The organism is Bacillus mexicanus, from assembly GCF_050445615.1.
GTDB classification, from domain to species: domain Bacteria; phylum Bacillota; class Bacilli; order Bacillales; family Bacillaceae; genus Bacillus; species Bacillus mexicanus.
Genome location: NZ_JBCEYV010000001.1, coordinates 1,662,693 through 1,719,634, shown reverse-complemented (window position 1 = coordinate 1,719,634; position 56,942 = coordinate 1,662,693). Strand labels below are relative to the sequence as shown.

Annotated in this window: 61 protein-coding genes and 2 pseudogenes (2 of these 63 cut by a window edge); 31 read left to right on the top strand and 32 right to left on the bottom strand. The window is 43.0% G+C overall.

What is annotated here, in order from left to right; translation table 11 throughout:
- The 4 genes from citA to AAGG74_RS09260 form a co-directional block, all read left to right on the top strand.
- Positions 1–254: the 3' portion of a citrate synthase CitA gene (gene citA / locus AAGG74_RS09275; RefSeq protein ID WP_162102118.1), read on the top strand. The gene continues 847 nt to the left of window position 1, outside the view; only the last 254 of its 1,101 coding nucleotides appear in the window; its start codon lies off the left edge, out of view; the stop codon is at positions 252–254.
- A 73-nt stretch (positions 255–327) separates the two neighbouring features.
- Complete coding sequence (locus AAGG74_RS09270; protein WP_225494234.1) at positions 328–1,197, top strand: SDR family oxidoreductase; 870 nt, start codon at positions 328–330, stop codon at positions 1,195–1,197.
- Positions 1,198–1,437: 240 nt separating this feature from the next.
- Positions 1,438–2,835, top strand: a complete 1,398-nt coding sequence (bcaP, locus tag AAGG74_RS09265; protein WP_162102116.1) for a branched-chain amino acid transporter BcaP — start codon at positions 1,438–1,440, stop codon at positions 2,833–2,835.
- Between the two features lie 117 nt (positions 2,836–2,952).
- Positions 2,953–4,308: a sodium-dependent transporter gene (locus AAGG74_RS09260; RefSeq protein ID WP_429675183.1), complete on the top strand. Its 1,356-nt coding sequence runs from the start codon at positions 2,953–2,955 to the stop codon at positions 4,306–4,308.
- Positions 4,309–4,338: 30 nt separating this feature from the next.
- Here AAGG74_RS09260 and pdxR read toward each other — a convergent pair whose 3' ends face one another.
- Positions 4,339–5,748, bottom strand: coding sequence for a MocR-like pyridoxine biosynthesis transcription factor PdxR (gene pdxR / locus AAGG74_RS09255; RefSeq protein WP_429675182.1), 1,410 nt, complete (start codon positions 5,746–5,748; stop codon positions 4,339–4,341).
- Between the two features lie 109 nt (positions 5,749–5,857).
- Between pdxR and AAGG74_RS09250 the strand changes: the two genes are divergently transcribed.
- Complete coding sequence (locus tag AAGG74_RS09250; protein ID WP_429675181.1) at positions 5,858–6,286, top strand: GNAT family N-acetyltransferase; 429 nt, start codon at positions 5,858–5,860, stop codon at positions 6,284–6,286.
- Positions 6,287–6,316: 30 nt separating this feature from the next.
- Here the strand turns inward: AAGG74_RS09250 and AAGG74_RS09245 are convergent, their stop codons facing one another.
- The 3 genes from AAGG74_RS09245 to sigM are packed head-to-tail and all read right to left on the bottom strand — an operon-like array spanning position 6,317 to position 8,152.
- Positions 6,317–6,607: an anti-sigma factor gene (locus AAGG74_RS09245; RefSeq protein ID WP_162102112.1), complete on the bottom strand. Its 291-nt coding sequence runs from the start codon at positions 6,605–6,607 to the stop codon at positions 6,317–6,319.
- Positions 6,595–7,671: an anti-sigma factor gene (locus tag AAGG74_RS09240; protein WP_429675180.1), complete on the bottom strand. Its 1,077-nt coding sequence runs from the start codon at positions 7,669–7,671 to the stop codon at positions 6,595–6,597. Before AAGG74_RS09240 ends, AAGG74_RS09245 begins: the two co-directional genes overlap by 13 nt.
- Positions 7,661–8,152 carry an RNA polymerase sigma factor SigM gene (sigM, locus tag AAGG74_RS09235; RefSeq protein ID WP_003224177.1) on the bottom strand — a complete coding sequence of 164 codons (492 nt, stop codon included), beginning with the start codon at positions 8,150–8,152 and terminating at the stop codon, positions 7,661–7,663. Before sigM ends, AAGG74_RS09240 begins: the two co-directional genes overlap by 11 nt.
- 197 nt (positions 8,153–8,349) lie before the next feature.
- Between sigM and AAGG74_RS09230 the strand changes: the two genes are divergently transcribed.
- On the top strand, positions 8,350–9,345 hold the full coding sequence (locus AAGG74_RS09230) for an aldo/keto reductase (protein ID WP_429675179.1): 996 nt from the start codon (positions 8,350–8,352) through the stop codon (positions 9,343–9,345).
- Between the two features lie 132 nt (positions 9,346–9,477).
- Complete coding sequence (locus AAGG74_RS09225) at positions 9,478–10,077, top strand: 1-acylglycerol-3-phosphate O-acyltransferase (protein ID WP_429675178.1); 600 nt, start codon at positions 9,478–9,480, stop codon at positions 10,075–10,077.
- A 94-nt stretch (positions 10,078–10,171) separates the two neighbouring features.
- Here the strand turns inward: AAGG74_RS09225 and AAGG74_RS09220 are convergent, their stop codons facing one another.
- Together AAGG74_RS09220 and cueR are read right to left on the bottom strand one after the other, a co-directional pair.
- A complete protein-coding gene (locus AAGG74_RS09220; RefSeq protein ID WP_429675177.1) occupies positions 10,172–11,506 on the bottom strand; it encodes a hemolysin family protein in 1,335 nt (444 codons plus the stop codon).
- A gap of 60 nt (positions 11,507–11,566) precedes the next feature.
- The gene (gene cueR / locus AAGG74_RS09215; RefSeq protein ID WP_162102185.1) at positions 11,567–11,998 is read right to left on the bottom strand and encodes a Cu(I)-responsive transcriptional regulator; all 432 of its coding nucleotides are present in this window, start codon (positions 11,996–11,998) and stop codon (positions 11,567–11,569) included.
- 154 nt (positions 11,999–12,152) lie between these two features.
- On the opposite strand from cueR, the gene AAGG74_RS09210 reads away from it, so the two are divergent.
- Entirely contained in the window at positions 12,153–13,334 is a 1,182-nt protein-coding gene (locus AAGG74_RS09210) for a pyridoxal phosphate-dependent aminotransferase (RefSeq protein WP_429675176.1), read from the top strand.
- Between the two features lie 311 nt (positions 13,335–13,645).
- Positions 13,646–15,031, top strand: coding sequence for a hemolysin family protein (locus tag AAGG74_RS09205; RefSeq protein WP_429675175.1), 1,386 nt, complete (start codon positions 13,646–13,648; stop codon positions 15,029–15,031).
- A gap of 12 nt (positions 15,032–15,043) precedes the next feature.
- On the opposite strand, the gene crcB is transcribed toward AAGG74_RS09205, so the two are convergent.
- The 3 genes from crcB to AAGG74_RS09190 are packed head-to-tail and all read right to left on the bottom strand — an operon-like array spanning position 15,044 to position 16,510.
- Positions 15,044–15,400 (bottom strand): fluoride efflux transporter CrcB, encoded by a 357-nt coding sequence (gene crcB / locus AAGG74_RS09200; RefSeq protein ID WP_429675174.1) that lies wholly within the window; start codon positions 15,398–15,400, stop codon positions 15,044–15,046.
- Positions 15,397–15,792 carry a fluoride efflux transporter FluC gene (locus tag AAGG74_RS09195; RefSeq protein ID WP_429675173.1) on the bottom strand — a complete coding sequence of 132 codons (396 nt, stop codon included), beginning with the start codon at positions 15,790–15,792 and terminating at the stop codon, positions 15,397–15,399. Before AAGG74_RS09195 ends, crcB begins: the two co-directional genes overlap by 4 nt.
- On the bottom strand, positions 15,779–16,510 hold the full coding sequence (locus tag AAGG74_RS09190) for a glycerophosphodiester phosphodiesterase (RefSeq protein WP_429675171.1): 732 nt from the start codon (positions 16,508–16,510) through the stop codon (positions 15,779–15,781). The genes AAGG74_RS09195 and AAGG74_RS09190 overlap by 14 nt, the downstream gene beginning before the upstream one ends.
- Before the next feature lie 234 nt (positions 16,511–16,744).
- On the opposite strand from AAGG74_RS09190, the gene AAGG74_RS09185 reads away from it, so the two are divergent.
- The 3 genes and pseudogenes from AAGG74_RS09185 (at position 16,745) to AAGG74_RS09175 (ending at position 18,920) form a co-directional block, all read left to right on the top strand.
- Positions 16,745–16,852 carry a YhdX family protein gene (locus AAGG74_RS09185; protein WP_162102102.1) on the top strand — a complete coding sequence of 36 codons (108 nt, stop codon included), beginning with the start codon at positions 16,745–16,747 and terminating at the stop codon, positions 16,850–16,852.
- Positions 16,853–16,999: 147 nt separating this feature from the next.
- Positions 17,000–18,115 carry a mechanosensitive ion channel family protein gene (locus tag AAGG74_RS09180; protein WP_429675170.1) on the top strand — a complete coding sequence of 372 codons (1,116 nt, stop codon included), beginning with the start codon at positions 17,000–17,002 and terminating at the stop codon, positions 18,113–18,115.
- Positions 18,116–18,187: 72 nt separating this feature from the next.
- Positions 18,188–18,920, top strand: a pseudogene (locus AAGG74_RS09175) (NAD-dependent protein deacylase).
- A gap of 28 nt (positions 18,921–18,948) precedes the next feature.
- On the opposite strand, the gene AAGG74_RS09170 reads toward AAGG74_RS09175, so the two are convergent.
- Positions 18,949–19,797 (bottom strand): polysaccharide deacetylase family protein, encoded by an 849-nt coding sequence (locus AAGG74_RS09170; protein WP_429675169.1) that lies wholly within the window; start codon positions 19,795–19,797, stop codon positions 18,949–18,951.
- 252 nt (positions 19,798–20,049) lie between these two features.
- Here AAGG74_RS09170 and dat point away from each other — a divergent pair, with 252 nt between their 5' ends.
- On the top strand, positions 20,050–20,898 hold the full coding sequence (dat, locus tag AAGG74_RS09165) for a D-amino-acid transaminase (RefSeq protein ID WP_429675168.1): 849 nt from the start codon (positions 20,050–20,052) through the stop codon (positions 20,896–20,898).
- 42 nt (positions 20,899–20,940) lie between these two features.
- On the opposite strand, the gene nhaC is transcribed toward dat, so the two are convergent.
- Both nhaC and AAGG74_RS09155 read right to left on the bottom strand, forming a co-directional pair.
- Positions 20,941–22,302: a Na+/H+ antiporter NhaC gene (gene nhaC, locus AAGG74_RS09160; protein ID WP_429675167.1), complete on the bottom strand. Its 1,362-nt coding sequence runs from the start codon at positions 22,300–22,302 to the stop codon at positions 20,941–20,943.
- Positions 22,303–22,428: 126 nt separating this feature from the next.
- The gene (locus tag AAGG74_RS09155; protein ID WP_162102096.1) at positions 22,429–22,929 is read right to left on the bottom strand and encodes a universal stress protein; all 501 of its coding nucleotides are present in this window, start codon (positions 22,927–22,929) and stop codon (positions 22,429–22,431) included.
- Between the two features lie 141 nt (positions 22,930–23,070).
- Between AAGG74_RS09155 and AAGG74_RS09150 the strand changes: the two genes are divergently transcribed.
- From AAGG74_RS09150 to bmrD, 3 genes are all read left to right on the top strand, one after another.
- Positions 23,071–23,250, top strand: coding sequence for a hypothetical protein (locus AAGG74_RS09150; RefSeq protein WP_429675166.1), 180 nt, complete (start codon positions 23,071–23,073; stop codon positions 23,248–23,250).
- A 126-nt stretch (positions 23,251–23,376) separates the two neighbouring features.
- Entirely contained in the window at positions 23,377–25,134 is a 1,758-nt protein-coding gene (gene bmrC / locus AAGG74_RS09145) for a multidrug ABC transporter ATP-binding protein BmrC (RefSeq protein WP_429675165.1), read from the top strand.
- Entirely contained in the window at positions 25,131–27,152 is a 2,022-nt protein-coding gene (gene bmrD / locus AAGG74_RS09140) for a multidrug resistance ABC transporter ATP-binding protein/permease BmrD (protein WP_429675164.1), read from the top strand. Before bmrC ends, bmrD begins: the two co-directional genes overlap by 4 nt.
- 45 nt (positions 27,153–27,197) lie before the next feature.
- Here the strand turns inward: bmrD and AAGG74_RS09135 are convergent, their stop codons facing one another.
- The 5 genes from AAGG74_RS09135 to spaC form a co-directional block, all read right to left on the bottom strand.
- Positions 27,198–27,818: an NAD(P)-dependent oxidoreductase gene (locus AAGG74_RS09135; protein ID WP_225494223.1), complete on the bottom strand. Its 621-nt coding sequence runs from the start codon at positions 27,816–27,818 to the stop codon at positions 27,198–27,200.
- 38 nt (positions 27,819–27,856) lie between these two features.
- Positions 27,857–27,982, bottom strand: a complete 126-nt coding sequence (locus AAGG74_RS09130) for a hypothetical protein (RefSeq protein WP_162102091.1) — start codon at positions 27,980–27,982, stop codon at positions 27,857–27,859.
- 103 nt (positions 27,983–28,085) lie between these two features.
- Complete coding sequence (sspB, locus tag AAGG74_RS09125; protein ID WP_003224226.1) at positions 28,086–28,289, bottom strand: beta type acid-soluble spore protein SspB; 204 nt, start codon at positions 28,287–28,289, stop codon at positions 28,086–28,088.
- 446 nt (positions 28,290–28,735) lie between these two features.
- On the bottom strand, positions 28,736–30,097 hold the full coding sequence (locus tag AAGG74_RS09120; RefSeq protein ID WP_429675163.1) for a YheC/YheD family endospore coat-associated protein: 1,362 nt from the start codon (positions 30,095–30,097) through the stop codon (positions 28,736–28,738).
- Positions 30,087–31,178, bottom strand: a complete 1,092-nt coding sequence (gene spaC, locus AAGG74_RS09115; RefSeq protein ID WP_162102089.1) for a spore coat associated protein SpaC — start codon at positions 31,176–31,178, stop codon at positions 30,087–30,089. Before spaC ends, AAGG74_RS09120 begins: the two co-directional genes overlap by 11 nt.
- A gap of 266 nt (positions 31,179–31,444) precedes the next feature.
- Here spaC and AAGG74_RS09110 point away from each other — a divergent pair, with 266 nt between their 5' ends.
- Both AAGG74_RS09110 and AAGG74_RS09105 read left to right on the top strand, forming a co-directional pair.
- Entirely contained in the window at positions 31,445–32,578 is a 1,134-nt protein-coding gene (locus tag AAGG74_RS09110; protein ID WP_429675162.1) for a DUF445 domain-containing protein, read from the top strand.
- Between the two features lie 92 nt (positions 32,579–32,670).
- Positions 32,671–33,024, top strand: a complete 354-nt coding sequence (locus AAGG74_RS09105) for a YlbF/YmcA family competence regulator (protein ID WP_162102087.1) — start codon at positions 32,671–32,673, stop codon at positions 33,022–33,024.
- Between the two features lie 43 nt (positions 33,025–33,067).
- On the opposite strand, the gene AAGG74_RS09100 is transcribed toward AAGG74_RS09105, so the two are convergent.
- Positions 33,068–34,141: a DNA alkylation repair protein gene (locus tag AAGG74_RS09100; RefSeq protein ID WP_429675161.1), complete on the bottom strand. Its 1,074-nt coding sequence runs from the start codon at positions 34,139–34,141 to the stop codon at positions 33,068–33,070.
- Between the two features lie 481 nt (positions 34,142–34,622).
- Here AAGG74_RS09100 and AAGG74_RS09095 point away from each other — a divergent pair, with 481 nt between their 5' ends.
- The gene (locus tag AAGG74_RS09095) at positions 34,623–35,489 is read left to right on the top strand and encodes a Cof-type HAD-IIB family hydrolase (RefSeq protein WP_162102085.1); all 867 of its coding nucleotides are present in this window, start codon (positions 34,623–34,625) and stop codon (positions 35,487–35,489) included.
- Between the two features lie 109 nt (positions 35,490–35,598).
- On the top strand, positions 35,599–37,104 hold the full coding sequence (locus AAGG74_RS09090) for a coproporphyrinogen III oxidase (RefSeq protein ID WP_429675160.1): 1,506 nt from the start codon (positions 35,599–35,601) through the stop codon (positions 37,102–37,104).
- Positions 37,105–37,122: 18 nt separating this feature from the next.
- On the opposite strand, the gene khtU is transcribed toward AAGG74_RS09090, so the two are convergent.
- The 3 genes and pseudogenes from khtU to AAGG74_RS09075 form a co-directional block, all read right to left on the bottom strand.
- Complete coding sequence (gene khtU / locus AAGG74_RS09085; protein WP_429675253.1) at positions 37,123–38,340, bottom strand: K(+)/H(+) antiporter subunit KhtU; 1,218 nt, start codon at positions 38,338–38,340, stop codon at positions 37,123–37,125.
- A gap of 7 nt (positions 38,341–38,347) precedes the next feature.
- On the bottom strand, positions 38,348–38,845 hold the full coding sequence (khtT, locus tag AAGG74_RS09080) for a K(+)/H(+) antiporter subunit KhtT (RefSeq protein ID WP_429675159.1): 498 nt from the start codon (positions 38,843–38,845) through the stop codon (positions 38,348–38,350).
- A 61-nt stretch (positions 38,846–38,906) separates the two neighbouring features.
- Positions 38,907–39,246 (bottom strand): annotated as a pseudogene (locus AAGG74_RS09075) (hypothetical protein).
- A gap of 164 nt (positions 39,247–39,410) precedes the next feature.
- Here AAGG74_RS09075 and AAGG74_RS09070 point away from each other — a divergent pair.
- Positions 39,411–40,178 carry an enoyl-CoA hydratase gene (locus AAGG74_RS09070; protein WP_429675158.1) on the top strand — a complete coding sequence of 256 codons (768 nt, stop codon included), beginning with the start codon at positions 39,411–39,413 and terminating at the stop codon, positions 40,176–40,178.
- Positions 40,179–40,198: 20 nt separating this feature from the next.
- On the opposite strand, the gene AAGG74_RS09065 is transcribed toward AAGG74_RS09070, so the two are convergent.
- Positions 40,199–40,384 (bottom strand): YhzD family protein, encoded by a 186-nt coding sequence (locus AAGG74_RS09065; protein ID WP_429675157.1) that lies wholly within the window; start codon positions 40,382–40,384, stop codon positions 40,199–40,201.
- Positions 40,385–40,510: 126 nt separating this feature from the next.
- On the opposite strand from AAGG74_RS09065, the gene AAGG74_RS09060 reads away from it, so the two are divergent.
- The 6 genes from AAGG74_RS09060 (at position 40,511) to AAGG74_RS09035 (ending at position 48,249) form a co-directional block, all read left to right on the top strand.
- A complete protein-coding gene (locus tag AAGG74_RS09060) occupies positions 40,511–41,407 on the top strand; it encodes an ABC transporter ATP-binding protein (protein WP_162102079.1) in 897 nt (298 codons plus the stop codon).
- Positions 41,400–42,659, top strand: coding sequence for an ABC transporter permease (locus tag AAGG74_RS09055; RefSeq protein ID WP_162102078.1), 1,260 nt, complete (start codon positions 41,400–41,402; stop codon positions 42,657–42,659). The genes AAGG74_RS09060 and AAGG74_RS09055 overlap by 8 nt, the downstream gene beginning before the upstream one ends.
- A gap of 104 nt (positions 42,660–42,763) precedes the next feature.
- Complete coding sequence (locus AAGG74_RS09050; RefSeq protein ID WP_429675156.1) at positions 42,764–43,990, top strand: metallophosphoesterase family protein; 1,227 nt, start codon at positions 42,764–42,766, stop codon at positions 43,988–43,990.
- Positions 43,991–44,002: 12 nt separating this feature from the next.
- A complete protein-coding gene (locus AAGG74_RS09045) occupies positions 44,003–46,891 on the top strand; it encodes an ATP-binding protein (RefSeq protein ID WP_429675155.1) in 2,889 nt (962 codons plus the stop codon).
- A gap of 73 nt (positions 46,892–46,964) precedes the next feature.
- A complete protein-coding gene (gene yhaM, locus AAGG74_RS09040; protein WP_162102075.1) occupies positions 46,965–47,909 on the top strand; it encodes a 3'-5' exoribonuclease YhaM in 945 nt (314 codons plus the stop codon).
- 127 nt (positions 47,910–48,036) lie between these two features.
- Positions 48,037–48,249 (top strand): sporulation YhaL family protein, encoded by a 213-nt coding sequence (locus AAGG74_RS09035; protein WP_429675154.1) that lies wholly within the window; start codon positions 48,037–48,039, stop codon positions 48,247–48,249.
- Positions 48,250–48,304: 55 nt separating this feature from the next.
- Here AAGG74_RS09035 and AAGG74_RS09030 read toward each other — a convergent pair whose 3' ends face one another.
- The 4 genes from AAGG74_RS09030 to AAGG74_RS09015 form a co-directional block, all read right to left on the bottom strand.
- The gene (locus AAGG74_RS09030; protein WP_227057340.1) at positions 48,305–48,760 is read right to left on the bottom strand and encodes a hypothetical protein; all 456 of its coding nucleotides are present in this window, start codon (positions 48,758–48,760) and stop codon (positions 48,305–48,307) included.
- 42 nt (positions 48,761–48,802) lie between these two features.
- Positions 48,803–49,576, bottom strand: coding sequence for an SAR2788 family putative toxin (locus tag AAGG74_RS09025; RefSeq protein ID WP_429675153.1), 774 nt, complete (start codon positions 49,574–49,576; stop codon positions 48,803–48,805).
- 14 nt (positions 49,577–49,590) lie between these two features.
- A complete protein-coding gene (locus AAGG74_RS09020; RefSeq protein ID WP_429675152.1) occupies positions 49,591–50,370 on the bottom strand; it encodes a S8 family peptidase in 780 nt (259 codons plus the stop codon).
- Between the two features lie 1,287 nt (positions 50,371–51,657).
- Positions 51,658–52,521: a peptidylprolyl isomerase gene (locus AAGG74_RS09015; protein WP_429675151.1), complete on the bottom strand. Its 864-nt coding sequence runs from the start codon at positions 52,519–52,521 to the stop codon at positions 51,658–51,660.
- 159 nt (positions 52,522–52,680) lie between these two features.
- On the opposite strand from AAGG74_RS09015, the gene yhzE1 reads away from it, so the two are divergent.
- The gene (gene yhzE1, locus AAGG74_RS09010) at positions 52,681–52,767 is read left to right on the top strand and encodes a sporulation protein YhzE1 (RefSeq protein WP_003327753.1); all 87 of its coding nucleotides are present in this window, start codon (positions 52,681–52,683) and stop codon (positions 52,765–52,767) included.
- Positions 52,768–52,891: 124 nt separating this feature from the next.
- Positions 52,892–52,978 (top strand): sporulation protein YhzE2, encoded by an 87-nt coding sequence (gene yhzE2, locus AAGG74_RS09005; protein WP_003155248.1) that lies wholly within the window; start codon positions 52,892–52,894, stop codon positions 52,976–52,978.
- A 52-nt stretch (positions 52,979–53,030) separates the two neighbouring features.
- Here the strand turns inward: yhzE2 and AAGG74_RS09000 are convergent, their stop codons facing one another.
- Positions 53,031–53,213 carry a hypothetical protein gene (locus tag AAGG74_RS09000; RefSeq protein WP_162102183.1) on the bottom strand — a complete coding sequence of 61 codons (183 nt, stop codon included), beginning with the start codon at positions 53,211–53,213 and terminating at the stop codon, positions 53,031–53,033.
- Between the two features lie 108 nt (positions 53,214–53,321).
- Positions 53,322–53,834, bottom strand: a complete 513-nt coding sequence (locus tag AAGG74_RS08995; protein WP_429675150.1) for a DUF3267 domain-containing protein — start codon at positions 53,832–53,834, stop codon at positions 53,322–53,324.
- Positions 53,835–54,041: 207 nt separating this feature from the next.
- On the opposite strand from AAGG74_RS08995, the gene AAGG74_RS08990 reads away from it, so the two are divergent.
- Positions 54,042–54,383 carry a YhaI family protein gene (locus tag AAGG74_RS08990; protein WP_162102071.1) on the top strand — a complete coding sequence of 114 codons (342 nt, stop codon included), beginning with the start codon at positions 54,042–54,044 and terminating at the stop codon, positions 54,381–54,383.
- On the opposite strand, the gene AAGG74_RS08985 is transcribed toward AAGG74_RS08990, so the two are convergent.
- Together AAGG74_RS08985 and AAGG74_RS08980 are read right to left on the bottom strand one after the other, a co-directional pair.
- A complete protein-coding gene (locus AAGG74_RS08985) occupies positions 54,380–54,991 on the bottom strand; it encodes an HTH-type transcriptional regulator Hpr (protein ID WP_162102070.1) in 612 nt (203 codons plus the stop codon). The genes AAGG74_RS08990 and AAGG74_RS08985 overlap by 4 nt on opposite strands.
- A 176-nt stretch (positions 54,992–55,167) precedes the next feature.
- The gene (locus tag AAGG74_RS08980) at positions 55,168–55,524 is read right to left on the bottom strand and encodes a YtxH domain-containing protein (protein WP_162102069.1); all 357 of its coding nucleotides are present in this window, start codon (positions 55,522–55,524) and stop codon (positions 55,168–55,170) included.
- Positions 55,525–55,653: 129 nt separating this feature from the next.
- On the opposite strand from AAGG74_RS08980, the gene yhzF reads away from it, so the two are divergent.
- Positions 55,654–55,845: a membrane protein YhzF gene (yhzF, locus tag AAGG74_RS08975; protein WP_162102068.1), complete on the top strand. Its 192-nt coding sequence runs from the start codon at positions 55,654–55,656 to the stop codon at positions 55,843–55,845.
- A 73-nt stretch (positions 55,846–55,918) separates the two neighbouring features.
- Here yhzF and trpP read toward each other — a convergent pair whose 3' ends face one another.
- A complete protein-coding gene (gene trpP / locus AAGG74_RS08970) occupies positions 55,919–56,437 on the bottom strand; it encodes a tryptophan transporter TrpP (protein WP_429675148.1) in 519 nt (172 codons plus the stop codon).
- Positions 56,438–56,560: 123 nt separating this feature from the next.
- Positions 56,561–56,942, bottom strand: partial view of a 3-phosphoserine/phosphohydroxythreonine transaminase gene (gene serC, locus AAGG74_RS08965; protein WP_429675147.1) — the 3' portion only. Its footprint extends 698 nt past the window's final position; only the last 382 of its 1,080 coding nucleotides appear in the window; its start codon lies off the right edge, out of view; the stop codon is at positions 56,561–56,563.

The following is a 56,942-nucleotide window of genomic DNA, read 5'->3' as shown; positions in this document are numbered from 1 at the left end:
TCCATGTAGAGGCTGAAGCGATCCGTTTGCTGGAAATCTATAAACCTGGACGCAAGCTGTATACAAATGTTGAATTTTATGCGGCTGCTGTCATGAAGGCAATTGATTTTGATGATGAACTGTTTACACCGACTTTTTCAGCAAGCAGAATGGTAGGCTGGTGCGCCCATGTGCTCGAACAGGCAGAAAACAACATGATTTTCCGTCCATCAGCGAAATATAATGGCGTCGTTCCTGAAGAAGTTCTTTCATAACATACTCTTCCGTTTAGGCGCTTCTATGACGTGGTAATGTTCAGTAATAACCATACGTCTAGGAGTGATGAATATGAACCCAATGGACAGACAAACAGAAGGACAGGCACCGCAGCAGCAGGACAGACAGCCGGGCATTGAGTCAGAGATGAACCCGCTGCCTTTGTCAGAGGATGAGGATTATCAAGGAAGCGGCAAGCTGAAAGGAAAAGTCGCGATCATTACCGGGGGCGACAGCGGAATAGGGAAAGCAGCTGCTATTGCGTTTGCTAAAGAAGGCGCCGATATCGCCATTCTTTACTTAGATGAGCATTCGGACGCTGAGGAAACGCGTAAACGGATCGAACAGGAAAATGTCCGCTGCCTGCTGCTACCTGGAGATGTCGGTGACGAGAACCATTGTGAACAAGCTGTACAGCAAACAGTGGACCATTTTGGCAAACTTGATATCTTAGTAAATAATGCTGCTGAACAGCATCCGCAAAACAGCATTCTCGATATTTCAACAGAACAGTTGGAAAAAACATTTCGCACAAACTTTTTTTCCATGTTTCATATGACAAAGAAAGCTTTGCCTCACTTGAAGGAGGGAAGCGCCATTATTAATACAACATCGATTACCGCTTATGAGGGGAATACGACATTAATTGATTACTCCAGTACAAAAGGTGCGATTGTCGCTTTTACACGGTCTATGGCGATGTCGCTTGCAGATAAAGGCATTAGAGTAAATGCAGTGGCACCCGGTCCGATTTGGACACCGCTTATTCCGGCGACATTCCCTGAGGAAAAAGTGAAACAGCACGGTGTGGATACCCCGATGGGAAGACCGGGACAGCCGGTTGAGCATGCAGGTGCTTATGTTCTGCTGGCCTCAGACGAGTCTTCTTATATGACAGGGCAGACCCTTCATGTGAATGGCGGACGTTTTATTTCCACATAATCAACGAAAAACCAGCATAATAGCTGGTTTTTTTGTGCGGAAAAAAATTCGAAAATAAAAAAATGTCGTTTTTTCTAACAATTCTGTTTTCTTTTTTGTGTTTATATATATAATAGGAGTAGGAGAAAGGAATGATGAATGACCAGTGCAAATAGAGCAGAAAAATGATCATTGCCACTAATAAATTCAGAAAATTCAAATAAAATATATTGAAGATGATCTTCTAGGAGTTGAAACGTAATGAAGGGGAGCGTATTTAGGAAGAAAAGTATTCAGGATTTACTTGCTGCGGCGAGCGGTGATAAATCTTTAAAAAGAGAATTAGGGGCATTTGATTTAACATTGCTTGGAATCGGAGCCATCATTGGCACAGGGATTTTTGTATTGACGGGAACAGGGGCGGTTACGGCCGGTCCCGGGCTGACCATTTCATTTGTTGTGGCGGCGCTGGCTTGTTTATTCGCTGCCCTGTCTTATGCGGAATTTGCTTCAAGTGTGCCTGTATCAGGATCTGTGTATACATTCACTTATGCGACATTGGGAGAGCTTATGGCCTTTATTATCGGTTGGGATTTAATTTTAGAGTACATGCTGGCGGTAAGTGCGGTGTCGGTCGGCTGGTCTGGATATTTCCAATCATTTTTATCAGGAATAGGAATTCATCTCCCTGTTGCTTTAACAGCGGCGCCGGGGGCGGTCAAAGGCACTTTTACCATTTTTAATCTGCCTGCATTCGTCATTGTCATGGCGATCACATTTTTGCTTTACTTAGGCATTAAAGAATCTAAAAGAGTCAACAACATCATGGTTATCTTGAAAGTGCTGGTCGTTCTGCTGTTTATCGCGGTTGCAGCTGTTTACGTGAAGCCGCACAATTGGCAGCCGTTTATGCCGATGGGCTTTGGCGGCGTATTCAACGCAGCGGCGCTTGTATTTTTCGCTTTTATTGGATTTGACGCTGTATCCTCTGCTGCGGAAGAGACGAAAAATCCCGCGAAGGATCTGCCTAAAGGCATTATATTCTCTTTATTGGTTTGCACCATTTTATATGTCACCGTATCAGCGATCATGACAGGGGTTATTCCGTTTGCTCAGTTTGCGGGTGTGGATCATCCGGTTTCTCTCGTCCTTCAAAGCGCAGGGCAAAACTGGGTAGCTGGCATCATTGATATTGGCGCCGTGCTGGGAATGACAACCGTTATGCTCGTCATGCTTTACGGCCAGACACGTGTCATGTTTGCCATGTCACGTGACGGACTTGTGCCTGGCTCACTTTCTAAAGTGCATCCAAAGCACAAAACACCTTATGTGGCCACTTGGTTTTTCGGAACGATGTCGGCGCTTCTTGGCTCGCTTGTTCCGCTGGATGAACTTGCAAAACTCGTAAACATCGGGACGCTGTCAGCATTTGTCCTGATTTCTGTGGCAGTTATCGTTTTGAGAAAGAAACAGCCTGATCTTCCGAGAGCTTTTAAATGCCCGGGAGTTCCCGTAATCCCAGGCCTGGCGATTCTGTTCTGCCTGTTCTTGATTTTAAATCTGGGATGGGTGACGATTGTCCGCTTCCTGGTGTGGCTGTTAATCGGCATGGTAATCTATTTCCTGTATTCAAGAAAGCATTCAAAATTAAATCAATAACCTTTCGATAAAGAGAGCGGTGATTCAGGCCGCTCTCTTTTACATTCTTACAAATGAATATATAGAAATGAAGACAAAAATAAGAGATAATATAGGCTGGAAAGGAAGTGACGTTTATTGTCTGAGGAAAAACCAGTCCAATGGGCTTCGAAAATTGGTTTCGTCATGGCCGCCGCCGGCTCGGCTATCGGCTTGGGGGCGATTTGGAAGTTTCCTTATGTAGCGGGGACTAACGGAGGAGGAGCCTTTTTTCTTGTTTTTGTGCTATTTACCATCCTCTTAGGCTATCCGCTTTTAGTGGGGGAATTTATTTTTGGAAGACGGAACCAGACGAACGCCATTGATGCATATAAAAAAGAAGCGCCGCGAACCGCTTGGTTTTTTACAGGTTGGGTTGGCGTAGCAGCATGTTTTTTAGTGCTGTCGTTTTACAGTGTAATCGGAGGATGGATTTTGCTGTATATCGTGAAGACGGCGTCTGGTTCACTGTCCGGGCTTTCTCAAGCACAGTATGGCAGCTTGTTTGCTTCTATTATCCAAAATCCAGTGCAGACGATCGCAGCTCAGTTTATTTTTATGGTGCTGACTGTCTTGGTAGTCGCCAGAGGAGTTCAAAAAGGAATTGAACGGGTCAGCGCGGTGATCATGCCGATATTGTTTATATTGTTTATTCTACTCGTCCTTCGATCTCTTACACTTAATGGTGCGATGGAAGGCGTGACATTTTTGCTTGTGCCTCATTTCGGCGACTTGACATCGGAATCCATATTATTCGCACTGGGACAGGCCTTTTTTACGTTAACACTAGGGGTTTCGGTAATGGTGACCTACAGCTCATACTTGCCGAAAACACAAAATATCCCTCGTTCAGCCGCCTCTATCGTCTTGATGAATATCATTGTGACACTCCTGGCGGGTTTGGCCATTTTTCCAGCGGTTTTCTCATTCGGTTTTCAGCCAAATGAAGGTCCGACACTGTTGTTTACAGTGCTTCCGTCCGTTTTTGAACAGCTTCCGTTCGGCACGCTGTTTTTTATCGGTTTTCTCGTTGCATTTTTATTTGCAGCTTTAACCTCAGCGTTTTCGATGGTTGAAATTATTGTCGCGACGATCGGAAAAGGGGACGAAAAGAAGAGGAAAAAACTGTCATGGACAAGCGGACTTTTGATTTTCTTGGTGGGAATCCCTTGCTGCTTGTCTTATGGCATGTTGAGCGATGTGCAATTCTTTGGTAAAACGTTTTTTGATATTGCCGATTTTACCGTCAGCAATATTTTGATGCCGTTAGGCGCGCTGTTAATTTCTCTTTTTATCCCGCTCAAAATTTCGAAGCGGGAGCTCTGGGCGGAAATGAGGAGCGGATCAAAAGCAAGTAAAGCATTCTTTTACACATGGTTTTATTTGCTTCGTTTTATCGTGCCGTTAGCCATTATTATCGTATTTTTAAATTTAATCGGGATTTTATCATTTTAAAAAACAGGCTCCGGGAATGGAGCCTGTTTTTTATTTAATAAGATGATACGGCGCCCATGCCGTTTTCAATTTTTGGATGCCGAGCCTGATGTCCTCTTCTGACAAACCGCCATAACCGATTAAGACAGAAACAAAAGGCGTTCGTTCTTTATATGAAGAGGAGACGGGATAGATGGTTACACCGTTGTTTGCGGCTGCTTTTATTGCTTCTTCCTCACTTGCTGGAAACAAAAGACGCAGCAGAATGTGAAGCCCCGAGTTTTTACCGAGAACCTCAACGGTGTTTCCTAGTTCAGAGCGGATGGCTTCTAACAGGACAGCGTGTTTTTTTCGGTATAGACCTCTCATTCTATTTATGTGTTTTTGCCACTCTCCGGTTTCGATGAAGTCTGCCAGTGCGAATTGCGAGTGGGCAGAGACGGTTTGCTTCATTAACTCAACGTTGTTTTTGATCGATTTCATGAGTTCAGGGGGCACAATCATGAAGCTAAGCCGCAAGGAAGGCAGAAGCGACTTTGAAAAAGTACCGAGATATATGACTCTGCCATTCGGATCAAAACCCTGTAAAGACGGAATGGGATGGCCACTGTAACGGAATTCCCCGTCATAATCATCCTCTATAATGAATGAATTTGATCTTGCTGCCCATGCAAGCAGCTCCTGTCTGCGGGTTATCGTCATGATGGTCCCAAGCGGAAACTGATGTGAAGGAGTCGTATACATGAAATAAGGATTCCGACGGTAGAGCTCATCCGGCAGGGCGCCTTCTGCATCAGTACAAATCGGAATGACATTCATGCGATTTGCTTCAAACATCCTTCTTGAACGGTGAAAGCCCGGCTCTTCAAAACCGATTTTTGTTCCGGGCTGAAGCGTAAGACAAAGAATTTGCAGAAGCACGGTCGTTCCTGCGCCGATGATGATCTGGCCGGGCTCGCAATTTATTCCCCGAGACAGCCTGACGAATCGGGCAATCGTGTACCTGAGTTCGTATTCTCCTTGAGGATCGCCAGAGGTGTGAAACGAATCGGAATAGCGATCCAGACTTTTTACTATGCTTTTTCTCCATGCGCTAAAGGGAAAGAGGGCCGGATCAACATTGCCTTGATGAAAGTCAATAGCAGGTGCGTTCTTTTTATGTGGGTCAGGCTGTGCAGACTGCTGAAAATGGTCAGGAGCTGACGGAAAGTCTGGCTCTACTTCCGCCGCAAACCAGCCGATTTTCGGCTTGCTTTTGACATAGCCCTCAGCAGTTAATTGCTCGTAAGCTCGTTCTATTGTTGCCGTGCTGACATCGAGCAAGCTGGAGAGCCTGCGTTTTGAAGGAAGTTTTGTTCCCTTTGTAATTCGCGTATGTGAAATCTCTTGTTTGAAAAAGCTATAGAGCTGCTCATACAGCGGTATTTTGCTCTTTTTATCCAGAAACGGCGTGATATCCATCTCGTGTCCCCTTTTTATCTGGCATGGTCATTTTTTCTGATAGTGGCTATTTGGCAAATGCCATTTATTAGCTATGATCATTGTAACGAAAGGAAAGGGGATTGAGAAGATGATTCATATCAAACAATTAACCACAAAAGAAGAATGGGCTGAGTCGTATCCGGTCATGGGTGAATTGAGAACAGAACTAGATATCGAGACGTATCTACAAAGGCTTGAAGCCTGTGTGCAGAAAGAATCGTATATGCTGTTTGCCTTATATGAAGATACAGAGATCAGAGCGCTGTGCGGCGCTCAGCCGAGGGTTTCCATTCATAAAGGAGGGTACTTGTGGGTTGCGGATCTAGTTACAACGGCACCTAGCCGGTCAAAGGGATACGGCAAAATGCTTTTGGATTATGCCGCAGACTGGGCGAGTAAAGCCGGACTTGGTTTTGTCAGTCTTTCATCTGGCCTTCAGCGTAAAGACGCACATCGATTTTATACAGAAAAAATGGGTTTTGCTATAGAAAGCTATTTGTTCCGAAAACCGGTGTAATGAAAAAAGACGCCTCTTCAGGCGCCTTTTTTAAAAGCCAAACTGTAAATTGGTATCCACTGATACAATGGTATACACACAAATAATCACAAAGAGATTCAGGATGACGCCGAGCAGGCCGGGGCCTGTGCGGCCTCTTTTGATGAAGAGTTCAATAATGCCAAACGGAACGGCAGCCATGGCGAATGGAAGCATTTGATAGGAATAAAATGTAACGTCGCTGATAATCGCCAAATTCAGCAAGAGCAGAGACAGAATCGCCGTTCCGACAGAGATCCACCCAAATACATTGTGTTCTTTAAATATTCTTACCAGTTCCATAATTCCACCTCGCCGACGTTCGCTGATTTTACAGATTTGTTTTTCAGCATGCGCTGGATTTCCTTGGTCGGTCCTGTAACGACCGAACCGTATACATTGACACCGTTTTTCTCTACATAATCCAAGCGGTTGTCCACATGCAGGTCCTTTCGTTTTGAAATGACCTGCGCCCATTTTTTATGCTTGGACATGAAGTGGAGGGCATTGATAAACTGATCGCCATTTGACTTGCCTTTTGTATTAAGGGCAGCCAAGAATTTTGAATCTTTCCCAGGATAGCCAAGAGGTTCTGTGTCTGCTGTTTTATTTGTATTTCTCTCTGTTTCGATTGCATTCCACAGAAAGCTCACATCATAGCCTTTGAATTTGTTATACACGTCTTTTGTCGGGTATGCACGGTCATATGAAAGATAGACCTCTGATACCGTTCCTTCAGGCAATGTCTTTAACGTTTTTTCTGCTTTTGAAGTTGTTTGTTCTGACGTATTTGATGGGTGTGTAAAGTAATGACTTGTATTATTCACTTGTAAGTCATAGTAGTTAACAGCCGGCGTCTTCACTTTATCATAAAACATTTCAACCCGTTCATTCCCTACGGCAGCTGTCTTCGCGCCAATCTGTTTTTGCAGCGGGAATTCCGTATTCATTCCAAACAGCTTCACTTGGCTTTTCAGTCCGGATGTATCGACAAGAACATTCGGCATAGTCAGGGCTACAGTGACTGCGGCGGTTTCCATAAGCTCATTGCCGGTGCTGTGTTTTCCTCCCATTCCGTAATAGAGGTAGCTTCCCAGCGTACAAAACGGCAAAATCATAAGTGTCGAAATGACGGCAAGTACAGAAATTCGCAAATAAGACTTGCGTTTGCCGTAGGCTAAAATCGCTTTCTGTTTTTCTGGACTGATGCTGGCATCCAAAGCATTGCCGCCCTCAAGTTCGCTGTCAATCAGTTCCTGATACACTTCTAGCTTCTCAAGTTCTTCCTCAAACGCGGTCATTTCCTGGTCGGTCATTTCCCCATTTTTATATTGGTCAAAACGTTTTTTAAATTCTTCATTCATCATTAACACCTCTATTATAAAGTGCTTTCAGCCGCTGTCTGGCACGAAATAAAACACTTTTAAAATTCGCCTCTGAAATATTCATAATATGGGATGCTTCTTTGTAATTTAACTCTTTTAAATAATATAACGTTAAGGCCTCCCGATAATTATCGGGGAGCTCGGACATATAACCAGTCAGCACTTCCTTTATCTCTACCTGGTGGGCAGGACTCTGAACAGCATTTTGAAAGAGGCTTCCGATTAAGTCATCAGAAATGGTTACTTCTTTCTTATGCTTTCTGACGTAATCAATGAAGGCGTTACGCGCCACTTGAAAAAGCCAGGGCTTTACTTTGCTGTGATCATAGGAGTGAATGTGTATGTATGCCCGCATAAAGGTTTCCTGCAGCAAGTCTTCGGCAAGATGCTTGTCTTTTGTCATGGAGAGCAGGAACCTGTAAACATCATTCATGTACATTTGGTAAATTTCATCGATCGTCACTGCCTTTTCTCCCCTCTATCTTATACACGCATAAGAAAGGTTTAAAGTTGCACATTACGTACAAACGGCTTTTTTACACTTAATCAAACACCATTCCTATATAGTAACCAAAAATGGACTCAAAAGATAGTGCGAAGAAATGTTTAACATTTTTGCCAGCGGGGAAAATATAGTGGAAAAAGTGAAGGAGTGGCACAATGGAATACACCAATATAGCAGACACGGGAATCAAAGCTTCAAGAATCGGTCTCGGCACGTGGGCGATTGGCGGCACCATGTGGGGAGGCACTGACGAAAAAACATCTATCAAAACAATTCACGCCGCTCTAGATCGGGGGATCACACTGATTGACACAGCGCCGGCTTACGGCTTCGGACAGTCTGAGGAAATCGTCGGCAGGGCGATCAAGGAGTATGGCAAAAGAGACGAAGTGATTCTCGCCACGAAAACGGCTCTGGATTGGAAGAATAACCAGCTGTTCCGCCATGCGAACAGAGCGCGAATTATAGAGGAAGTCGAGAATTCTTTGAAACGGCTTCAAACGGATTATATTGATCTTTATCAAGTGCATTGGCCTGATCCATTAGTGCCTATTGAAGAGACAGCGGAAGTCATGAAGGAATTATATGATGCCGGGAAAATCCGAGCAATTGGCGTCAGTAATTTTTCAATTGAGCAAATGGATACATTCCGCGCCGCTGCACCGCTTCATACGGTTCAGCCTCCGTATAATCTATTTGAAAGAGAAATTGAAGAGAATGTCCTGCCGTATGCAAAAGACAACCAGATCACAACATTGTTATACGGCAGTTTATGCAGGGGGCTGTTATCAGGCAAGATGACTGAAGGGCATACATTTGAAGGAGACGATCTGCGAAATCACGATCCTAAATTCCAGAAGCCACGCTTTAAAGAATATCTTTCAGCTGTCAAACAATTGGATAAGCTGGCGAAGACACGGTATGGAAAATCAGTCATTCACTTGGCTGTCAGATGGATATTAGATCAGCCGGGAGCCGATATCGCTCTTTGGGGAGCAAGAAAGCCTGAGCAGGTTGAGGCGGTATCTGAGATTACAGGCTGGACACTGAGTGAGGAAGATCAAAAAGACATCAACACTATATTAGAAAATACGATAACAGATCCGGTTGGGCCAGAGTTTATGGCACCGCCGACCAGGGAGGAAATATAACAAAGCTGAGGGCCAACCCTCAGCTTTTTAGCGTCTTTAACGGAGAAATCTTAAAAATTAGTACCAGGTAATAAAAAATATTGTTATAATAAGTACAGAAAGAATCATTGATTATGACAAAGGAAGTGCGATATGTATAAGTTTTGTGCAAATGCTTTAAAAGTTCTTCTTTCTCTTCGCGGAGGAGTGAAGGTGTATAACAAAGAAAACCTTCCGGCCGATTCAGGTTTTGTCATCGCGTGTACACATTCCGGCTGGGTTGATGTGATCACACTCGGAGTCGGGATTCTTCCTTATCAAATACACTACATGGCGAAAAAAGAGCTTTTTCAAAATAAATGGATCGGTTCATTTCTGCAAAACATTCATGCTTTTCCGGTAGATCGGGAAAATCCTGGGCCAAGCAGTATTAAAACACCGATTAAGCTGCTGAAAGAAGGCGAAATCGTCGGTATCTTCCCAAGCGGAACAAGAACCTCTGAGGACGTGCCTTTGAAAAGGGGTGCGGTGACGATTGCGCAAATGGGGAAAGCACCGCTCGTTCCCGCTGCATATAAAGGGCCTTCAAGCGGAAAAGAATTGTTCAAAAAAGGGAAAATGAAGCTTATTATCGGTGATCCGATTCAGCAGGCTGATTTTGCCCACCTGCCGCCAAAGGAAAGACTTGCAGCTATGACAGAGGTTTTGAATCAGCGAATTAAAGAATTAGAGGATAAACTAGAACAGCTATAAGATGTAGTGGTTTTGAATGTTTTGTTTTCCTCACATTCCATGAAACTGAGAAAAATATATGCAAAAAAAGCACCTTTCACAAGGTGCTTTTTTATTATGCTTCCTGCTGTTCAGCTGTTTCCGCAAGTTCTTCTTCTTGAAGCTTTTTCACTTCGATATAAGCGACATGGTGGCCGTCGATTTCGTTAATGATAAATTCGCAGCCTTCTTCAATGATAGAATCATCTTTTTCAACATCATATTTTTGAGTAAGGAACCAGCCGCCAATTGTATCGACTTCTTCGTTCTCTAAATGAATGCCGAGCAGGTCGTTTACTTGATCAATTAACACTTTTCCGTCAAGAATATAATGGCCTTCGCCGATTTTTCGGATCTCGTTAATTTCATCAATATCAAACTCATCACGGATTTCGCCGACGATTTCTTCAATAATATCTTCAACCGTCACGAGCCCGGCAGTCCCGCCGTATTCGTCAGACAGGATGGCGATGTGAACCCTGTCTTTTTGCATTTTGACAAGCAGGTCTTGAATCGGCGCAGATTCAATGACATGAATGATCGGGTTGATGAATTCAGAAATGGTGGAATCGACGGATACCTCACCGCTCATGCAGGCGGTCAGCACTTCTTTAATATTAATAACCCCGATAATGTTATCTTTATCGCCCTCTTCCACAGGGTAGCGGGTATATTTTTCAGTCTGAATGATCTCCATCATTTCAGAAATCTTAATATCATGCGGAAGGCTGACAATTTCAGTCCGCGGAATCATAATTTCTTTCGCGAGCCTGTCATCAAATTCAAAGATTTTATTTACATATTTAAACTCTGACTGATTAATTTCACCGCTTTTATAGCTTTCAGACAAAATGATTCGCAGCTCTTCTTCAGAGTGAGCCAGTTCATTTTCTGAAACAGTCTCCAAGCCAAATGCTTTAGTCAATAATCGTGCGGAATTGTTCAAAAGCCAAATGAATGGGAACATAATGCGGTAAAACCAAATCAACGGTTTCGCAAACAGCATAGACACTGATTCCGCCTTTTGGATGGCGACTGTCTTAGGGGCAAGTTCCCCGACAACAACGTGCAGGAACGTAATAACCGCATACGCAAAAATAAACGATATCACATGTGAAAGGGAACCCGGAACATTCAGTTTTACGAAAAGCGGGTGAAGCAACCTTTCAATCGTTGATTCACCTAAAACCCCTAATCCGATGGAAGTCAATGTAATTCCGAGCTGACACGCAGACAAATATTCATCAAGATGCGTGGTCACTTTTTTAACACCTATTGCTGCTTTATGTCCTTCCGCGATCAGCTGATCAATCCGTGAGCCTCTGATTCTGATAATGGCAAATTCAGATGCCACGAAAAATGCCGTCAGGGCGATTAAAACAGCAACTAAAATCAAATTCACTATGTCCAATTAGAACCTTCATTCTAGCAATGAGAATGAAGGTAACACCTCCTGTTAGATAAAATGGTTTTAACTTAACAGCAGCATAAATGATTGGAACACGGCGAGCTTTTCGGGCGGGAGCTTGCTTTTCAGCTTGTCACGCTCCTCGGGCTTCAGCCGTTCAAACCGATTCAAGATTCCGGAGATGTTTTGATTCATATGATCAATTTCTAATGCCAGATTTCCAATTTCATCATCACGTTTAGCTGAAGAGGGAAACTGGTTCTCCAGTCGATCTTTAATATCGGACAGGGCCAATCGCTGCTTCTTGCAATCTACAATAAATATAAGCCGATTAAGTGCATTTTTATCATAGTAACGGTAATTTGAACAGGATCTGGCCGGCGTAAGCAGGCCGATATTCGTATAATAATCAACTGTTCGTTTCGTTACTCCGGCAAGTGCCGCTAGTTCACTGATGCGATAAGTCTCAGCCCCATCTATATCCCTCCCAACCATCACGTTATAGTTATGAGAATAGTTTAATATATGAACGGCATCTTGCACAAGTTTATTGTTTTTTTAACGGGAACTGGAAGTGGTGGAATTCATCATCAAATTGAAGTAACATAGGAAGATAGAATTTTCTCACTTTTATATGCGGAAGGGACAGATGAATTTGGCTGGGTTATCCCGGGAAATTGAAGCAAACTTACATAAAGGATCATGGATTCGGAAGCTGTTTGATGAAGGCGCAAGGCTGAAAAAAGAGTTCGGAGATGACCAGGTGTTTGATTTTTCATTAGGCAACCCGATTGTTGAACCGCCTGAAGCTTTTAAGAGAGCGTTAATAGAGGAAGCTGAAAAAGGCAATCACGGATACATACAAAACCAAGGACTGCCGGCGGCGAGAGAAAAAGTCGCGCAATTTTTGGCATCCCGTTTTGATGCAGGGTTCTCGGCGGAACGAGTCGTCATGACAGTGGGCGCAGGAGGGGCATTGAATGTCGCGTTAAGGAGTATTGTAAACCCGGGTGAAGAGGTTATCATTCTCGCACCTTATTTTGCCGAGTATAAACTGTATATTGAGAACTACGGAGGAAAGGCTGTCAGCTGTCCGTTGACGTCCCGGTTTGAGATCGATATTGAAGCGGTAAGGCAATCGATCACTTCAAAGACGAAAGGGCTGATTCTTAATACACCTCATAACCCGACAGGCACTGTTCTCAGCCAGAAAAATATAGATGAGTTAGGCGATTTATTAAAAGAAATAGAAGAGAAGAGCGGCCAGGCGATTTATGTGCTGTTTGATGAGCCGTACAGTCAATTAATCTATGATGAGGAATTGGCAAATCCGTTTCAATCGTATCATCGTGTGATTTTGGCGAGTTCATTCAGTAAAGATCTCGGTATAGCCGGGGAGCGGCTCGGATATATCGGTTTGGACAGCCGGATTCCGGATGCTGAACTTTTGATCAACGCTTTTGTGTATTGTAATCGAACGCTTGGATTTGTGAATGCGCCTGTCATGATGCAGCGGGCTGTGGCAAGGATGGATGATGTAAGAATAGACGCAAGCGCGTATAAAGAGCGCAGGGATATCATGGTCGGTATTTTAAACGAAGCCGGTTTTGAATTTGAAATGCCGAAGGGCGGTTTCTTCGTTTTTCCAAAATCGCCAATAGAAGATGAAGTTGCATTTTGCGTGCATGCCGCCCAAAAATATAAACTGTTAATCGTGCCAAGCAGCGGTTTTGGAGTGAAAGGACATTTCCGTTTATCCTTCAGTGTGCCGATCGAGCAGATTAAAAACTCACGGGATATTTTTGTATCTTTATATAAAGATTTTGTGTAGGAAAGCAAAGAAAACGGCTTTGAACGCCGTTTTCTTTTTTTTTTGGAAATTCTTCTCTTCCAAACAACAAAATTGACAGGCTGTGCGCCTGTAAGCAAAAGCTGCCTCTTCATTAAAGTCTAAAAATTAAGAATCATTTTTGGAATGAGTTGTGTTACAATAAAATATACAATTTATAATCAAACTTTGACTTGGAGGTGGTATGATGGGGCCCTCTGCTTAGGCAACAATACACCACGTACCTCGATGTTAAGGAAAAATGATTATATCAGGAGGTGACTCCTTATCCTTTGATGTGGGGATAAGGTTAAATGGACGATATTGACAGTCTGATTTTAATTGGTGTGCTCATTGCTTTAACCGCGTTTTTCGTTGCAAGTGAGTTTGCAATTGTTAGAGTAAGGAGATCCAGAATTGATCAGCTTATAACAGAAGGAAACAAACGGGCGATACTCGCAAAGCGTGTCATTACAGATTTGGATGAATATTTATCCGCATCCCAGCTGGGCATTACATTGACATCGATTGGACTTGGTGTGCTGGGAGAGCCGGCATTTGAACGAATGTTGCATCCATTGCTTGAACCGCTCGATCTGCCGGAATCAGTTTCTCATGGAGTCTCTTTTGCAGTTGCGTACGCCATGATCACGTTCCTGCACGTTGTTGTGGGGGAGCTGGCACCGAAAACGGTCGCGATTCAAAAGGCAGAGCAGCTGACCTTGCTTATAGCGGGTCCATTGCGTTTATTCTATTTGCTCCTGTTTCCGTTTATTTGGATCCTCAATGGATCGGCGCGGCTTTTATGCGGCATGTTTGGGTTAAAGCCAGCGTCAGAACATGACGGTTCCCATTCTGAGGAAGAACTTAGAATGCTGTTGTCTGAGAGTTTAAAAAACGGAGAGATTAATCCGTCTGAATATAAATATGTGAATAAGATTTTTGAATTTGATAATCGGATCGCCAAAGAAATTATGATCCCGCGGAAGGAAATGGCCGCTGTGTCAACAGAGATGACGATAGCAGAGATGCTTGAAGTCATGTTGAAGGAGAAATACACACGCTGGCCTGTCACAGACGGAGACAAAGACAGTGTCATCGGATTGGTGAATACGAAGCATTTGTTTTCTGATTTGCTGTTTATGACAGAAGAGGAACGCATGAAGATGACTATACACCCGTACGTGCGGCCTGTCATCGAAGTGATTGAAACCATCCCGGTTCATGATCTGCTGATCAAAATGCAGCGTGAACGCATTCATATGGCCATATTGTCTGATGAATACGGAGGAACCTCAGGGCTTGTGACGACAGAGGATATTCTTGAGGAAATTGTCGGCGAGATCAGAGATGAATTTGATGAAGACGAACAGCCGCTGATCCAAAAGCTTGGCGACCGTCATTATGTGATGGATGGAAAGGTGCGGATCGATCAGGTGAACAGTCTTCTTGGTGCATCGATCCAAGAGGACGTCGATACGATCGGCGGACTGATATTGAAAGAAAACATCGATATTGAGGCTGGGGAATCCATCCGCATTGGTTTGTATACGATAAAGGTGCTAAAAATGGACGGCCGATTAATCAAGCAAATCGATATAAAAGAAGAAGCCGGCAGCACAACCGGGATTACGGCGCACCGCGCGCTGCCGATGCCTGAACCTGTGATGCTGAACAGTGCAACCTTGAGCGAAAAATAAGCTCAAGGTTTTTTATGTTGTGATTATCCAGCCGCACCAAAACGCCAAAAGTGACCCGCAAAGCGTCAGGGCGATGTACAGGATGCTTTCCATTACGCGTTTGGCCAGCAGGAGCTGAACACTTTCAACACTGAAGGTGGAAAAGGTCGTAAAGGCGCCGAAAAATCCCGTGCCGATGATGAGGGAGGCCGAAGCGTTTGTAATGTGCAGCCCAGTAAATATCCCAAGTCCGAGCGCTCCGATAATATTGACTAATACGATGCCGATGGGCAGGCTGGGACCTTTGATTTTGGCGGTTATGAGATTGCCGAGCCAGAAGCGCAGCATCGCGCCAAACCCGCCTGCTATGAAGATACCCGCTAGTGTCATCGTTCTTGAAGCCCCTTTCTTTGTTTGGTGCTTGCTATGCGCCGTCCAGCCAAAACACCGCTTAGCGCAAGGACGATTCCTGATAACAATGAAACTGCCATATACAAAACAGCCAGTGAGGGTTGCGCCTGCAAAAGCATCACTGTTTCTTTAGAAAATGTGGACATTGTTGTAAAGCCGCCGCAAAACCCTGTGCCTAAACAAGCCGACAGCAAAGGCCGTTTTGCCCTAATCATAAAAAAACCGGTCAGACTGCCTAATAAAAGGCTGCCAGCTGCGTTTTCCAGCCAGGTTGCTGCTGGGAATTGTTCGGAGTGTATCCATATGTTGAATGCATATCGGAGGCAGGCGCCAAACGCACCTCCGATAAAAACAGCGCTATATATTTTCATGTTTGTCATCCTTTTTGATGAAATCCGGGTAATCTGTTACAATGCCGTCCACGCCCATAGCTTGTAATTTTGCTGCTATCTTTTGATTCTTGACAGTCCATGCAAACACTTTTAGGTTGTTTTTATGGGCGGAAGCGATCATCAGCCGGTTGAGACGTGTGTATTTGATATTGACATAGTTTGCAACAGATTGGCAGGCCTTCAGCTGATTTCTGGACAGCATGCCAAAGTTAGGTCTTGTAATGACAGCTGTCGGAATCGATGGATAAAGCTCGCGGAACCTTTGGACGGTACGGAATTGAAAGGACTGAACAATATTGTGAATAGAAAAAGAAAATTGCCCTAACAGCTGTCCTACTTCTTCTTCAAGTCCGACTTGAGATGGATGTCCTTTTAATTCAATTAAAAGACCGATTTTTTTGTGATAGCGTTTGAGCACCGCTTTTAAGGTTGGTATACGCTCTCCCCGAAAAGCAGGGCCGTACCAGCTGCCTGCATCGAACTTCTGCAATTCTTCCAATGTGAAATCCTTAACAAAACCCGATCCATTTGTTGTTCGGTCTAACCTGTCATCGTGTATCACGACAATCTGTCTGTCTTTTGTAAGCTGGACATCCAGTTCGATCATATCTGCATTCATTTCTGCCGCAAGGTCAAATGCGGCAATTGTATTTTCCGGAGCATAACCTGAAGCTCCGCGATGGGCAATGGTGTACAAGCTAAGTCAGCTCCTCGTATGGGCATTTCTGTTATTGTATCAAATCCATAAATGCGCGGCGATACAAACGGGTGAATTTTTTGCTTCATATCGGAATGGTCCGGGCTAAAGGAGGGCGTATAACGAAAAAAAGACATTCAGAGCAGCCAAACATATTTCTCCGCAAATTTAGTTCTTTCGACACATTAACGAAACATTCTGATCATTTATAATAGCAAAAAAGGAGGCGAGATCATGGGAAAAGGGAGAATCAGAGTGGAGGAAAGAATTAAAGCCGAAACGGATACTGAAATGCAAAACGCAACTCTCCTTGATCAGACACAAACGAAAAAAAGTAAGTGACTGTCCCTATTGAATCTGGCTGAATAGTTGACTTGAAAAGTGACCTCGGCGTTCCGCCGGGGTTTTGTGCTGTAAAAAGACATTTAGAAGAGCATCTTTACGAATCTTTTAGTATAATAAACATTTGATTTAAGAAGGGAGATCGTCATGCCGGATTATATGCAGCAATATTTTACGCTTGATAAGATCATACAAATCGGCATCAGCCTGGCAATTTTGCTGGTGTTTCTTATACTCAGAAAGCTATTCACAAGATATTTTTTCCGGTTGCTATTTAATATAACGAATCGGCGGAGAACAGAAATTTTCAAGCAGGTGGTTCTTGCATTTGAAAAGCCGGCCAGATGGTTTTTTGTTGCTTTAGGGCTGTTTTTAGCGATTCGGTATTCCCCGTTTTTAAACGATCAAATGCCGGTCATCAGCAAAATATATCGCTCACTGATCGTTGCGCTCATATGCTGGGGGCTTTGTAATTTGACTGCAGCGTCGTCATTTATCTTCCATAAGGTGAATCAGCGCTTCGAGTTGGACATGGATGACATCCTGGCACCGTTTTTATCCAAATTGCTTCGTTTTATTATCATTGCGCTCAGTGTCAGTGTGATTGCTCAGGAATTCAATTATGATGTCAACGGATTTGTGGCGGGTCTAGGTCTTGGCGGACTTGCTTTTGCGCTTGCTGCAAAGGATACCATCAGCAACTTCTTCGGCGGCATTGTTATTATTACTGAAAAGCCGTTTACCATCGGTGATTGGGTGGAGACGTCAGCAGTAACCGGATCAGTAGAAGATATTACCTTCAGGAGCACGAGATTCAGAACAGCTCAGGGAGCGCTTGTAACGGTACCAAACTCTACGCTGTCGATGGCAGCAATCACAAACTGGACGAGAATGACAAAACGCCAAATTACGTTTTCCATCCACGTGTCCTACGCTACACCGATTGAGAATCTGGAACGTTCCATTCATTCTCTTAGAACCATGCTTTTGGAGCATGAGGGCGTTGATAATGATGTTATTATGGTCAACTTCGATGCGTTTGCTGACAGCTACTACAATTTATTTTTCAACTTCTATACAAAAACAACGGTATGGGCTGAAAACCTTGTTGTGAGAGAGGATATCAACTATAAAATTATTGAAATCCTCGCTGCTGAAGGTGTTGAATTTGCATACCCCGGCCAAATGGTTGTTGTAAAGAAAAAGCATGAAAACGATCCGTTCCAGATTAATCTAAATAAAGAGGAAAAGGAACGGGCTTAAAAGGGAAAGACTTCGTCTGGCAGGGGCGGAGTCTTTTTCGTGGTAAAATAAGAGAAAAAAGGAGGTGCTAACTTGAAAGCAATCAGAACTATTTTAAATGATGCGCAGCGAATTGTCGTGCTGACCGGAGCGGGGATGAGCACAGAGTCAGGGATCCCTGACTTTCGTTCAGATGAGGGCATTTGGACGGAGGATGCTTCAAGAATGGAAGCGATGAGCCTGGATTACTTTTTAAGTCACCCGCGTCTGTTTTGGCCTAAATTTAAACAATTGTTCCAAATGAAAATGAGCGGGAGCTTTGAGCCGAATGAAGGGCACCTGCTTTTAGCTGAACTGGAGAAGCAAGGGAAGCGGGTCGACATTTTTACGCAAAACATTGACGGTCTTCATAAAAAAGCCGGGAGCCGACATGTGTACGAACTGCATGGCTCTATCCAGTCCGCTGCTTGTCCTGTATGCGGCGCCCGCTATGAGCTCCCTCATTTGCTGGAACAGGAGGTGCCGGAGTGCACGGCGGCCGGACAAGCTGGTGCCATTTGCGGAGCGGTATTAAAAACCGATGTCGTTCTCTTTGGCGATGCCGTCCTGCACTTTGACACCCTTTATGAAAAGCTCGAACAAGCAGATCTATGGCACATCTCTCGAAGTTGCCCCGGCACGATTTGTGCCTGAGGACGCAAGCCGGATTACCGGCATGAAGAAAGTCATCATTAACCTTGAACCGACATACTGTGACAGCTTGTTTGACATGGTCATCCATCAAAAAATTGGAGAGTTTGCCCGACGTTTAGGCATAAAAAAATGAGGCGCTCACATAGTGGCGGCCTCATTTTTTATTCATGAACAGGAACCATGGTGTCCTCTAATTCTCCGAAGGAATAGCCTTTTTCTTTTAGTTTATTGATTAATACCGGCAGTGCGTTTACAGTAGCGGGAAGATCATGCATGAGAATGACATAAGGTCTGCTTGAATGGCTGTTTTCCATATTCTCAAGCTGTTGTAAAACTTCCGTCACATATTTTGAATTCCGGTATTTCCAGTCCATGCTGTCAATCGTCCAATCCCAGTACATAAAACCGTCATTTTCAAGATTGTGAATTTGTGAGGCGGTCAGTGACGGCTTGCTTCCGTATGGCGTTCTGACAAGATCGGTTTTATATCCCGTGATGTCTTGCAGCGTGTCACGCGCCTCCTGCATTTCTTTTAACGGAGATGTCGGTGTTTGATAGAACAATTTGTTATTGTGGGTGACGCCGTGTAAACCGAGTGCGTGGCCTTCTTTTTCTGCCCTTTTCACCGCTTGTTTATATTCGTTCATCCGAGGTGACAGCATAAAAAATGTCGCTTTTACATTAGTGTTTTTCAATGTGTCGAGCAAGCGGTTTGTATAGGCTGACGGGCCGTCATCAAAGGTTAAGTAAACCGTCTTATTCCCCATGTTCTGCTTTGTCTGGAAATGTTTAACCAAAAGTTCAGGGGAGTCATTTTTCAGTTTAAGGCTTTCCTTCTCGTCACGAAGCTGGCCGTTTGTAGTGACAGTGACTTCCTTTGCTTTCGATGAGCTGTGGGAATAACCCAAAATCACCATAAGCAAAAGCAGCACACATAAAGCTGCTAAACTTGCAAATTTAAAAGCAAGCGAAACTGCAGAAGGAGAAGCATCTCCTCTCGTTTGTCGCATAACAATCTCTCCATTGGCATAAAATCTCTACATACCGCTGTATAGCAGGCAACTTATCAAGATGCCATATGTTTACAACCTATGTATTACCAGTCAAGTATACAGGAATAAAACTGGAAAGAACATAGAAAAATGTCGAAATATCAGATTTTAAGGAAAAAATAATCTCCTTAGCTATTGACCCAATATGGTAGAATAAATGACAATGACAGCTAGAAAAACATCTGGGAATCTCGAAAAGGGAGGGCTATTATGAAGGTTTTAGTCAATGGCCGGCTGATCGAACGCAGCGAAGCTTCGATCGATTTGGAAGATCGCGGTTATCAGTTTGGTGACGGTATCTATGAGGTTATCAGAGTGTATAAAGGAGTACTGTTCGGCTTGCGAGAGCATGCGGAGCGTTTTTTTAGAAGTGCGGCGGAAATCGGGATAGCATTGTCATTCAGTGTGGAAGATTTGAAGTATGACCTGCAAAAGCTTGTACAGGAGAATGCGGTCAGTGAAGGAGCGGTATACATTCAGACAACAAGAGGCGTAGCGCCGCGAAAACATCAGTATGAAAGCGGGCTTAAGCCGCAGACTATTGCTTACACATTTACTGTGAAAAAACCGGAGCAAGAGCAGGCGTACGGAGTGGCAGCAATTACAGATGAGGATCTCCGCTGGCTGAGGTGCGACATTAAAAGTCTGAATTTACTGTATAATGTGATGACCAAGCAAAAAGCGTATGAAGCAGGGGCTTTTGAAACGATTTTGCTAAGAGACGGCACTGTTACAGAAGGTACATCCTCTAACGTTTATGCCGTTATCAATGGAATGGTGCGAACGCATCCGGCTAATCGGCTCATTCTCAACGGGATTACACGGATGACTATTTTAGGGCTGATGAAAAAGAACGGGATTGAGCTTGAAGAAAAGCCTGTCAGTGAGGAAGAACTGAGACAGGCGGAAGAGATCTTTATTTCGTCAACAACGGCAGAAATTATTCCGGTCGTGACGCTCGATGGGGAATCAGTCGGAAGCGGTGAGCCCGGACCGGTGACAAAACAGCTTCAGGCTGCTTTTCAAGAAAGCATTCAGCAGGCAGCAAGCATTTCATAATGAAGCATAAAAAAAGAGTCCGCTTTGCAAGCGGAGCTCTTTTTATTTTTTCAAAAATCCAACCAAAATGGAGAGCATCGGCGATATATAGAGGAAGAATGTAAATGGGATATAGTTAATGACGGGAACACCGAGTGTGCTTGCCATAAAAGCGCCGCATACGCCCCAAGGGATCAATGGATTCATTAATGTCCCGCCGTCCTCTAAGGATCTGGAAAGAAATTTCCGCGGAATGTTTTGTTTGTCATATAACGTTTTATAGGATTGTCCCGGTATTAAGATTGATAGATACTGTTCACCGGTTGCCATGTTGATGCCGATGCTTGAACAGACCGTGGCCGCAATCAGCTGGCCTTTTGAGCGGATGCCTTTCATGACACCCTCCAACAGCGCGGAAATTAATCCGATTTTCTCCATCAGCCCCCCAAGTGCAAAAGCAATCATAATAAGCGAGACTGAGCCCATCATTGATTGCAGTCCGCCTCTGTTAATAATTTTAGCAGCGGCCTCATTATCTGTTTCAAACGTTGTGCCATTTTGCAAAGCTGTCATGAACCCCTGCAGGCTGCTGTCAGGTACAAACATAGCAGTCAACATTCCCGAGGAAATAATTCCAGCGGTTAGAACGGGAATCACGGACACACGCTTAACCGCCAGCAAAACGACTAATAGTGGTGAAAGAAGCGACCACGGCGTTACGTTAGCGGCATCCTTGATGCCTTTTATGACCTGTTGAATATCAACTGTCGAAGCAGTGTCCGCTGACACAGATAAACCGAGAAAGTAAAACAGAACGACGGTGATAAGTAAAGCCGGGATAGTAGTGCCCATCATATGGCGAATATGTTCAAAGATTGGTATGCCGCCTATGCCGGCGGCAAAATTGGTTGTGTCCGACATTGGAGACATTTTATCGCCAAAGCATGCGCCGCAGATGACCGCGCCCGCCGTCCATTCAAGTGGAACACCAGCCGCGCTCGCAACGCCGATCAGCGCAACCCCAATTGTGCTCACTGTTGTCAAGCTTGAACCGACAAGCGTGCTGATGATCATGCACGAAAACAAAGCAGTCAAAAGAAGGTGACTTGGTTCAATAAAAGACAGAACATAAACTGTTACGGACGGTATTGCGCCGCTGTACATCCAAGCGCCGATTAAAATACCGATAAGCGCCAGAACGATAATCGGCTGTACGCCGTTTTTGATTCCCTCTACAATCCCTTTTTCTAGGTTAACCCAAGAAAAACCGATCCATAAACCAGCTGCCGAAAGCATAACAACACATAGAAACAGCGGGATATGCGGTTCTGTATGCAGGAAAAATAAGCAAGAAATAATGATGCCTAACATGAATATAAATAAACCGACGGCTAACGGAAACGTCAGCTTTTTTTGAGAATCCAAAATAACACCCCATCATTGTTCTTTAATGCTTTTGTGCTTTTGGGCACGAAAGCATTATAACAGAAAAAAATGAAAAACTATGTTTTTTCACAATTATGAATTTAAAAAAGCGAGCACAAAGCGTGCTCACTTTACAATCAATACGGGTATATCTGATTTCGATGAAAGCTTTTCGCTTACACTCCCGAATATCAGCTTTTTCAGCTTGTTCTGGTCTCTGCTTCCGGTTACGATCATATCGGCAGAAATGCGGTTTGCATGCTCGATAATTGATTCAGCCGGATCGCCTTCTAATATATCAATATCTCCATCTGTCTGCTGGTCATTCAGCATCATTCGGGCTTCTGCGATGATTTCTTCTGTACGGTCTTCATAGATCATTGGCTCAGGGGGTGCGACATCTGATACAAGCGGATCAGGAATACTTGTCACGCCTCCGCCAATATAGGTTGCCCCTGCTGCGGGTCTGGGAGGGTCGATGATGGTCTGATTGTCCTTCCTATCATGTGAATGGGCGACGGTAATATCAGCATTTACGGTCTTAGCAAGATCGATAGCTGTCTGCAGCGCTTTTTTGCTATTTTCACTTCCGTCAAACGCAACGATGATACGGTCAGCATGAAACATCATTCTCACCCTTTCAAAAGCGTCTTACAACACAATACCCGCATTCGTGTATAATTAACCTTTTCCTATTCAAGTAATGATTGACAAAAAAAGGATTTGTTTATATGATAAAAAAAGATGAAATGTAACTGGAAGGAGGGTTTGCTATGCCAAGGAATTTGTGTGTTTATCAAACAGTTTCATATTGGCGCGGCAAACCCTATGTTCTGTTTGATTGAAAGTTTTTTAACTTTAGCTGCGCTTGAAAAGCGCTGTGCATACATATCTGTTACAAAAGGCATGGAGCTGACGCTTCGTGTCTTTTTTATATACAAAATGTAAAGAAAGACAGGTGTATGGGATGTGAAGACAAATACAGGGGCAAGGACAGCTCGTGCAAAACGAAATGAAAAAAGCTGCAAGGGAAAAATAGAAGGCGGCTGATGGAGATAAAGGAGATGGGGATTGATGTTTTCAGTATTGAAAAAGCTAGGCTGGTTTTTTAAAGCATACTGGCTGCGCTATACAATTGCGATTGTGCTTTTATTGGGAGTCAATATCATTGAAATGTTTCCGCCTAAGCTCTTGGGGAATGCCATAGATGATATGAAATCGGGGACGTTTACTGCGGAAGGGATGCTATTTTATATCGGTATCTTTTTTGTGCTGACGGCTGTCGTGTATATCATGTCTTATTTTTGGATGCACCAGCTGTTCGGCGGAGCGAATCTGATGGAGAAAATCCTTCGTACGAAACTAATGGGACACCTGCTGGCCATGTCACCGCCGTTTTATGAAAAAAACCGGACAGGAGATTTAATGGCACGAGGGACGAATGATCTTCAGGCTGTTAGTTTAACGACGGGGTTTGGCATCTTAACATTAGTCGACTCTACGATGTACATGATGACGATCTTTTTGACGATGGGGTTTCTGATCAGCTGGAAGCTGACCTTAGCCGCTATTATCCCGCTTCCTATTATGGCGATTGCCATCAGTCTATACGGAAGTAAAATTCACGAGCGGTTTACGGAGGCTCAAAATGCGTTCGGGGCGCTGAATGACAAAGTGCTGGAATCTGTTTCAGGCGTACGGGTGATTCGCGCGTATGTTCAGGAAACAAATGATGTCCACAGGTTTCATAATATGACCGCCGATGTGTATCAGAAAAATATGAAAGTGGCGTTTATTGATTCACTGTTTGAGCCAACGATGAAGCTGCTTGTCGGCGCCAGCTATCTGATCGGACTCGGTTACGGAGCGTTTCTTGTGTTCCGAAATGATCTGACGCTGGGCGAGCTTGTGTCCTTTAACGTTTATCTCGGCATGATGATTTGGCCGATGTTTGCTATCGGCGAACTCATTAATGTGATGCAGCGTGGCAATGCATCATTGGACCGGGTAAATGAAACTCTTTCTTACGAGCCGGACGTCAAAGATCCGAAGCAGCCCGCTGAACTGAAAGGGTCTGGAGATATCATTTTCAGCCATGTCAGCTTTACATATCCAAGCTCGACAAGCGTCAATATTCAAGATGTTTCGTTTGCGGTGCGACAAGGGCAGACTGTCGGTATTGCCGGTAAAACCGGAAGCGGAAAAACGACAATTATTAAGCAGCTTTTGCGCCAATATCCTGCTGGTGAAGGAAGCATCACACTTTCAGGCGTGCCGATTGAGCAAATCCCTCTTGACCGGCTCCGCGGGTGGATCGGATATGTGCCGCAGGATCATTTGCTGTTTTCAAGGACTGTAAAAGAAAATATTTTATACGGAAAACAGGGTGCAAGTGATGAAGAGGTCCAGAAAGCTATTGCCGAAGCCCATTTTGAAAAAGACTTGCACATGCTTCCGGCCGGTCTGGAGACGATGGTCGGTGAAAAAGGCGTGGCACTGTCCGGCGGGCAAAAACAAAGAATTTCGATTGCGAGAGCGCTCATGGCGAATCCGGACATTTTGATCCTGGATGACTCGCTTTCTGCCGTCGATGCCAAAACAGAGGCGGCCATCATCCGGAACATTAGAGAAAACCGTAAAGGAAAAACAACATTTATTTTGACGCACCGTCTATCAGCGGTAGAGCATGCCGACCTGATCCTTGTGATGGATGGAGGAGAGATTTCTGAGAGAGGCACACATCAAGAGCTAATGGCCAATAACGGGTGGTACCGAAAGCAATATGAAAGACAACAGTTGTTCACTGCGGAAGAAGGGGGAGCGGGGGCATGAAAACAGGAAAAACGTTATGGAGATATGCACTCCTATATCGAAAGTTGCTGATCACTGCCGTTCTATTGCTTGCGGTCGCCGTCGGGGCAGAACTGACAGGGCCGTTTATCGGCAAGAAAATGATTGATGACCATATCCTCGGTATTGAGAAAACATGGTATGAAGCTGAGAAAAACGATAAAAACGCCGTTCAGTTTCACGGCACTTCTTATGTTAGAGAAGATCGTATACAGGGGCCTGTATCTCAAGAAAAAGAAGCGCATGTTTATCAAGTGGGAATGGCATTCTATTTTGTTGATCAGGCTGTCAGCTTTGATGGGAACAGAACAGTTTCTGACGGAAAGCTGACGATCACAAATGGTGACAAGAGCCAGACATATGCTGCTGAAAAGCTGACAAAAGAGGAGCTCTTCCGGTTCTATCAGCCGGAAATAAAGGGTATGATGTTTCTCATCTTCCTGTATGGGGGCTTGCTTATCTTTTCTGTGTTCTTTCAATACGGACAGCATTATTTGCTGCAAATGAGCGCCAATCGGATTATTCAAAAGATGAGGCAGGACGTGTTTTCGCACATACAAAAAATGCCGATTCGCTATTTTGACAACCTCCCGGCCGGCAAAGTAGTTGCCCGGATTACCAATGATACGGAGGCCATCAGGGATTTATATGTGACAGTGCTGTCAACATTTGTGACAAGCGGAATCTATATGATCGGAATATTCACAGCCTTGTTTCTGCTGGATGTTAAGCTTGCATTTGTGTGTCTGGCAATTGTTCCGATTATCTGGCTATGGTCGGTCATCTATCGAAAATACGCGTCTTATTACAATCAAAAAATCCGTTCCATCAACAGTGATATTAACGCAAAAATGAACGAGTCCATTCAAGGCATGCCGATTATACAGGCGTTCCGCCATCAAAAAGAGACGATGAGAGAATTTGAGGAATTAAATGAGTCTCATTTTTATTTTAAAAACAGGATGCTGAATTTAAACTCCTTAATGTCCCATAATCTTGTCAATGTCATCCGGAACCTTGCGTTTGTCAGTCTGATCTGGCATTTTGGCGGTGCAAGTCTGAATGCGGCCGGGATTGTTTCCGTCGGTGTGCTGTATGCGTTTGTCGATTATTTAAACAGGTTATTTCAGCCGATTACAGGCATCGTTAATCAGTTTTCAAAGCTGGAGCTGGCGCGGGTTTCTGCGGGGCGTGTTTTCGAATTGCTTGGAGAAAAGAATACAGAAGAAGCGGGTGAACCGGCGAAGGAGCGCGCGCTGGGACGGGTTGAATTTCGAGATGTGTCATTTGCCTATCAAGAAGGAGAAGAGGTATTAAAACATATTTCCTTTACTGCGCAAAAAGGTGAAACCGTAGCGCTCGTCGGTCATACCGGATCAGGAAAAAGCTCGATTTTGAATCTCCTGTTTCGCTTTTATGACGCGCAAAAAGGAGATATTCTAATTGATGGAAAAAGCATTTACAACATGTCAAGACAGGAACTCAGATCCCATATGGGTATTGTGCTTCAGGACCCGTATCTATTCTCGGGCACAATCGGATCTAACGTAAGTCTTGATGATGAAAGATTGGACGAAGAAGACGTGATAAAAGCACTGCGTCAAGTCGGTGCCGAAGCGTTTCTGAAAAAGCTTCCGAAAGGCATCCATGAACCTGTTGTTGAAAAAGGCAGCACGCTGTCATCTGGAGAGCGGCAATTAATTTCTTTCGCAAGAGCCTTGGCATTTGATCCCGCAATTTTGATTTTGGATGAAGCAACGGCGCATATTGATACAGAGACAGAGGCTGTGATCCAAAAGGCGCTTGATGTCGTTAAACAAGGACGCACCACCTTCGTCATCGCTCACCGGCTTTCAACGATCAGAAATGCGGATCATATTTTGGTCCTAGATAAAGGAGAAATTGTTGAGAAGGGAAACCATGAAGACTTAATGGCGATCAAAGGCCAATATTATCAAATGTATGAGCTGCAAAAGGGACAGAAACCTTCGATTGCGTAACGTTCAAAACCCCAAAACATTCGTGTTTTTGGGGTTTTTATGTCATTAATAAGCCAGTCCCACGCGGCAGCCGATATACTCTCCTGTCACAAGTTCATGATAGAGGAAATCAGCAGTATCACCTACCGTAATGCTCGTGCCGCCCTCAGGTAATACATCACGCTGTGCGCGATAACCGCCGCTTGCTATTCCGTCGGGCAGGTAAGTAGGACAGATGATTGTCCAGTCTAACGAGGAATCTTTTAGCATTTCGTATACTTTTGCATGCTCTTTGGCTGCGCGGGTCTTTTTTCGTTTTGATTCATTTGTTTCAAACCGGTACTTTCTTGGTTCATATCGAGAATTAAGAATGCCAGCGGTACCGATTGTAATAAGCCGTTTGATCTGCTGTTCCTTCATAATGTCCAGTATATTTGCGATAGCTGCAGACAGGGTATCATCACCATCTGTGCCGAGACAGCTGATCACGATGTCAGCATCCTTTACAATTTTTTTTACATCTTCCACGCGGCGCGCATTCCCCATGATGACTTGATCTTTTGGAAGGGGAAGCTCGGTATGATGAGATCTGACCAGCGCAAAAATAGTAAATTGTCCATTTGCGGCAGCTTGTTTTAAAAAGGCTTGTCCGACACGGCCGCTGGCTCCAAATAAAGCGATTTTCATCAAAAAACCTCCTCGCCCCTTATTATAAAAGGGTGGCCTCAATTTGAACAGCGCGGAAAAGAATATCTGTACAAATAGACAGCACGATGGGAAACATATTCATGAATCACGGATATACTTACGAACTGAATCAGCTCCCAATTCACAAAGTGGATGAATGCCACCTTTATTCCCTCCCTTTTTTTCTAGAATATGTGGGGCAGGGAAAAGGGTGACAACATAAAGAGAGCGCGGAAACCGCGCTCTCTATAGCCATATATTGAATTGTTATTGAACTCTGCCGCCCATTTGCTGCTGCGCGAAAGATACTAAACGTTTTGTGATTTCTCCTCCGACAGAACCGTTAGCACGAGAAGTTGTCTCTGCTCCAAGGTTAACACCGAATTCAGAAGCAATTTCAAGTTTCATTTGATCGATAGCCTGAGCTGCACCAGGGACTAGTAAGTCGTTTGAAGAGTTTTGGTTAGCCATGTGTCATATCTCCTTTTTGTTTAGTATGGTTGGGTTAACTGGAGTTGCACCAGTCTGTGGACCCGTCTCGGGTGTCACTGCCGTCTCGGCGTAACCCAATGCTTGCCGGCTTGTTACTAGTATTATGTTAAAGTGGCCTGAAACTCATGCAGAGAATGAAGTGGTAAATCTTGAAAAGGCATAAAAAAAGCATAGCCGTTTAGGCTAAGCTAAATATGTAAAATGTATTTCATTTGTAAGGGCAGGCTCGTCAGCGAGAAACAAATCCCCGATTCAATCATAAAATGAAATTTTCGGTAAAGGATTTCCAGATGAAATGAGAAACCATTACGGCCGCGATCCTTAGAAATTGATATCAAATGACCTGAATATAACGAATGATGTTTATTGTATTACTGCTAAAACATCACAAAAGCAAACCCGCTTTATCAAAAAAGCGGGACAGGTCACGAAGGCCACAGCGCATCATGTGAGGTGATTGCCTTCTCGGATAGATATGACGCGTATTCAAAGCTTCTTCGTTTTGTCAGAGAATCAACATGATACAAATGTGGATGGGAAAAAATACTGCGGCCCGGACGTGAATTGGCTTCAAACATCCATACCTTTCCGTTATGATCAATACCAAAATCAAAACCGATTTCCCCAATAAACCCTTCGATATGATCGTGAAGCACATGACTTGCCGTCAGTGCCGCAGCAGATAGCTTTTTAATGACTTCAACTCTTTCAGCAGGATCATCGTATACTTCTGCAAGTGTTTTTACAATGCCGCCATTAGAAAGATGTGTGGTAATGCTGTTTTCTCCGGAAATTTTTACGGCTATGGCTGTGACCGTCCATTTCCCTTTTCTGTTTTTATTCGTGTGGACACGAAAATCCGCCGGTTTGCCTTGAAATTCGATGAGATCAACACCTTGCTGGATGAGAAAGTCAGACGGGTCGTGCTGTTTTTGAAATTCTGCCAGAAACGCGGCGGCATCGGAATAATCGATTGAAGAAAACGTTTTGGCGTCATTTGTATGTTTCACCGTCAGGCCGTCGTCTGTTTTTGTCAGCTGATAAATGCCGGTACCGAGTGCTCCGTTTGCCGGTTTGATATAAACTTTTTTGTATACATTGCAGAGCTCATTAATCCGCTCCTCAGATGGTATCAGCTTGGATGTCGGCAAAAAAGGGGCTGTTCTTGGGTCTTGTTCAAGCAGTTGATGAACACTCCATTTATTAAAAAACGTTTTATTAAACCATGGAATTTGATATTCATCGATCAGTCTCTTTTTTGTATGTTGTAAAAGAAGTGAATCTTCAATTTTCCGATTTGGCAAACGGTCATAAACGACGTTTGGCAGCGGGACGATTTTTTTCTCCCAGCCGTTTTCCCTGTAGAGGAGCCCCTCAATTGTGCCTTCCTCCCAATTGATTTGGTGAGCACCAAAAACGAAGCAGTAGCCTCCAGCTTGCTCATGTAACGTCACGAGCTTAGAAAAAAAGAGAGAACGATCCTTAAAAGGGCGTTCAAGAGATACGGTAAACCCTGCTGTAAAGATGCCGATTAACGGTCCGATATGCACTGTATGATCATGAATCAGAATGTCAGCTCTGCTTCTGTGGGGAAGCAAAAGCTCATGAAATAGATTTTCAGAGAGAAGCACGGTTTGTTCAAGGTGCTTTCTATAGGAAATGTGGCATCTGACAACCTTCGTCCCGAACGCGGCATGTAAAAGTCCGTTTCGCTTCAGCGAAGAGGGCAGAAACAGGGTATTTTCACTGTTTTTGTCTATGCCGATCAAAAACCGTTTACCATTCACGCGGAAGAACTCCCTTCTGGCTTTGTTCAGAAGATAGATATTGGCATCGTTTTAAAGGACATGTGTACAGCTGTTCTTTTTGCTCGGGAGAAACCCGCAGGATTGACTTTCTGCCCGGTTTGGAATTGATATCCATGATCCAAATTCTACCGTCCTTTGCAAGGCAGATGTCAAGGCCAAGTTCAAACAGCGGCCCGTAGCGCTCGTCAAGATAATATGGAACCGACTGGGTAATCGAAAATACGTCATCCAGCAAGACAACCTGCTGTTTTTTCGGTATATCTTCAAACCAAGAATCAAATGTCAGTGCATCAGACCCGCCAGACAGGTTGGCCAGCAACCCGTGTTTGTAGCCGCGTCTCACTGCCTTTCCGACCGTATTCCATTCACCAGCTTCGGTTTTTTCCATGAACAGGCGGATATCACATGGATATTGCTCCTTATCTTGAATATTTAAGTAAGGCTGAAGCAAATATTGGTGCTGAAGCACTTTTTTGCACCATGTTTTAAAAGAAGCCTGTTTGGAAAAGGTTTTGGTCTGCTTATCTTTTCCGATGTGATACGTAGCGGTTATGTTTTTCTTGCCCAGCTCCAATAGAATCACGCCTCTGCCTCCGGCGCCGAACGCGGGTTTTAGGATGCAGGCTTTTTCTTTGGATAAGAAGGAGTGAATTTGTTCATATTGGCTTACCTTCATCGTTTCGGGAATATAAGGATTGATCACAGCATTCTGCTGCAGATCATGAAGAACGGTCCACTTATCGGGAAGACCTAGCCCGATAAATTCCGTTTTCGGATATTTTTTAAGCCACTCAACGATTGGTTTTGCTTTTTGAGATTGAGAATCCTTGCCGTAAAAACAGCGGTCATAAATATAATCTGGAATCGCCATTTCAGTTTCATTCCATGTTCTGCTGGCCGAATGATAAACCGATGCTTTGACACGCAAGGTCTCTGGAGAAATATCAAACGGTGTAAACCGAACGAAAAGTATGCCAAATTCGGGTGCTCTCTTGGCCAGCTCTGCGGAATAGTCCGCTTCGTGCTGGCGGGATAAGGACATAAAACCAAGTGTTATCATGGTGAGACTCCCCCTTTTATTCAAAAGCTGCCGGCGGGTGTCAGCAGCTTTACGCTAAATACATTCAGGATGAACGCAGCTGACGGTATTCTACTTTACAGAATACGATTCTTCACCTTGCACTATTCCAAAAGAACAAGCTGATTTTCTAATAACGGAAATTTGTCTCCTCGTTTGCTATGTGATTGCATGAGCCTCTATAATATGAATAGATACATCAACAATATGAAAAAAGCTGAAGCACAGATGGAGGAAGATGAATAGGAATGGGTATTGCAGGAACCTTTATTTTTATGATCGTGATCGGTGCCGCCATTGGCGCGGTGACCAATCATTTAGCCATTCAAATGCTATTTAGGCCTTATAAGGCGTACTATTTGTTTGGGAAACGAGTCCCTTTTACGCCAGGGCTGATTCCGAGAAGGCGGGATGAACTGGCAAAACAAATGGGACTGATGGTTGTTAATCATCTCTTAACCCCTGAAGGCATAAAAAAGCGGCTTGTCTCTGATGCAGCAAAAACGCAGGCTCTTCAAGTCGGGGAACAGCTGATTCAAAAGCTGTCGCTTTCTGAAATGACAGTAAAAGACGCGCTTGAAAAAGCTGGGGTGAAACGTCCTGATGAAGCGACAGACGCATGGATCAGCCGCTGGACGGATGATAAGCTGAACGAGCTTTTCCTCCAATACGAGCACCAATCGTTAAAAGAGCTGTTGCCTTTAGAAGTGCAGGAAAAGATAGGAGAAAAAATCCCGATGATCTCAGAATATATATTGTCACGCAGTGTCAGTTATTTTGAGAGTGATGAAGGGAAAGCCCGTCTTGCGAATATGATTGACGGCTTTTTAAAAGAACGCGGCATGCTTGGAAGCATGGTGCAGATGTTTCTCGGCAATTCAAGCCTTGCGGACCGCGTGCTGCCGGAGCTGCTGAAGTTTTTGCGGAATGAAGAAACAAATCAATTGCTTTCTGATCTCCTAAAAAACGAATGGGGCAAGCTAAGAGAGTATACGTTTAATGAAGCAGACGAAAAATGGAATGCAAAAGCGCTCATTTTCAGCTTGAAACGAAGCGTGCTGCGAACATTTTCGACTGCGCCTTTCTTCGACAATACGATTGGCGCGCTTTTCGTCCGCTATGAATCTGAGCTGACCGGGAAAATGTTGCCGGCACTGTTAGACAAATTGCTTGAAGGGGTTTCTGCTAATCTAGAAAGTGTCTTAAAACGGATGCGCCTAGAGGAAATCGTCAAGGAGCAGGTGGATCAATTCCCGGTGCAGCGTCTTGAAGAGATGGTGCTGTCCATTTCAAAAAAAGAATTTAAAATGATTACCTATTTGGGAGGCCTTCTCGGCGGAATTATAGGTGTAATTCAAGCGTTGTTTGTCGTCCTTTTTTAAGAAGAGATGAGTTCTGGTTAATGAAAGCAGCTCCATAGTTTGTTATAGTGGAGTGGTATGTCAAACGGCAACAATGAAAGGAGCTATTTACAATGGCTGTTAATTTTTATGATGTAGCGTATGATCTGGAAAATGCATTACGCGGGAGCGAGGAGTTCACCCGTTTAAAAAACCTTTATGATGAAGTAAATGCAGATGAATCTGCAAAACGCATGTTTGAAAACTTCCGCGATGTGCAGCTTAGACTCCAGCAAAAACAAATGGCGGGAGAAGAGATTACACAAGAAGAAGTGACTCAGGCCCAAAAAACAGTTGCACTTGTCCAGCAGCACGAAACAATTTCTCAGCTGATGGAAGCGGAGCAGCGCATGAGCGTGCTGATCGGTGAATTGAATAAAATCATTATGAAGCCTTTAGAAGAACTGTACGGCAGTGTTGAAGGCTAACCAGCAAAAATCCCTTCTTGGAAAAGAAGGGATTTTTTATTATTCAGCAAACTTGGAAATCCAAAGAGTCTTTTGTCTCTCCATTGATGATCACTGATAATGTATGAATCCCTTTGTAATGTTTTCTGGTCGTGAGGTCCTTAAAGGATTGAATTTTTGTGTACGATTTTGTTTCGTTTCTTCGTATATTTGTTTCTGTTATTTTAAATACTTTTCGATGACGCTGGCCTCTTGCTTTTACAAAATCAATTGCATATTCAATTCTTACTTTTTGATCACTGTCCGAATGAATATAGAAAGAAAATTCAAGGCTTTCGCCAATGGCTATGCGGTTTGATTGGCATGAGAAATCATGCAGTTGGATCGAATCAGCATTTTTATAACCGAAAAGCGCTAACGCCTGTTTATCTCCCTTTTTTAATAAAGTCCGATAGGCGTGTTTGATGATCCAATCAGAATAGGGATGTGTTCCGTACCATTGATCCGCGATTTTTTCTAGCAAATGAGGATGCGTTTTTGATATGTCATTAAGATTGTTGGCTACGCTTTTTCTTACATATAAGGACTCGTCCTGCATCAGCTTCCCAAGGATCGGCAGAACAGGGGAAGGGTCCGTTTTCAAAGCGGGTATCGATTTTCCCCATGGCAGGCGGGGTCTGCTTCCTTCGCTCGCAAGTCTTCTCACGTGTTCATTTTCATGCTGGGACCATTGAAGCAATTGTGCAATCATTTTTTCTTGATCTAAAAGCAAAAAGGGTCTCACAGCAAATTCTGCGGTGGAGTATTGCGTGAAATATTCCAATGCTTTTACGGATTCTTCCCAATGAGCTAATCCGTATTGTTCCACATAATCAGGGAATAGGATGCCGTTTAGTCCGTTAAAATGAGGAGCTGCATCCTGTAAAATGGCAAGCGCTTCACCGTAATGTGTCGGCAGTGTTCCGTATAAGGAGACTGTTATTCGGCGCATCCGCTCTTTTAAAGCAAGTTCAGGCCAATCATCCCGCAGCAATTGTTCTTTGAACCTGTCTTGGTTAAAGTCAGGATAAGATGTCTTGATATGGAGTACTAATCGAGATATCATTTTTTCATTGTATATATCTTTTAAATCAGCCATCTGATCACCGCTTTTCGTTTGTTATTTATATCATATAGGAATGTATGTTCTGCATCAAGCGGTTATTTCCAAAAAACAACAACAAGTCCTGCCTTAGTATACATGATTTGTCAATTTTTTTAGTTAAAAAAACCCTTGTCATCAGCAAGAAAAACTGAGATAATGGCATTGAAAGCGCCTACACTTACCTGTTTTCATTGGATACGATCGCATATCATGCCGCTATATAGAGGGGATAAGCAACAGAGAGTAAGTGTTCGGAGCGCGTCAACGGTCAAACAAGGGGTCTTTATACATGATTTTTCGTAAATCGAAATAACGATATGTGGGAGAATGGCTGCTTCGATCGTATCCTATCATCAAGCCATCGATAAAGTCTGCTGAGCCAGGCTTTTTTGCTTTCCAGAAAAGGTTGTTCTAAACACAGAGACAGGGTCATATTCTATACACAAGTACAGTCATCAAGGAGGGGGACTTCTCTGTGTCAAAACAATTGCTTGCCTTAAATATAGATGGAGCGCTGCTTCGGTCGAACGGGAAAATTCATCAGGCGACAAAGGACGCGATTGAATATGTGAAGAAAAAAGGGATTTACGTCACACTCGTGACCAACCGCCATTTTCGTTCCGCACAGAAAATAGCGAAATCACTCAAGCTTGATGCCAAGCTGATCACCCACAGCGGGGCATACATTGCTGAGAAAATAGACTCCCCGTATTTTGAAAAACGAATTTCTGACGATCATACTTTTAACATTGTTCAAGTGCTGGAGAGCTATCAATGCAATATTCGGCTTCTTCACGAGAAGTATTCTATTGGAAACAAGAAAAAGGTGAATTCCAATTTACTGGGGAAAGCCCTCATTCATCCGTCTGATCCGATTTTTTATCCAGTCCAGTTTGTTGAATCATTAAGCGACCTTCTCATGGATGAGCCGGTGAGCGCACCTGTCATCGAAGTGTGCACAGAGCATGATATTCAGCATGACATCACAGAAACAATTACGAAAGCTTTCCCTGCGGTTGACGTCATTTACGTAAACGATGAGAAACTGAATATTGTTCCGAAAGGTGTATCAAAAGAAGCAGGTCTCGCCCTCGTCGCTTCAGAGCTTGGACTGACCATGGATCATGTTGTGGCTATCGGACATCAATATGACGATCTCCCGATGATTGAGCTTGCCGGCCTTGGCGTAGCGATGGGGAACGCCGCTCCGGAGATTAAAAGAAAAGCCGATTGGGTTACAAGGTCCAATGACGAGCAAGGTGTCGCTTATATGATGAAAGAATATTTCCGAATGCAGCAGAGAAAAGGATTTCTTGATAAGTTCCACATGAAACGTGTGTAAAAAAGCCGCTCGCACCCTGACAGGTGCGGCGGCTTTTTGCCGATTGATTTTAATGGGTTATTTCTGTACACTAAAGAAAGTTTTGAATCTGATAAATTAGGTGATAAAGTTGCAAATTAAAATAGAAGGCATCAATGATGACCGTCTGCATCGGCCTTTGCAAAATATTGCGAATTTGTTTTATGAAGAGTGCAAGATTGTTTACGGCGGAGAGGAGCCCGCAGAGGTTGTCATTTCTTTAGACTGCTCACAAACAGATGAGCATGTGACGGTTTCGGGAGAAGTGAAGGGAACCGGCATAAAGGAAAACCATACAAAATCTTTTTCACCCGGAATAGATGAAAAAGAAGCTTTTAAGCAAGTGAAGAATACGATTTCTTATGTGTATCTGAATCTTCTTCAGGCACACACGGGCATCGTGCAAAAGTGGGGAATCCTGACAGGAATCCGGCCGACAAAGCTCCTTCATAAAAAGCTGCAAAGCGGAATGCCGAAGGAGCAAGCGCATGCTGAATTGAAAAAAGATTATTTAATTCATGATGAGAAAATTGAGTTAATGCAGGAAATTGTTGATCGGCAGCTGGCGGCAGTGCCGGATTTGTACCAAGTAAAGGATGAAGTCAGCATTTATATCGGCATTCCGTTCTGCCCGACAAAGTGCGCGTATTGCACATTCCCTGCGTACGCCATTCAGGGGCAGGCAGGCAGAGTCGGCTCATTTTTATGGGGGCTGCATTACGAAATGCAGAAAATCGGTGAATGGCTGAAGGCGCATAATGTTAAGGTGACAACCATTTACTTTGGCGGCGGGACGCCGACAAGTATTACAGCGGAAGAAATGGATCTGCTGTATGAAGAAATGGTCCGTTCTTTTCCGGATGTAAAACACATTCGTGAGATTACGGTGGAGGCAGGGCGCCCTGACACGATTACAGAAGAAAAACTCGCCGTTTTAAATAAATATGACATTGACCGGATCAGCATTAATCCGCAATCCTATGAAAATGAAACATTAAAGGCGATCGGGCGGCATCATACGGTTGAAGAGACCATTGAGAAATATCATCTGTCACGCCGGCACGGCATGAATAATATTAATATGGACCTGATTATAGGTTTGCCTGGAGAAGGCGTGAGAGAGTTCAGACACAGCCTTTCAGAAACGGAAAAGCTGATGCCGGAATCTCTTACCGTTCATACGCTTTCCTTTAAACGAGCGTCAGAAATGACGAGAAACAAGCATAAGTACAAAGTCGCCGGCAGGGAAGAGGTTTCCCGAATGATGGATGACGCGGTGGTTTGGACGAAGGAGCATGGGTATGTGCCTTATTATTTATACCGCCAGAAAAACATTCTTGGAAACCTTGAAAACGTCGGCTACTCTTTGCCGGGACAAGAAAGCATCTACAATATCATGATTATGGAAGAGGTGCAGACGATTATCGGCATCGGCTGCGGCGCGGCAAGTAAATTTATTGACCGGGATACAGGGAAAATCACACACTTTGCCAATCCGAAAGATCCAAAGTCATACAATGAGCGTTTTGAGCACTATACGGATGAAAAAATCCAATATTTAGAGCGGATTTTTGAGAAAACGCTAAAGCAGCACTGACCACAGTGCTGCTTTTTTTCATTCTTTTTTTCTTGCAGGCTGACGATCGGGCTTCCATTTAAATATCTTGTTCAGCATGCGGTATATTCGTTTTGATTCTTTTGTTAAAAGCGGTCCCAAAATCGCCAGAATGAGGACATATAATGCGGCGAACGGTTTTAATGTGGCTGACAGTCCGCCGGCTATGCCGAGATTCGCGACGATAATTGAAAACTCTCCCCGTGATACGATCGTCAGGCCGATATTCGATGAAGCTTTATGAGAAAGCCCTGAGCGCCGTCCGGCAACCATTCCGGCGATAAAGTTTCCGAGAATGGTTAACATCACTGCTCCCAACGCAAGCCAAACCGCTTCACCTAGTGAAAATGGGTCGATGCTGAGGCCGAAGCTGAAAAAAAACATCGCGCCGAAGAAGTCGCGAAACGGCACGACAAGGTGCTCAATCCGATCGGAATGCTCTGTTTCTGAAAAAACCAAACCGAGCAGCAGCGCGCCGATCGCTTCCGCTACATGGATCGTCTCTGAAAAACCGGCGATAAAAAAGAGCGTGGCGAAAATGACGATAATAAACACTTCATTTGAGCGAATGTCCAACAGCTTATTTAATAGCGGCGGAAGCTTTCTGGCAGCGATAAAAAACAGCAACATATAACCGAAGGCGATCAAAATGGATAAGAGCGCACTCCCGACTGATGTCGCATCACCTAACACAAGACCGGAAACAACGGACAAATACACAGCGAGGAAAATATCCTCAAACATGATGATGCCGAGAATCAGCTCGGTTTCCGGATTAGCGGTTCTTTTTAAATCAACAAGCACTTTTGCAACAATCGCGCTTGACGAGATCGTAATGACACCTGCGAGGACGAGGACTTCCAGAAAGGAAAATCCAGTGATAAACCCATAAAGCATTCCGAGGCTGAAATTAATCAAGATATAAATGGTTCCGCCGATCGCGATTGATTTTCCAGATTTGATCAACTTGCCGACGGAGAATTCGAGTCCAAGATAGAAGAGGAGGAACAGGACGCCCATCCGCCCGAAAAACTCGATGATTTCACTGCTTTCTATAAATGTAAGATCAATAATCCCTAATTTTGGCGCATGCGGCCCAACCAGCATGCCCAGCACAATCAAAAACGGAATAATCGAAAATTTTATTTTATTGGCGATTACGCTGGCAATCGCCACGAGCACAAGCGCTGTACCGACTTCGAATACGAGATGATCCATTGGCCGCTCACACGCCCTCTCCAGAAAGAAAATCATGAATCAGCTTCTTCAGATGCTTTCTCTCACCTGAGAGGACAAGTGTGTCGTTTTCTTCAATAACCGAATCGGCTCCGGGGTTCAGAAGCTTTTCCTGGGTGTGCTTGATGATGGCGATGACAGTAACATCGTAGTTCTGGCGGACATCAAGCTCCCCGAGGGTGCGGCCGATTGATTTGGCGCCTTTTTCAACCTTAAACCATTCAATAATGAGGTCGCTGAAAGCCATTTCGATGGACTCCAGCGCTTGCGGTTTATAGACCATGCCGCCTAGAATAGCGGCAATTTGTCTTGCTTCAGAATCATCCAACGAGATATTGGAAAGAAGCTCATCAGGGTCTTGATCATTAAACCGGTAAATTTCTCTTCTTCCGTCATCATGAATGATAATCGTCATTTTTTCATGACTTCTCGTTTCGATTTCAAATTTTTTGCCGATTCCCGGCAAATCATTTTCTTTAATATTCAATGAAAATCCCTCCGAATGTAGTGTTGGCAAGTGGGGTGGATTATAAATAATAGTTGAGCATTTATATTCGGAGGTAATTGGACTGGTATTTGATAGGGACGGCACAAACCTTTTCCAGCCTGTTCATCAGCGGTTCGTCAAGAGGCTTGACAGACAGCTGCCTGACAGACTGAGCCAGCGGACTGTACTCTTTGACCAGCTCTGCCGGGTACAGACTGCCGGGTGAAGGCGTTTTGGCCGATTGTGTTTCCTGCGGATATGAGGACATGGGCACATAGCTGTCAGTGCTTGCTTCAAACTGGGAAGGCAGAACCACGTCCGAAGGCGGAAAGTACACCATAAATAAACTTAACAGAAAACTAATCAGCCATTTATCCATGCTTCCTCTCCTCCCTTCTCATTCTGATATCCCTTCTTTTTCACTATATATAACTTTATGTTTCTATTCAAACAATATGCGTTTTTCAGTATCTATTGACCTTGAAAAATAAAAAGGTTTATGGGGGGATAACAGGGAATGTATATGTGAAAGACAAAAGTAAGCGTATACATGGGGGTGTATCATATGGAGTTTATAAAGTATGAAGTAAATGGAACCATTGCGGAAATTATTCTGAATCGCCCTGATGCCCATCATGCCTTGAATGAACAGATGCTGTTAGAACTGAAAGAGGCGATTGAAAAGGCAGCTGCAAGTGAGGCGCTCATCGTTTTCCTGAGAGGGAGCGGAAAAGGCTTCTCAGCCGGCGGCGATATCCGAATGATGACGTCAGAGCATGACCATGAGCAATTTAATCAGCTGATGGATACGATTGAAGCCGTCACTTTGGCGCTATATCAGATGAAGAAAGTGACAATTGCTGCTATTCACGGCGCTGCCGCGGGGCTAGGACTGAGTTTGGCGCTTTGCGCTGATATTGTGCTCGCGGAAAAAAATGCCGTTCTTACGATGAATTTTATCGGTATCGGCCTTGTTCCGGACGGAGGAGGGCATTATTTGCTGAAAAAAAGAATTGGAGAAGTGAAAGCGAAAAAGCTGATTTGGAGCGGGAAAAAACTTTCCGCAGCGGAAGCCGCCGATATGGGCCTCTTGGATGGGACGTTTGCCGGAGACCCCGCAGAAGGCGCAAGACCATTTATCGAAACCCTTTTGTCTTCACCTCTTTTGGCGATGCTCGAAACGAAATCCATCTTTCAAAGCCTTCAGCTTGATGAACTGAAAAAGGTGCTCTCTCTTGAGCGAGTCGCCCAAGAGAAAATGAGAAGAACTAAAGATCACCGAGAAGGCATTCGCGCCTTTTTAGAAAAACGGGAGCCGAAGTTCCAGGCGTGACAGATCAGCCGGAAAGCTGATTATCTGTGAAACAAAATCAGCTTTCCGGCTGCATTGACTAAACGATGGGTATGAATGTGGAGCTCTTTTTCTTTTAACAGAGCTTCACCATGTGTTTTTGCCTCTTCTTCACTTTTCGCCTCAAAACGTTCATTTACCAATGTTTTCCCCGAAGGATCAAAAGCTGTAAGGAAATAATCAGCCATCAGGTGTCTCCTCCATTTTCAAGGTTTATCAGTCTTCTTCATTTATATTCTAAACACGAAATCAAAATCCTTTATTATGTTTGACCCAAAATTAGTATATAATGGGTCAGGGAAGGAGGAGATTCAGTGCTTAAGATTGATCACGTAACAAAGAGATTCGGAGATTTTAAAGCCGTTGATGGATTAGACTTAGACATTCCGGAACAGCAAATGTTCGGACTTTTAGGCGCAAACGGAGCAGGAAAAACGACAACGTTTCGCATGATCCTTGGCTTATTAAGCATGACGGAGGGCTCAATCACATGGAAGGGCCGTCCTGTGAATTATAGTATTAGCAATAAAATTGGTTATTTGCCGGAGGAGCGGGGACTTTATCCGAAAATGAAGGTAAAGGATCAGCTTGTCTATCTTGCCAGATTAAAAGGAATGGAGAAGCGGGAGGCTGCAAAAGAGCTCGGCATATGGCTTGAACGCTTCAATATAACAGATTACGAGAATAAGAAGGTGGAAGAGCTTTCGAAGGGAAATCAGCAGAAAATCCAATTCATTTCGGCCGTTTTGCATAAGCCGGAGCTGCTGATTCTTGATGAACCGTTCAGCGGCTTGGACCCTGTCAATGTTGAGCTGTTAAAAGAGGCTGTGATTTCTTTGAAAAACAGCGGCGTTTCTATTTTATTTTCCAGCCATCGAATGGAACATGTGGAGGAGCTGTGTGAGAACCTTTGCATACTGCAGAAAGGAAAGCCGGTTGTGCAAGGCAGGCTGAAAGAGATAAAGCGTTCCTTCGGGAAAAAGAATGTGACCATCCATTCCGACGATGATCTGCGTTTTTTGCAGTCTCATGAAGGTATTCTCCAATGGAAGGAAACAGCCGACGGCGTCAAGCTGCAGATCGCAAATGAAGACATGTCTCAAGAGATCTTTGCTATGCTTCAGGGAAAAGGGTTTATTAGAAAGTTTGAGCTTGAAGAGCCATCACTGCATGATATTTTTATAGAAAAGGTGGGGGCCGTCTATGAATAAATTTTGGATCATGCTTTCTCATACATATAAAAATAAGATTATGGCAAAATCATTTATTATTTCGACTGTCATCACGTTGCTGCTTGTATTAGCTGTAACAAATCTGGAGTCGATTATTTCTATGTTTCAAGGTGATGATGCGAAAGAAAAAATCGCCGTTATTGATGAAACGAACGAATTATATCCGATTTTCTCGAAGCAGCTGAAAGCGGTGGATACAGATGGCGATCTTGATGTGAAGCAGACCAAGCAATCGGCGGATAAGGTCGCAAAACAAGTCAAAGATGAAGCGCTTGATGGCATGCTTATCATCAAACGAGATGAAAAAGGAACCATTTCAGGAACATATAAAGCGTTAACGATTTCTGATGAAAGCACATATCAAACGCTGCAGCAGGCATTGACGCAAACCAAAACGGCTGTCGGAACGGCTGAACTCGGTGTTTCGCAGGAAACAATCAGCAGCCTTTATGCGCCTGTTACAGTCGGACAGGAGGCGTTAAAGGAGGGAGCGAAGTCTGAGGAAGAGCTTGGCCAGACGGTTGGACTTGTTTATATTATGCTGTTTGTCATTTATTTCTCAGTAATTATGTACGCCAGCATGATTGCGATGGAAGTCGCAACCGAGAAATCGTCGCGTGTCATGGAAATCCTGATCTCAAGCATGCCGCCGATCCAGCAAATGTTTGCAAAGCTGCTTGGCATCGGGCTTGTCGGAATGACACAGCTTGCTGTTATCATAGCCGCCGGCTCGCTGTCACTAAAGCTGAACAAAACGAGTGAAACAGCTTCCTCTGTCGGCGGATTCCTGGATTTAACCAACGTTTCCGCTACAACTGTCGTCTATGCTGTGATTTTCTTTTTGCTTGGATACTTTTTATACGCGACACTCGCCGCGTTCCTCGGCAGTGTCGTCTCAAGAATAGAAGATGTGCAGCAAACGATCACACCGATGACATTATTGGTTGTCGCCGGTTTTATGATCGCGATGTTCGGATTGAATGCGCCTGATTCAGGATTTATTACAATCACTTCGTTTATCCCGTTCTTTACGCCGATGATTATGTTTCTGCGCGTCGGTATGCTTGATATTCCATTCTGGCAGGCAGCTGTCGGTATCGGAATCACACTGCTCACCATTGCTATCCTGGCTGTCATTGGCGCCAGAATTTACAAAGGCGGTGTGTTGGTTTACGGCAACTCAAGCGCGTTCAAAGCAATCAAACAAGCACTTCGCTTAGCGAAAAACTAATCGAAAACAGCCTGAGAATTCTCAGGCTGTTTTTTATTGACAGAACGTGCATTCGCAAGAATTCGGTGCTAAAATAAGGGTACTCCATCCCGGAAAGGAGCAGAATGTTGACTGATCTAACCTTTATTCATGCGGCAGATCTGCATCTTGACAGCCCGTTTTACGGGATATCACATTTGCCGGAGCCAATTTTTGCCCGAATTAAAGAAAGCACGTTTGCAAGCGTGAGACATATCATAGATGCCGCAATGAGAGAAAATGTTGATTTCATTTTGCTGGCGGGAGATCTATTTGATGAAGCCAATCGAAGTTTAAAGGCACAGCTCTTTTTAAAAAAGCAGTTTGAAAGACTCAGAGAGTGCGGGATATTAGTTTATGTGATCTTTGGGAACCACGATCATCTTGGCGGCGAATGGACGCCGATTGAATGGCCTGAGAATGTCCATATTTTTTCGTCCGCTGTTCCTGAAGAAAAATCGTATTATAAGGCAGGGAAACGTTTAGCAAGCATTTACGGCTTCAGCTATCAGGCCAGAGCTGTAACGGAAAACAAAGCTGCCAGCTATCGGAAATCGACTGACGCGCCTTTTCATATTGGAATGCTTCACGGCACGCTTTCAGGATCTGAAGGGCACGATCCATATTGCCCTTTTACACATGACGATCTCGTGAAAAGCGGAATGGACTATTGGGCGCTTGGCCATATCCATAAACGCCAGGTTCTTTCTGCCAAGCACCCGGCAGTCATCTATCCGGGGAACACGCAAGCGCGTCATATGAAGGAGACGGGGGATAAAGGCTTTTATCTCATTCGTGTGGCTAATGAAGACATTTCTTATGAATTTCAGAAAGCGCATGATATTCTGTGGGAAAAAACGGCAGTTGATGTGACAGAGGCCAACAATATGACCGCTCTTTTTCAAATGGCTGAGGACACGTTTTCGAAGCTGCGGAAAAAGGGAAGCCCCGTTTGTGTACGACTGGTGTTACAAGGAACGGCGCCGGAATGGCTGCTGAAGGCGCCGAAAGGCACTTTGAACGAGCTTCTCGAAGCTTTACAGGAGCAAGAGGCGGAGGAGGAACACTTCGTTTGGCCGCTTTCATTGGACGATGAAACAGAACATGAAGAAAACCTAACAAATCTTGATCCTTTTTTTGGCGGTTTGTTTGCGGACATTGATCGCGGCGACCTGTCAGGCGTGCTGGAAGGGCTTGAACGGCATGCTGTATATAGAAGGCATGTGGACCGTTTTAGCCAAGATGAGTTGCAGGAAATCAAAGACCAGGCACAGATTTTATTGAAAAGACAGCTTAAGGTGCTTGAAACATGAGGCGGTGAAGCTTTGCGAATTACATCTTTACATATCTACCAATACGGGAAATTTTCCAATCGGACCTTTCACTTTTCCGCCTCGCCTGTCCAATTAATCTACGGATTAAATGAGGCAGGAAAAACAACGATGATGTCATTTATTGAAAGCATGCTGTTCGGTTTTCCGAAAACGAAAAAATATGAACCGAAAACAGGCGGTGTATACGGCGGTATTCTTGAAGCTGAACATCCTGAGTATGGGGTTCTGAAGATCGAACGGACGAAAGGAACTGTCGAAAAGCTGAGAGTGTACACAGAAAAAGGCGAAGTAAAGCAGGGAGATTTTTTAAAGCAGCTATTCAAGAGCACAGACAGGGCGCTGTACAAAGCCATTTATTCGTTTGACGTATTTGGGCTGCAGGAAATTCACGCTTTTAACCGGGACAAGATCGGTGAATTTTTGCTGTTTTCCAGCTTGTTTGGCGCTGAGGCGGTATCTAAGCTTGATTCACGGCTGACCAAGGAAAGCGAGCGGCTCTATAAACCAAACGGGCGAAACCCGGAATTAAACCAAGAACTGGAAACACTTAAGCGGCTGACAGCAAAGCTGAAACAGGCCGAGACAGAGGAAGCGGGCTATCATCAGCTTCTTGAAGAAAAAAGAATATTCGAAGCCCGTCTTGCCGCCGCGGAAACTGAATTGAAAGAGGCGGCAGGGCATATCCGAATGATTGAGGGAGCAATTGAGCTGAAGCCGCTACTGCATGAAAAAGCGGCGCTTAAACAGGCGATGGCACAATATCCGGAACAGGCGGGACAATTTCCAGCTGACGGACTGCATCAGCTGGAAAAATATGAATCTCACCTCCATCCGAAAGCAGCACAGCTGGAGGCGCTTCGAGTAAAGAAGGCGGAGCTGGACAAGCAGATGCAAAAACTTACTCCCAATAAAGAAATTTTGGCAAAAGAAACACTGATACAAGAGCTTTCAGCATCGTTTCATATGTACCAATCTTGGGGAGAACAGCTGGCTGCTATTCAAGCGCAGTTGCGCCAGTCATCTGAACAGGCATCGGCAGGACTGGAACAGCTCAATAAAACGGATGAAAATGAGCTTTTGAATATGAACATGTCATATGACTATGAATGGCAGTTGCAGCAGGCGGTGCAGCAATACGTACAGGCAAGAGACAGAAAACGGCAGTTAGATGAGTCATTTGAACTTGCCAGACAAGAGCTGGAAGCTGCAGAAAAGACCGTTCATTCCGCTTCGTCCGCCATCCTTGAAACCAGCGATAGAAACGATAAAGAAGCGGCACTTAAAGCATATGATGAAGCACAGGGGCAGCATCAGGAACAAGCGAAGCTGAGAGAGCAACTGAAATTTTTTGAGCGGCAGCAGGCGAAACAGAAAAAAACGGTTATGGCAGCTGGTATGTTGTTCATCGTTCTCTTTATGCTGCTGCGGCAATGGATCCCCGCTATAAGTGTTGCTGCCGCTCTTATTGTCTATTGGCTTATATCAGGGAAAAAAGCGCCGTCTTTTCGAAACAGCCGGGAGACAAGAGAGCCAATGACGGATATTTCTCCAGCGGAAGCTGAAGCGCTTCGAGAAGCGTTATGGGAGGATGACCGCAATAAACAGCATCTTCTCGCCCAGCGTGCAGTACTTCAACAAAAAGAGGCGGCGTATGAAAGGGTCATCCAGCAGTTTGAACAGTGGGAAACCGATATGGCTCCGTCTTTAACACGGATCGAGCATTTTATGAAGGAGCTCGGATTCAAGGAAGATCCGTCTTTTTTGCTTGATGCATACAGCTTAATGAAGGATGTCAAAAAAGACGTGAAGAAAACGCATGAGCTGACTATTGAAGCGGGCAGGCTGAAAAAGCATCGGAGAACATTTGAAGAACGCGTCAGCATGCTTCATCCTCCGAGTGAGGGTCAGAACATATCTATCTCGGACGCCCTTCATATATTGCAGAAAAACTTGGAACGTGAAAAAGAAATGGAGAAGCAAAAGAAGGAAATTGCCACAGATGTTCAATATACAAAGAAACAGATGCTGGAGCTGGAGCAGGAAATCCAGTATTTTAAAGAACAGATTGAACGGCTGTTTGCCGAGACGGCTGCAAAAGATAGAAATGAATTTTGCGCCATTGCCGACGTCAGCAGACAATTGAAAGATACGGAGAACCAGCTATATCACATAAACGCACAGCTTCAAGGCGGGAACCCGGAGGAGCTTGAACTGGCGGATTCCCATACGCTTTCTAAATTGAAAAACAAACAATTCGTTGAGAATGAAAGAAAAGAGCGGCTGACTGAGGAGATCCAAGAGCTTCGGAGCAAAATCGCATTGCTTCTCGTCAAACAGGAACAATTAGAGGGCTCGGGATCGGTCTCAGATCTGAAGCTTCAAACAGAAATGCAAAAAGAGCGTGTAAAAGAAACTACGAAAAAGTGGGCCTCGATCCAAATGATCAAACAAGTGATCCGAAACAAACTGGAGCGGCATAAAAAAGTCGAGCTTCCGCGCCTTCTGGAGACAGCCGGAGAATTTTTCCGCCCGCTGACTGACGGAAGCTACAAGACGATATATTTTTCCGAAACAGATGACTCTATTATGGTCATGCACTCTAATGGTACTGTTTATCATGCCGAAGAGCTGTCACAAGGAACGTGTGAGCAGCTGTATACAGCGATTCGATTTGCTCTAGCCGTTACACGTCAGGATGGGGCAAAACTTCCGTTTCAGCTTGACGACAGCTTTGTTCATTTTGACCAGGCAAGGCTCAAACGTGCACTAGAAGCCCTTGATCATTTATCCGAAGGCGGACGACAAATTCTGTATTTCACATGCCATGACCATGTGAAAGATGTATTTCAAAGCAGCCAAATCATTCATTTGGTGTCATAAAAGAGATTCTATAGCTGTCAATCGGTATGTGATATACTGGTATTATGTAAGATACGGAGGGAGCTTTAATAGAATGGCTAAAGGGATTATGCTACATGAGGTTGGCGAACAGGTGGATCAATATCTATTGGTTAAATCTTTGACAAAAGGAATTGCCAGCAATGGAAAACCGTTTTTAACGCTGATGCTGCAAGACCAGTCAGGCGATATTGAGGCAAAGCTGTGGGATGCCAAGCAAAGTGATGAAGTGACCTATGCGCCGCAGACGATTGTGAAAGTTGTGGGAGATGTCCACCATTACCGCGGACGCACCCAGCTGAAGCTGAGAAATATCAGGCCGGTGAACGAAAATGAAAATGTTAATATTGATGATTTCTTAGAAACCGCACCGATACCGAAAAATGAAATGATGGAGACCATCACTCAATATATATTTGAAATGAAAAATCCGAATATCCAGCGGATCACAAGGTTTTTAGTCAAAAAACACGAAACGGAATTGATGGATTATCCGGCGGCTACGAAAAACCACCATGAGTTTGTCTCAGGTTTAGCGTATCACGTCGTCTCAATGCTGAGCCTAGCGAAATCTATTGCAGATTTATATCCGTCCCTTGACCGTGACCTGCTTTATGCCGGAGTTATTCTGCATGACCTCGGAAAAGTGAAAGAGCTGTCCGGTCCTGTCTCTACTTCGTATACGGTTGAAGGCAATTTGATCGGCCATATTTCGATTATGGTGACAGAGCTTTCAAAAGCGGCTGAGGAGCTCCAAATCGATTGTGAAGAGGTATTGATTCTTCAGCACTTGATTTTGAGTCACCACGGCAAAGGGGAATGGGGCAGCCCAAAACCGCCGATGGTGAAGGAAGCGGAAATTCTGCACTATATAGACAACCTGGATGCGAAAATGAATATGATGGACAGAGCGCTTGAGCGCGTGAAGCCGGGTGAATACACTGAACGTGTATTTGCGCTGGAAAACCGTTCCTTTTATAAACCAACTTTTCACAAATAATAAAAAAGGACTGAAGCTGAAATATTCAGGTCAGTCCTTTTTTGATGCGCTTTTACCGCTCATAACTTGTCTCATCCCCGCATAGGTTTAAGAATAAAGAATCTATGCAAAAAGGGGGAGGGAGCCCGTGTTGTTTTTTCCATGGTGGGTGTATCTTTGTATTGTAGGCATCATTTTCAGTGCATATAAACTTGTAGCGGCAGCTAAAGAGGAAGAAAAAGTAGATCAGTCCTTTATTGAAAAAGAAGGGCAGATTTATATGGATAGGATGGAAAAGGAGCGAGAACGGAGGTCAAAAGAGCTTCCTGAAAAAGAAGGAGGCAATCATTCAATAGCATAATTGATTTAAAACTTGTGGAAAAAAGTATTTTTCCACAAGTTTTCTTGGTTTTACATTATGAAGTTAAGTCCTTTAAAAATGCATTAGCATATTGATGTTTAGGATCAAGTTCAATAATTTTTTTTGCAATCTTTTTTGCTTCTTCATCTGAAACAACCTTTTCTGGCCCAGTATTTAGTATAAGAAATGGTACCAGGAACTCTGTTTTACTACCATTGCTCAACTCCAATGCTTTTCTTGCGTGATAAAGTGCAGACAGTGTAGCATTTTCAAATCGACAAAAAGGAAGTGATAAGATATAAAATGCAGTATTATGGAGTTCGGCAGATTCGTTGTACAGCATGTATTCAAGCAAAAAAGGATACCATAGAATATTAGAATCTTCTGTAGTTGCAAAATTAACCATTTTAATCTGGAAAGTTTCAAAGTCCATTTGTTCTGCAAGCGAAATAGCTTTTTTAAAATTTAAATTTAGAATAAGATGTTCAAATGATTCAGATTCCATTGTCATTAGAATTACACCGCCTATCTTTTTAAAAATAATTACTGAGAATTATTTTACATATGCTGTGGAAATACTAGTTTCAGGACGAGCAAGTTTATTGTATCTTACGACCACAGTATGGCCATTTAATTTTAATCTTCTTTCACTAAAAAAGGCATTTACATAGTATTCTTTACCGTATCTTAAAGTGAGATTTATAGTTTTTTGAACTGATGGCCAATCCGCTTTCATAACAACTTTATTCCAGTGGTGCTTTGTCTTCATAATATGTTTTACATTATTAGGGATTTGTTTCGCTCTAGGTGTCATTACGCCAAAATTCTTTCGATATTTAGCTTTTTTAACTGCTTTTTTACCATGTTTTTTGACAGCTGCTTTTTCGCCATTCTTAAGTAGATATTCGAGGATCTTTAATGGACCGTATCCAGAAGCATGAGTTTTATTTGGGTCAATTCTATAAACTTTATTGGTTTCCTTGTCTTTTATTATTGCTTTATATATATTATTAGTCAATTCATGGGAAGCAATATCATATTTTTTAATTTGTTTAAAACCATCACTATTTAGGTTAACTTCAGCTTCCATTTTGTTAGTTCTTTTATTGAGCTTAATATCAGCGATAGCAAGTGTATTACCGTTTTTGTATGTAGATTGAATGTAATAATCTTGTTCCGTCTCTTTTACAATTTCCGCCCCTGAATCATTAGAGCTTTCAATTGAGGAAGGAGCAGTGTTCTTTTTTTCAACTGCTTTCACATTGCATATGTCTAACGAAAATGCAAGAATAAATATCGTCATTATACATAAAATAATCTTTTTCATTTTTTGCCTCCACATTAATTAATTTTTTTTAAATAACCTTGACCAATTTTACTTTCTTGAGTACCTAGTTTTGTGGTAAAAGGAGATAATTTTTGTTTGATATTATAGTAATTTGTTACTCGTTGTTGATTAGCAATAATTGTTGCAACTACTCTAGTAGCATAAGCAGTTGAAAATGAAGTACCGGTGAAATACGAAATCTTATTATTGTTATTAATAGACTTTAAATTAACACCAGGCATCGCATAATCAATCTTACCATCCGCAGAAAAATCAGGAACCTTGTGGTTCTGATCTATGGTATTAATTGAAATAACCCCTTTATATTTGGCAGGGTAGTCAACACTTAAACCGTAATTATTACCTGCTGCAGAAATGATAATAATACCATTGTTCACTGCTTTCTGTACTGCATGATAAAGATCATCAGTTCCGTACTGGACACCGGCACTTATATTTATTATTTTCACTTTTTCTTTTATGCACCAGTTAATGGCCTTTGTAAGTGCTTTAACATTTCCATAGCCATCTTTGTCAAGAACTTTGACACTATATATATCCATTTTGGCATGATTACCAATATTACTATCAACATTTAAAGCTATAATTCCTGCCACAGCAGTTCCGTGATTAAATTCATCAGCCAATTTTTCATGAGGCTTTATAGCGTTATCTTCTTTTACTATTAATTTGTTTAATTCTTTATTATCTTGACTTATACCACTGTCTAAAATCGCGACTTTAATCTTATTATTATCACTTTTTTCGTCATAATTTATTAAAATGATAAGCATAAGAATTAAATTCACTAAAAAAATTAATTTTTTAACATGACCAACCTCCTCTATAGAATAACAAAATTACCTTTATATGATATCATAGTAAGAGAATTTTGTAAATAAAAGAAAAAAATTCATAAATGAGGTGCGGAATTTATATTTAATAGATCTTTAAATGTATTAAAATCACAAAAAAATAATTGTTGTTTCGAGAAATCATCACTAAATTTTATTTGCCAATATGAAATGCTGGGTGTGGGTAGTGAGGAGGGGGCTCCTAGCAAAAAATCTCAACGGATTTTTTGGATTACCTTTTTTCCTTAAATAACATGCTTTCTATAATAAAATAAAAGAAAGACTCCAAAAAGGACGTTGTCTTTTTCTCTTTTCAGAATTAAGTTGTTCTTCTCGACCAACTTGTTGAGTGAAATCATCTGATTCGAAAAATTGATAAGTATATAGACTTCTAATTTGACTATAATTCATTCTTCAGAAAGACTAAATTGATTACAATATGGCGTCCAGGTTGTTTCTAGGCTACTCTTCAGGCTCTAAACTATATATGTTGGGCGAGGTGTCTTATTTACTGATTCACTTCCTTAAGCCAATGCTGATAAGCGTATATTGACAAGAAAAACTATTGTGCAACAAGATAAGCAAACTATATCAAGGATTTAAATGAAGCCATTAAAGGAGGAACGGGAGGAACGAAAAAAGCCAATTTCGGGTCATAAGTAGGTGAAAACAGAGAAAGAAATTCTGCAGAGCCAAAAAACTATTCTGAAAGTGTTTTTTGGCATTGTGAGCAATTTAAAATCTCGATTAGATTACAAGATCGCAACTATTTGGTTTCAGGTAAAAGCCATCGCTCGATTCTGATTATTAGGCTACTCCCTTAATTCATTATTCTGGTGAATTTGTACGAGCCAGCAAACACTTAGTTATTCAACGATAAAGGCTACTGTTCAATATAAATCTAACCTTGAAACATGCACCTCATGTCTGCAGCTTGAGAATGCACAATACCCAAAAATGATCAGAAAATCATCGCTCTGTATTTGTGTAAAGGTTGTAAAATAGGTCAGACCGAGTCCACCAGCAATCATTATTGCAGATTGAGGGGAAACATGTAAACGAACTAGTTCTCCGTACAGTTGCTTGTATAATATGGAGAAAATTCCCGAGTGCCTAGCTTTATGGTGATGAAAATGTACAAAAAAGCTTGTAGAAAAAACTTGGTTTTCTCTACAAGCTAAGATTGAAATACATATTTCAACTTTTTTAATGGCTTGAAACTGACTTTTATTTAGGCGTCTCAGATGAGCTATTTGATGAAGTAGTATTAAATGTATCCTTTAGATCTTTATCCTTCACTTCAATGTCAGCTTTTTTCATGACTTTTTGAACAGCTTCCTGAACGGCTGTGTTGTCATTAAGTTTTTGTTCTAGAAGTTCAGATTTCAGTTCTTTTTTCATATCATCATATTTACCCCGTTCCTTGGTTTTTTTGATAATATGATAACCATATTTTGTTTTTACAGGATCACTGATTTCACCCGTTTTTAAATTAAATGCTACTTTGCTGAATTCAGCCACCATACCGTCTTTCGCGAACCAGCCAAGGTCGCCGCCTTGTGAAGCAGAGCTGTCGGTAGAGTATTCTTTCGCAAGATTTTCAAATTTCTCGCCTTTTTTCAGCTTTTTCTCTACTTCTTCAGCTGTTTTTTTATCAGCGACAAGGATGTGGCTTGCACGGATTTTGCCTTTTAAGCCTTCCCAGTATTCTTTGACTTCGTCGTCCGTTACTTTGATATTATCTTTAGCGGCTTTTTCTGTAAGTAATTCCATTTTAACTGTTTCTTTCAGAAAATCTTTACCATATTGTTTTTCAAGCGTTGAATATTGGTCACCGAGCTGTGTTTTGTATTCCTTTAGTTTATTTTCCACTTCTTTATCAGTTACCTTATACTTTTTGTCTAATACCTTTTCTTGAGCAAGCTGTGTGAGAGCACTTGCTCCAGCTGTTTTTTTCATATAAGTGTAAAGCTCGCCTTTAGTTACATCGCCTGCGTCCGTTTTAGCAATGACTTCTTTGTCGCCGCTGCTGCAAGCACTGAGAGTGAGGATGCTTGTAGCAGTAATAGCTGCTATTGCGATTTTCTTCATTGTTTTCAAACACTCCTAATCATTCCAAATTAAATTACCTATGCGTATCATAACATATTGTGGCTTTCTGTAAAAAGATTTTAAATAAAGGGCATTCGTCTAGTCAAACTTTTGCTGCTGGCATATTTATATATTGATCAAGAAAAGGAGGTATGTGACATGAGCGGAGGATACTCTAACGGGTTCGCGTTGCTTGTAGTACTGTTCATTTTGCTTATCATCGTAGGTGCAGCTTACATCTACTAAGCAGCCCGGGGATCGCTTGCAAGTTAAGCGATCCTTTATTTTCACTAGCGCCTAATCGTTTCAATCATGAATTGCATAAGATGTAATTGGTAAATAAAGCTTTTTACAGGAGGTGCTTTTTAAGATGGGTGAAGTATTTGCAGGCGGATTCGCTCTATTGGTTGTGTTATTTATTTTGTTGATTATCATCGGCGCTTCTTGGCTGTACTAATCAAAATAAAAAAAGCATAGCTGCTGAATCAGCAGCTATGCTTTTTTCGCTTTTACACTGTAAAAGAGATCTCCACAAACGAAGAGATCAGTAAAATTAATATGGAAATGTTAATAAATCGGAATACCTTATCCTGTCGCTCTTCAGGAATCTCTCTGACAAGGCATAATGTATTGGTGAGCCTGTTTATGAAAAATACTATAAACACGGCGGCGATGATAAAATAGACTAAAATGATGGGAGATTCCCCCTCTCTGTGAACTGTTCCATATTACATTACCAAATATTTATGAAAAAAGATAGAATACAAATTGAAAAAATCGCTTCTGACGCTACGGCGCGGCTACTTTTCAACAAGTATATCCAAGCCGTCTGCTTCCTGGTCAATAAAGGCAGTTTTGGGCGCTTTTGCGAGCTTAAGAGCCAGCAAGAAGTCAGGCAGACAGTAGCCGGCATGAATGCCCGAAATCATACAGAAATAATGGGCGTGATTCGGAAATGACAGCGCGGCGTAAAACAAGACAGGCGTAATCAGCAAAAACGGGCTTGTGAGTGAAATCAACATCGTTGTTTTAGGTATTCTTTTCCACGTGCGCAATAAGTAAAACTTTTTTTCTATTTTTCTTTTTTTGCAGATGATCGGCAGGATATGGATGACTTTATGTACAAATAAAATAACGACGAGCAGACCGCCGAACAAAGGTACATATTCATCGCTTAAGCTTGTGCCAGGCCGCAGCAGCTCAAATGCTAAAAAAGTAGATATAAAAACCAAAATCATAAAACATACAGCAGTTAATACGATGCGAACGGCGCCATAATCCTTCATCAGATTTATGGTCTTCCAGCAATTCATTAAAGTCATCCTTCCATACAGCTTGAATAGAATCTCAAAATAATTTACTCCTCTCAAGAGAAAAAATCAATGCTTTTTCAAGAAAAAATATGATCCGGCAGGTATTTTTTTGAAACAAGCAAACAAACTGCGAAATCTTGGGTTAGAACTTTCTTCTCAGTGAATTATCAGCTAAAATAAGATTAAAGATAGAAAGTAGTGGTGTGGATGGACTCGATGGATCATCGCATTGAGCGATTAGAATATTACATACAATTATTAGTGAAAACAGTAGACATGGACAGGTATCCCTTTTATGCACTTCTTATTGATAAAGGGCTGAGCAAGGAAGAAGGGGAAGAGGTTTTGAAGATATGCGATGAGTTGTCAGAAGAGCTGGCAGCACAAAAAGCGCAAGGGTTTATAACCTTCGACAAGCTCCTTGCGCTTTTTGCAGGACAGCTGAATGAAAAGTTAGATGTTCATGAAACGATTTTTGCTCTGTACGAGCAGGGGCTTTATCAAGAGCTGATGGAAGCCTTTATCGACATCATGAAGCACTTTGATTAACTGTTTACAGGTTCGAGCTCTTCTGCCGGTTCATCCGCCGCACTGGTCTTTGCTTTTTTCTTCAGTTTTCCGTTTACGCTTTCAAAATCATTGTCAATATTCGTGAGAGATGTTTCAAAAATCTCCATAAAATCATCGCCATAGATATGGCGTATCATACACATCATTTCTGCCACTTCAGGGAATTTTCCGAATAAATGATACAGAGGCTGTGACCCTTTAAAAACCGCGTTGCGTGTCGGATCAAACTCCTCAAGTAAACTCCAAAACACCTCAGTGCCTTTTTCAGTCAATTGGACGTATGTGTTCCGTTTATCATTCAGCCGTTTGGAGAACATTAAATAGCCCCGTTCCTCCAGCTTTTTTGAAAAGTTGAATGCGGTTGATACATGCATGACCCCGAATTTCGCGATTTCAGAAATGGACGCTCCATTCAATTGATACGCAATCCATAAAATATGATGCTCATTAATATTCAGGTCATACGGTTTGAGCCACTGCTGCCAATCCTTCTCTATCGATTTCCAAAGAGCCTTGCTAAGCTGGGCCATTTTCTGGGTGAAGACAAGAGCTTCTTTCACATCATAGGGAGGTTCCATTCGATTCATTACGTCACCTGCTTCTCTTTTTCTTTTTCTCTATTATGCCAATAAAATAAAGATTAATAAAGATGAAAATGTAAGAATTTTTTAATAAATTCTCAAACCGTTGCAGTGAGAGGCTTTTTCGGCAAAAAAAACACGAGTCTATATTTGGCCCGTGTTTTTTTCTTTAGAATAGGATATTAGTTTTGTAAGGTTTTCTCTAGCTGTTTGATTTTCTCTTCGATATCAGCGATTTCTTTTTGCAAATCCTGCTGGTGAGGTTTGATCTCTTCCTGCCATTTTTTAATTGACGTTTGGAGCTCGCCGCTCACGTCTTTAATGACATCTTTGCTTTCTTTTGCCGCTTTGATCAGCTGGTCTTTTAACGCAAGTCCGTCTGATTTTAAGCGTTTGATCGTTTCTTCGAAAGAATCATAATTGGTTTTCACTTTTTCACGCAGCTGCTTTCCTGAGGAAGGTGCAGTAAGAAGAACTGCTGCTCCTCCGATGATGCCGCCTACGAATAGTCCTGTTAATAGAGAACGTCCGTCCGCCATTACAATCACCCCGTCTTTTTCTTGGAAATAGGATTCATTCAGCTTGTTTCATTTTTGTTGAAAGCTTGAACTTCTATACATAGCTTGCTTTATTTTAGCATATTTTTTAAGTGAAAAGGAGGGAGAAGGTTGTCTGTCTTTATGATTGTGTTACTCTGCATTACCCTTGCCTTTGCTTCGGGCGCTGTTTACTATATCAGACTTCTCGGCCAAGCTGCTTCTTATCCGCCCAAAAAGGTCATCCGACAGAAAGCGCTTGTTTGTTCAACCGGAACCGCCTTTACACTATGTCTTATCTTTTTCACAAAATTCTTCGTTTAAAACATGCAGACATGCTGCGGGCTCTCTGGTCGAAAAAAACCTCTCCCGAAGCGGAAGAGGTTTTGTGTGACAATTATTTAGCAGCTTCTATAAAGCTTGAACGTCTTAAAATGGTTTGGATAATCGGATAAATAATGATCATTGCAATTGTATTCAGCACAGTTGCCGGCAGAACAACTGCTACGAACAATGCGGCAAAACCGCCAGGCAAACCGACGATCAATAAAGCTGACGATAAAAATACAGTTCCCGACAAGATGGTCCCGATCGCTGTGAGCACAGCGGCCGCACCTGTTTTTTGGCTCTTTCTGAACAAAAGGAACAGGGTGAAAAACAGGAACGCTGATACAGGTTTGTCGATGATGTTAGGAATCTGTCCGGCTGGAAATGCGGTTGTCAGTGCGGAAATGATTCCAGTCACAATTCCGATGACGAGTACGTTTTGCACCCGCGGGAACAGCAGGATGCCCATAAACATCATGATCAGCATCATATCTGGTTTCATGCCGCCTAAAAAAGGCGGAATAATGGAATGGAGCGCTGCGCCGATTGCGGCAAACAGAGCCATAGTGACTAACTCTTTTGTTTTCATATCTATGCTCTCCTCTGCTAAGCTTTTTGCCCTCCAATAATATGCTCGTCATTTATTGCGAAGGCTTAAAGAATGTGATATGCAAACAGTATACCAAACGAACGGTTTGCATAACCAGACTTTTTACTCATTTTCCTGTTGGAATTTTCTCATAAACACAGCTAATTTTTCACAGTCTTCAAGAGATACCGCATTATAAATAGAAGCGCGGCAGCCTCCTACTGAACGGTGTCCGCCTAGGCCGATCATGTTTGCTTCTTTTGCATTCTGAATGAATGTTTTTGTTAATTCATCATTGCGAAGCGTGAAGGTAACATTCATGCGTGAGCGGCTGTCCGTTCTGGCATGCCCTTTATAAAATCCGTTGCTTTCATCAATACAGCTATAGAGAATCTGCGCTTTTTGTTCATTGCGCTGTTCAGCGGCTTCCACACCGCCGTTTTCTTTTAGCCATTCCAGAACGAGGCTCAGCATATAAATCGCAAATGTCGGCGGCGTGTTGTAG

Bases quoted from the DNA above. Each gene is read 5' to 3' on its own strand.
- trpP (WP_429675148.1), bottom strand. From the start codon at position 56,437: ATGAAAACAAAAGAGTTAGTCACTATGGCTCTGTTTGCCGCAATCGGC.
- AAGG74_RS08980 (WP_162102069.1), bottom strand. From the start codon at position 55,524: ATGGCGGACGGACGTTCTCTATTAACAGGACTATTCGTAGGCGGCATC.
- AAGG74_RS09030 (WP_227057340.1), bottom strand. From the start codon at position 48,760: ATGACAATGGAATCTGAATCATTTGAACATCTTATTCTAAATTTAAAT.
- spaC (WP_162102089.1), bottom strand. From the start codon at position 31,178: ATGATAACACTTGGTTTTATGTCCTTATCCCGCCAGCACGAAGCGGAC.
- AAGG74_RS09020 (WP_429675152.1), bottom strand. From the start codon at position 50,370: ATGCTTATCATTTTAATAAATTATGACGAAAAAAGTGATAATAATAAG.
- AAGG74_RS09155 (WP_162102096.1), bottom strand. From the start codon at position 22,929: ATGTTTCATGCTGACCGTATCATCGTTGCGTTTGACGGAAGTGAAAAT.
- crcB (WP_429675174.1), bottom strand. From the start codon at position 15,400: ATGACACTAGCGGGTATCTTCATAGCAGGCGGGTTTGGCGCGATGCTG.
- cueR (WP_162102185.1), bottom strand. From the start codon at position 11,998: ATGGTTGGGAGGGATATAGATGGGGCTGAGACTTATCGCATCAGTGAA.
- AAGG74_RS09170 (WP_429675169.1), bottom strand. From the start codon at position 19,797: ATGCGACAAACGAGAGGAGATGCTTCTCCTTCTGCAGTTTCGCTTGCT.
- AAGG74_RS09070 (WP_429675158.1), top strand. From the start codon at position 39,411: ATGGAGTTTATAAAGTATGAAGTAAATGGAACCATTGCGGAAATTATT.
- yhzE1 (WP_003327753.1), top strand. From the start codon at position 52,681: ATGAGCGGAGGATACTCTAACGGGTTCGCGTTGCTTGTAGTACTGTTC.
- AAGG74_RS08985 (WP_162102070.1), bottom strand. From the start codon at position 54,991: ATGAATCGAATGGAACCTCCCTATGATGTGAAAGAAGCTCTTGTCTTC.
- AAGG74_RS09055 (WP_162102078.1), top strand. From the start codon at position 41,400: ATGAATAAATTTTGGATCATGCTTTCTCATACATATAAAAATAAGATT.
- AAGG74_RS09205 (WP_429675175.1), top strand. From the start codon at position 13,646: ATGGACGATATTGACAGTCTGATTTTAATTGGTGTGCTCATTGCTTTA.
- yhzE2 (WP_003155248.1), top strand. From the start codon at position 52,892: ATGGGTGAAGTATTTGCAGGCGGATTCGCTCTATTGGTTGTGTTATTT.
- AAGG74_RS09185 (WP_162102102.1), top strand. From the start codon at position 16,745: ATGGGAAAAGGGAGAATCAGAGTGGAGGAAAGAATTAAAGCCGAAACG.
- AAGG74_RS09105 (WP_162102087.1), top strand. From the start codon at position 32,671: ATGGCTGTTAATTTTTATGATGTAGCGTATGATCTGGAAAATGCATTA.
- yhaM (WP_162102075.1), top strand. From the start codon at position 46,965: ATGGCTAAAGGGATTATGCTACATGAGGTTGGCGAACAGGTGGATCAA.
- AAGG74_RS09225 (WP_429675178.1), top strand. From the start codon at position 9,478: ATGTATAAGTTTTGTGCAAATGCTTTAAAAGTTCTTCTTTCTCTTCGC.
- pdxR (WP_429675182.1), bottom strand. From the start codon at position 5,748: ATGGATATCACGCCGTTTCTGGATAAAAAGAGCAAAATACCGCTGTAT.
- AAGG74_RS09015 (WP_429675151.1), bottom strand. From the start codon at position 52,521: ATGAAGAAAATCGCAATAGCAGCTATTACTGCTACAAGCATCCTCACT.
- AAGG74_RS09240 (WP_429675180.1), bottom strand. From the start codon at position 7,671: ATGATGAATGAAGAATTTAAAAAACGTTTTGACCAATATAAAAATGGG.
- khtU (WP_429675253.1), bottom strand. From the start codon at position 38,340: ATGGATCATCTCGTATTCGAAGTCGGTACAGCGCTTGTGCTCGTGGCG.
- AAGG74_RS09025 (WP_429675153.1), bottom strand. From the start codon at position 49,576: ATGAAAAAGATTATTTTATGTATAATGACGATATTTATTCTTGCATTT.
- bcaP (WP_162102116.1), top strand. From the start codon at position 1,438: ATGAAGGGGAGCGTATTTAGGAAGAAAAGTATTCAGGATTTACTTGCT.
- AAGG74_RS09180 (WP_429675170.1), top strand. From the start codon at position 17,000: ATGCCGGATTATATGCAGCAATATTTTACGCTTGATAAGATCATACAA.
- AAGG74_RS08990 (WP_162102071.1), top strand. From the start codon at position 54,042: ATGGACTCGATGGATCATCGCATTGAGCGATTAGAATATTACATACAA.
- AAGG74_RS09135 (WP_225494223.1), bottom strand. From the start codon at position 27,818: ATGAAAATCGCTTTATTTGGAGCCAGCGGCCGTGTCGGACAAGCCTTT.
- sspB (WP_003224226.1), bottom strand. From the start codon at position 28,289: ATGGCTAACCAAAACTCTTCAAACGACTTACTAGTCCCTGGTGCAGCT.
- AAGG74_RS09100 (WP_429675161.1), bottom strand. From the start codon at position 34,141: ATGGCTGATTTAAAAGATATATACAATGAAAAAATGATATCTCGATTA.
- AAGG74_RS09230 (WP_429675179.1), top strand. From the start codon at position 8,350: ATGGAATACACCAATATAGCAGACACGGGAATCAAAGCTTCAAGAATC.
- bmrD (WP_429675164.1), top strand. From the start codon at position 25,131: ATGAAAACAGGAAAAACGTTATGGAGATATGCACTCCTATATCGAAAG.
- AAGG74_RS09270 (WP_225494234.1), top strand. From the start codon at position 328: ATGAACCCAATGGACAGACAAACAGAAGGACAGGCACCGCAGCAGCAG.
- AAGG74_RS09110 (WP_429675162.1), top strand. From the start codon at position 31,445: ATGGGTATTGCAGGAACCTTTATTTTTATGATCGTGATCGGTGCCGCC.
- AAGG74_RS09195 (WP_429675173.1), bottom strand. From the start codon at position 15,792: ATGAAAATATATAGCGCTGTTTTTATCGGAGGTGCGTTTGGCGCCTGC.
- dat (WP_429675168.1), top strand. From the start codon at position 20,050: ATGAAGGTTTTAGTCAATGGCCGGCTGATCGAACGCAGCGAAGCTTCG.
- AAGG74_RS08995 (WP_429675150.1), bottom strand. From the start codon at position 53,834: ATGAATTGCTGGAAGACCATAAATCTGATGAAGGATTATGGCGCCGTT.
- AAGG74_RS09250 (WP_429675181.1), top strand. From the start codon at position 5,858: ATGATTCATATCAAACAATTAACCACAAAAGAAGAATGGGCTGAGTCG.
- AAGG74_RS09210 (WP_429675176.1), top strand. From the start codon at position 12,153: ATGAATTTGGCTGGGTTATCCCGGGAAATTGAAGCAAACTTACATAAA.
- bmrC (WP_429675165.1), top strand. From the start codon at position 23,377: ATGTTTTCAGTATTGAAAAAGCTAGGCTGGTTTTTTAAAGCATACTGG.
- AAGG74_RS09245 (WP_162102112.1), bottom strand. From the start codon at position 6,607: ATGGAACTGGTAAGAATATTTAAAGAACACAATGTATTTGGGTGGATC.
- AAGG74_RS09065 (WP_429675157.1), bottom strand. From the start codon at position 40,384: ATGGCTGATTATTTCCTTACAGCTTTTGATCCTTCGGGGAAAACATTG.
- AAGG74_RS09050 (WP_429675156.1), top strand. From the start codon at position 42,764: ATGTTGACTGATCTAACCTTTATTCATGCGGCAGATCTGCATCTTGAC.